Source organism: Micromonospora sp. DT68 (genome assembly GCF_049847245.1).
In the GTDB taxonomy this organism is placed as follows: domain Bacteria; phylum Actinomycetota; class Actinomycetes; order Mycobacteriales; family Micromonosporaceae; genus Micromonospora; species Micromonospora profundi.
This window is the reverse complement of sequence record NZ_JBNCNZ010000009.1, coordinates 224,296-271,785: the sequence shown is the minus strand read 5'-3', so window position 1 is coordinate 271,785 and position 47,490 is coordinate 224,296. Positions and strand designations below refer to the sequence as shown.

Annotated in this window: 45 protein-coding genes (1 of these 45 only partly in view); 17 read left to right on the top strand and 28 right to left on the bottom strand. The window is 71.5% G+C overall.

The genetic code is table 11. From position 1 onward, the window contains the following. Positions 1-87: 87 nt before the first annotated feature. The 9 genes from ACPXB1_RS19080 to ACPXB1_RS19040 all read right to left on the bottom strand — a co-directional run bounded on the left by ACPXB1_RS19080 (position 88) and on the right by ACPXB1_RS19040 (position 10,471). Positions 88-618, bottom strand: coding sequence for an FxsA family protein (locus ACPXB1_RS19080; RefSeq protein WP_355594573.1), 531 nt, complete (start codon positions 616-618; stop codon positions 88-90). Between the two features lie 66 nt (positions 619-684). Further along, positions 685-1,473, bottom strand: a complete 789-nt coding sequence (locus tag ACPXB1_RS19075) for a polyprenol monophosphomannose synthase (protein WP_355594798.1) — start codon at positions 1,471-1,473, stop codon at positions 685-687. 55 nt (positions 1,474-1,528) lie between these two features. Then, positions 1,529-3,256: an apolipoprotein N-acyltransferase gene (gene lnt / locus ACPXB1_RS19070; RefSeq protein WP_425735600.1), complete on the bottom strand. Its 1,728-nt coding sequence runs from the start codon at positions 3,254-3,256 to the stop codon at positions 1,529-1,531. A gap of 485 nt (positions 3,257-3,741) precedes the next feature. After that, entirely contained in the window at positions 3,742-5,079 is a 1,338-nt protein-coding gene (locus ACPXB1_RS19065) for a glutamate mutase L (RefSeq protein WP_355594575.1), read from the bottom strand. 41 nt (positions 5,080-5,120) lie between these two features. Further along, on the bottom strand, positions 5,121-5,528 hold the full coding sequence (locus ACPXB1_RS19060; RefSeq protein WP_355594577.1) for a hotdog domain-containing protein: 408 nt from the start codon (positions 5,526-5,528) through the stop codon (positions 5,121-5,123). After that, positions 5,525-6,274, bottom strand: a complete 750-nt coding sequence (locus ACPXB1_RS19055) for an OAM dimerization domain-containing protein (protein WP_425735592.1) — start codon at positions 6,272-6,274, stop codon at positions 5,525-5,527. Before ACPXB1_RS19055 ends, ACPXB1_RS19060 begins: the two co-directional genes overlap by 4 nt. Next, positions 6,267-7,829, bottom strand: coding sequence for a lysine 5,6-aminomutase subunit alpha (locus tag ACPXB1_RS19050; protein ID WP_355594579.1), 1,563 nt, complete (start codon positions 7,827-7,829; stop codon positions 6,267-6,269). The genes ACPXB1_RS19055 and ACPXB1_RS19050 overlap by 8 nt, the downstream gene beginning before the upstream one ends. Positions 7,830-7,851: 22 nt before the next feature. Continuing rightward, on the bottom strand, positions 7,852-9,417 hold the full coding sequence (locus ACPXB1_RS19045; protein ID WP_053661234.1) for an amidohydrolase: 1,566 nt from the start codon (positions 9,415-9,417) through the stop codon (positions 7,852-7,854). A gap of 4 nt (positions 9,418-9,421) precedes the next feature. Beyond that, a complete protein-coding gene (locus ACPXB1_RS19040) occupies positions 9,422-10,471 on the bottom strand; it encodes a zinc-binding alcohol dehydrogenase (protein ID WP_425735599.1) in 1,050 nt (349 codons plus the stop codon). Between the two features lie 153 nt (positions 10,472-10,624). Here ACPXB1_RS19040 and ACPXB1_RS19035 point away from each other — a divergent pair, with 153 nt between their 5' ends. Beyond that, positions 10,625-12,031, top strand: a complete 1,407-nt coding sequence (locus ACPXB1_RS19035; protein ID WP_053661237.1) for a KamA family radical SAM protein — start codon at positions 10,625-10,627, stop codon at positions 12,029-12,031. 278 nt (positions 12,032-12,309) lie between these two features. On the opposite strand, the gene ACPXB1_RS19030 is transcribed toward ACPXB1_RS19035, so the two are convergent. The 3 genes from ACPXB1_RS19030 to ACPXB1_RS19020 all read right to left on the bottom strand — a co-directional run bounded on the left by ACPXB1_RS19030 (position 12,310) and on the right by ACPXB1_RS19020 (position 13,914). Continuing rightward, positions 12,310-12,972 carry a polysaccharide deacetylase family protein gene (locus ACPXB1_RS19030; protein WP_425735591.1) on the bottom strand — a complete coding sequence of 221 codons (663 nt, stop codon included), beginning with the start codon at positions 12,970-12,972 and terminating at the stop codon, positions 12,310-12,312. Positions 12,973-13,306: 334 nt separating this feature from the next. Continuing rightward, positions 13,307-13,648 carry a YnfA family protein gene (locus ACPXB1_RS19025; RefSeq protein ID WP_167943827.1) on the bottom strand — a complete coding sequence of 114 codons (342 nt, stop codon included), beginning with the start codon at positions 13,646-13,648 and terminating at the stop codon, positions 13,307-13,309. A gap of 71 nt (positions 13,649-13,719) precedes the next feature. Then, complete coding sequence (locus tag ACPXB1_RS19020; protein ID WP_053661241.1) at positions 13,720-13,914, bottom strand: CsbD family protein; 195 nt, start codon at positions 13,912-13,914, stop codon at positions 13,720-13,722. 157 nt (positions 13,915-14,071) lie between these two features. Here ACPXB1_RS19020 and ACPXB1_RS19015 point away from each other — a divergent pair, with 157 nt between their 5' ends. Next, positions 14,072-14,683: a histidine phosphatase family protein gene (locus tag ACPXB1_RS19015; RefSeq protein ID WP_425735590.1), complete on the top strand. Its 612-nt coding sequence runs from the start codon at positions 14,072-14,074 to the stop codon at positions 14,681-14,683. Here the strand turns inward: ACPXB1_RS19015 and ACPXB1_RS19010 are convergent. From ACPXB1_RS19010 to ACPXB1_RS19000, 3 genes are all read right to left on the bottom strand, one after another. Beyond that, the gene (locus ACPXB1_RS19010) at positions 14,613-15,119 is read right to left on the bottom strand and encodes an Lrp/AsnC family transcriptional regulator (protein ID WP_167943825.1); all 507 of its coding nucleotides are present in this window, start codon (positions 15,117-15,119) and stop codon (positions 14,613-14,615) included. The two genes, ACPXB1_RS19015 and ACPXB1_RS19010, sit on opposite strands and share 71 nt — an antisense overlap. Before the next feature lie 73 nt (positions 15,120-15,192). Continuing rightward, complete coding sequence (locus ACPXB1_RS19005; protein WP_053661248.1) at positions 15,193-16,335, bottom strand: acyl-CoA dehydrogenase family protein; 1,143 nt, start codon at positions 16,333-16,335, stop codon at positions 15,193-15,195. Continuing rightward, on the bottom strand, positions 16,332-17,441 hold the full coding sequence (locus ACPXB1_RS19000; protein WP_425735589.1) for a M24 family metallopeptidase: 1,110 nt from the start codon (positions 17,439-17,441) through the stop codon (positions 16,332-16,334). Before ACPXB1_RS19000 ends, ACPXB1_RS19005 begins: the two co-directional genes overlap by 4 nt. A gap of 201 nt (positions 17,442-17,642) precedes the next feature. Between ACPXB1_RS19000 and ACPXB1_RS18995 the strand changes: the two genes are divergently transcribed. The 3 genes from ACPXB1_RS18995 to ACPXB1_RS18985 all read left to right on the top strand — a co-directional run bounded on the left by ACPXB1_RS18995 (position 17,643) and on the right by ACPXB1_RS18985 (position 20,396). Next, the gene (locus tag ACPXB1_RS18995; RefSeq protein ID WP_167943824.1) at positions 17,643-19,013 is read left to right on the top strand and encodes a glycosyl hydrolase family 18 protein; all 1,371 of its coding nucleotides are present in this window, start codon (positions 17,643-17,645) and stop codon (positions 19,011-19,013) included. Between the two features lie 176 nt (positions 19,014-19,189). Continuing rightward, on the top strand, positions 19,190-19,417 hold the full coding sequence (locus ACPXB1_RS18990; RefSeq protein WP_053661254.1) for a hypothetical protein: 228 nt from the start codon (positions 19,190-19,192) through the stop codon (positions 19,415-19,417). A 58-nt stretch (positions 19,418-19,475) separates the two neighbouring features. Further along, entirely contained in the window at positions 19,476-20,396 is a 921-nt protein-coding gene (locus tag ACPXB1_RS18985; RefSeq protein WP_425735588.1) for a 5'-3' exonuclease, read from the top strand. Positions 20,397-20,497: 101 nt separating this feature from the next. Here the strand turns inward: ACPXB1_RS18985 and ACPXB1_RS18980 are convergent, their stop codons facing one another. The 6 genes from ACPXB1_RS18980 to ACPXB1_RS18955 form a co-directional block, all read right to left on the bottom strand. Further along, the gene (locus ACPXB1_RS18980) at positions 20,498-21,214 is read right to left on the bottom strand and encodes an isocitrate lyase/PEP mutase family protein (RefSeq protein ID WP_355628900.1); all 717 of its coding nucleotides are present in this window, start codon (positions 21,212-21,214) and stop codon (positions 20,498-20,500) included. A 48-nt stretch (positions 21,215-21,262) separates the two neighbouring features. Next, positions 21,263-21,565, bottom strand: coding sequence for a GNAT family N-acetyltransferase (locus ACPXB1_RS18975; protein WP_355594600.1), 303 nt, complete (start codon positions 21,563-21,565; stop codon positions 21,263-21,265). 100 nt (positions 21,566-21,665) lie between these two features. Further along, positions 21,666-21,935, bottom strand: coding sequence for a GlsB/YeaQ/YmgE family stress response membrane protein (locus ACPXB1_RS18970; protein ID WP_355594602.1), 270 nt, complete (start codon positions 21,933-21,935; stop codon positions 21,666-21,668). 161 nt (positions 21,936-22,096) lie between these two features. After that, positions 22,097-22,663: a GerMN domain-containing protein gene (locus ACPXB1_RS18965; RefSeq protein ID WP_355594604.1), complete on the bottom strand. Its 567-nt coding sequence runs from the start codon at positions 22,661-22,663 to the stop codon at positions 22,097-22,099. Next, on the bottom strand, positions 22,660-24,018 hold the full coding sequence (locus ACPXB1_RS18960; protein WP_355594606.1) for a sensor histidine kinase: 1,359 nt from the start codon (positions 24,016-24,018) through the stop codon (positions 22,660-22,662). The genes ACPXB1_RS18965 and ACPXB1_RS18960 overlap by 4 nt, the downstream gene beginning before the upstream one ends. Next, positions 24,015-24,704, bottom strand: a complete 690-nt coding sequence (locus ACPXB1_RS18955) for a response regulator transcription factor (RefSeq protein WP_053661267.1) — start codon at positions 24,702-24,704, stop codon at positions 24,015-24,017. Before ACPXB1_RS18955 ends, ACPXB1_RS18960 begins: the two co-directional genes overlap by 4 nt. A 152-nt stretch (positions 24,705-24,856) precedes the next feature. On the opposite strand from ACPXB1_RS18955, the gene ACPXB1_RS18950 reads away from it, so the two are divergent. The 4 genes from ACPXB1_RS18950 (at position 24,857) to ACPXB1_RS18935 (ending at position 26,551) form a co-directional block, all read left to right on the top strand. Next, positions 24,857-25,246: an STAS domain-containing protein gene (locus ACPXB1_RS18950; RefSeq protein WP_355594608.1), complete on the top strand. Its 390-nt coding sequence runs from the start codon at positions 24,857-24,859 to the stop codon at positions 25,244-25,246. 25 nt (positions 25,247-25,271) lie between these two features. Beyond that, positions 25,272-25,553 carry a hypothetical protein gene (locus tag ACPXB1_RS18945; protein WP_053661269.1) on the top strand — a complete coding sequence of 94 codons (282 nt, stop codon included), beginning with the start codon at positions 25,272-25,274 and terminating at the stop codon, positions 25,551-25,553. A 79-nt stretch (positions 25,554-25,632) separates the two neighbouring features. Further along, positions 25,633-26,226 (top strand): STAS domain-containing protein, encoded by a 594-nt coding sequence (locus ACPXB1_RS18940; protein ID WP_355594610.1) that lies wholly within the window; start codon positions 25,633-25,635, stop codon positions 26,224-26,226. 31 nt (positions 26,227-26,257) lie between these two features. Next, complete coding sequence (locus ACPXB1_RS18935) at positions 26,258-26,551, top strand: BON domain-containing protein (RefSeq protein WP_425735587.1); 294 nt, start codon at positions 26,258-26,260, stop codon at positions 26,549-26,551. Between the two features lie 60 nt (positions 26,552-26,611). On the opposite strand, the gene ACPXB1_RS18930 is transcribed toward ACPXB1_RS18935, so the two are convergent. Further along, positions 26,612-28,024: a PLP-dependent aminotransferase family protein gene (locus tag ACPXB1_RS18930; protein ID WP_355594612.1), complete on the bottom strand. Its 1,413-nt coding sequence runs from the start codon at positions 28,022-28,024 to the stop codon at positions 26,612-26,614. Here ACPXB1_RS18930 and ACPXB1_RS18925 point away from each other — a divergent pair. The 5 genes from ACPXB1_RS18925 to ACPXB1_RS18905 all read left to right on the top strand — a co-directional run bounded on the left by ACPXB1_RS18925 (position 28,023) and on the right by ACPXB1_RS18905 (position 39,838). Then, positions 28,023-28,940 (top strand): DMT family transporter, encoded by a 918-nt coding sequence (locus ACPXB1_RS18925; RefSeq protein WP_355594614.1) that lies wholly within the window; start codon positions 28,023-28,025, stop codon positions 28,938-28,940. The two genes, ACPXB1_RS18930 and ACPXB1_RS18925, sit on opposite strands and share 2 nt — an antisense overlap. Before the next feature lie 62 nt (positions 28,941-29,002). Further along, positions 29,003-29,386 carry an MmcQ/YjbR family DNA-binding protein gene (locus ACPXB1_RS18920; RefSeq protein ID WP_355594616.1) on the top strand — a complete coding sequence of 128 codons (384 nt, stop codon included), beginning with the start codon at positions 29,003-29,005 and terminating at the stop codon, positions 29,384-29,386. 237 nt (positions 29,387-29,623) lie between these two features. Further along, positions 29,624-32,536: a glycosyl hydrolase gene (locus ACPXB1_RS18915; RefSeq protein WP_425735586.1), complete on the top strand. Its 2,913-nt coding sequence runs from the start codon at positions 29,624-29,626 to the stop codon at positions 32,534-32,536. A 312-nt stretch (positions 32,537-32,848) separates the two neighbouring features. After that, a complete protein-coding gene (locus tag ACPXB1_RS18910; RefSeq protein WP_355594620.1) occupies positions 32,849-38,308 on the top strand; it encodes a carboxyl transferase domain-containing protein in 5,460 nt (1,819 codons plus the stop codon). A gap of 336 nt (positions 38,309-38,644) precedes the next feature. Further along, positions 38,645-39,838, top strand: coding sequence for an endo-1,4-beta-xylanase (locus ACPXB1_RS18905; RefSeq protein ID WP_355594621.1), 1,194 nt, complete (start codon positions 38,645-38,647; stop codon positions 39,836-39,838). Positions 39,839-39,897: 59 nt separating this feature from the next. Here ACPXB1_RS18905 and ACPXB1_RS18900 read toward each other — a convergent pair whose 3' ends face one another. Next, the gene (locus tag ACPXB1_RS18900) at positions 39,898-40,209 is read right to left on the bottom strand and encodes an NIPSNAP family protein (protein ID WP_355594623.1); all 312 of its coding nucleotides are present in this window, start codon (positions 40,207-40,209) and stop codon (positions 39,898-39,900) included. Positions 40,210-40,297: 88 nt separating this feature from the next. On the opposite strand from ACPXB1_RS18900, the gene ACPXB1_RS18895 reads away from it, so the two are divergent. Further along, positions 40,298-41,236: an endonuclease/exonuclease/phosphatase family protein gene (locus tag ACPXB1_RS18895; RefSeq protein ID WP_425735585.1), complete on the top strand. Its 939-nt coding sequence runs from the start codon at positions 40,298-40,300 to the stop codon at positions 41,234-41,236. Between the two features lie 19 nt (positions 41,237-41,255). Here ACPXB1_RS18895 and ACPXB1_RS18890 read toward each other — a convergent pair whose 3' ends face one another. The 5 genes from ACPXB1_RS18890 to ACPXB1_RS18870 are packed head-to-tail and all read right to left on the bottom strand — an operon-like array spanning position 41,256 to position 45,720. Then, positions 41,256-41,855: a LutC/YkgG family protein gene (locus ACPXB1_RS18890; RefSeq protein ID WP_355594627.1), complete on the bottom strand. Its 600-nt coding sequence runs from the start codon at positions 41,853-41,855 to the stop codon at positions 41,256-41,258. Further along, entirely contained in the window at positions 41,852-43,297 is a 1,446-nt protein-coding gene (locus ACPXB1_RS18885) for a LutB/LldF family L-lactate oxidation iron-sulfur protein (protein WP_355594629.1), read from the bottom strand. The genes ACPXB1_RS18890 and ACPXB1_RS18885 overlap by 4 nt, the downstream gene beginning before the upstream one ends. Beyond that, a complete protein-coding gene (locus ACPXB1_RS18880) occupies positions 43,294-44,067 on the bottom strand; it encodes a (Fe-S)-binding protein (RefSeq protein WP_355594631.1) in 774 nt (257 codons plus the stop codon). Before ACPXB1_RS18880 ends, ACPXB1_RS18885 begins: the two co-directional genes overlap by 4 nt. Positions 44,068-44,122: 55 nt before the next feature. Then, the gene (locus ACPXB1_RS18875) at positions 44,123-44,872 is read right to left on the bottom strand and encodes an SDR family NAD(P)-dependent oxidoreductase (RefSeq protein ID WP_355594633.1); all 750 of its coding nucleotides are present in this window, start codon (positions 44,870-44,872) and stop codon (positions 44,123-44,125) included. Beyond that, the gene (locus ACPXB1_RS18870) at positions 44,869-45,720 is read right to left on the bottom strand and encodes a fumarylacetoacetate hydrolase family protein (RefSeq protein ID WP_355628921.1); all 852 of its coding nucleotides are present in this window, start codon (positions 45,718-45,720) and stop codon (positions 44,869-44,871) included. The genes ACPXB1_RS18875 and ACPXB1_RS18870 overlap by 4 nt, the downstream gene beginning before the upstream one ends. Before the next feature lie 160 nt (positions 45,721-45,880). Between ACPXB1_RS18870 and ACPXB1_RS18865 the strand changes: the two genes are divergently transcribed. Then, positions 45,881-47,113, top strand: a complete 1,233-nt coding sequence (locus tag ACPXB1_RS18865) for a trypsin-like serine peptidase (protein ID WP_355628924.1) — start codon at positions 45,881-45,883, stop codon at positions 47,111-47,113. Positions 47,114-47,287: 174 nt separating this feature from the next. Next, positions 47,288-47,490, top strand: partial view of a CPBP family intramembrane glutamic endopeptidase gene (locus ACPXB1_RS18860; protein ID WP_355628927.1) — the beginning only. 634 nt of this gene lie beyond the right edge of the window; the window shows 203 of its 837 coding nt (coding positions 1-203); its start codon is at positions 47,288-47,290; its stop codon lies off the right edge, out of view.

Here is a 47,490-nt window from a genome sequence, read left to right as displayed (position 1 = left end):
CCCCCGCCGCGGCCGCGCCTCACCACGCCCCACCCCCGGCGCCGGCCCCCCGGGGCACCCCCGGGGGGGCCCCGACGTATCTGTGCCTCAGTTACGTGGGCCGGGCTCGACGATCTCGCCCTCGATGGCCCGGCCGCCGTCCACGACGACCGGCGGCTGCTCCGGCTCCGGACGCGGCGTCGGTTGCGGCGCGCCTTGGCGCACCCGCACCGTACGCGGCCCGAACAGGTCACCGGCGACCATCGTCGACACCCGCCGCTCGGCGGTGCGTTGCACCCCTGCGCGGGCCAGACGACGCAGCGGCGGCACCATCAGCAACAACCCGATCAGGCCACTGACCAGCCCGGGAACCGCCAGCAGCAGCGCACCGGCCAACCCGACCAGGCCGTCGGTGACCTGCCGCCCCGGGGGCTGCCCGGCCTGCGCGGCCGTCCGGAACCCCCGCCACGCGCGCATCCCCTCACGGCGCAGCAGCACCAACCCCAGCAGAGACGCGGCGAACACCACAAGCACCGCCGCACCGAACCCCACCGCCCGCCCCAACAGGACGAACGCCGCCAACTCCACAAGCACCGCCAGCAGCAGGGCAACTGGTACGAACCTCAGTCCTCGCCGCATCTCACCTCATCGCTATTTGGGCGGCACACCCACACGCGCCGCACATCCAGCATGACACGGCCGTGCTCACGGCCACCGCACCTGACCGGTGGAGGTGCCGTTCAGGCCCCGCCGTACCGCCTGACGGCGGTCCTGGACACCCCACCTGGTGATCCGCCACAGCGCCTCGGCGACGATGCGCGGGCTCATCTTGCTGTCCCCGTGCTCCCGCTCGGCGAACGTGATCGGCACCTCGACGATCCGCACACCGGCCTGGTGGGCCAGACGGGACAACTCCACCTGGAACGAGTAGCCCTGGGAGCAGACCGACTCCAGGTCGATGGCGTCCAGGGCGCTGATCCGGTACACCCGGTACCCGCCTGTGGCATCGGACACGGGCATGCCCAGCGCGAGGCGCGCGTACAGGTTGCCGCCCCGCGACAGCAGCAGCCGCCGCAGCGGCCAGTTCACCACCCGCGCCCCGCTGGTCCAGCGGGACCCGATCACCACGTCGGCGTCGCGGGCAGCCTCCAGCAGCGCCGGCAGGTCCTCGGGGGCGTGCGAGCCGTCGGCGTCCATCTCCACCACCGCGTCGTAGCCGTGCTCGCGCGCCCACCCGAAACCGGCCAGATACGCCGCCCCGAGGCCCTGCTTGCCCTCACGGTGCAGAACCCGCACGTGCGGGTCGTTCTCGGCCAGGGCGTCGGCGATCGCGCCGGTGCCGTCGGGGCTGTTGTCGTCGGCGATGAGGATCCGCACGGCGGGCGCCGCACGGCGAACCCGGCCCACTATCGCCGCCACGTTGTCGGCCTCGTTGTAGGTGGGGATCACCACCAGCACTTGGCCCACGCCGGGCACCTCGTCGGGCCGCCGGATCGTATCGGTCGCCTGGATCACGGTTCCTCCGCTCCCGCCGGCGTACCGGCTGCTGCTACCCGGGCACGACCCGCTGCCGGCGGCGCAGCACCCCCGCGCCGACCAGGGCGGCCACGGCCAACCCGGCCAGGGCCAGCTCCGGCCACCAACCGAGACGGGTGGCGAGGGTCCGTCCGTCGTGCAGCCGCAGCTCCCGCACCACGACCTCCCGGGTGTTGAACCCGGTGGCGTCGCTTACCCGCCCGTCGGGGGCGACGAACCCGGACACACCGACAGTGGACGCCATCAACGCCGGTCGGCCGTGCTCCACGGCCCGCAACCGCACCATCGCCAACTGCTGGCGGGCCTCGGCCACGTCGAACGTGGCGTTGTTCGTCTGCACCACCAGCAGCTGCGCGCCGCCGGTGACGGTGTCGCGGACCACCTCGTCGTAGGCCACCTCGAAGCAGATGACGTCGCCCAGGACGATCGGGCCGGCGCGTACCACGCCCGGGGTGCTGCCGGGCACGAAGTCGTTGCGGACCAGGTCGACCTTGTCGCTGACCATCCGGGCCACGTCGCGCAGGGGCACGTACTCGGCGAACGGCACCGGGTGCCGCTTCGTGTAGAGCTGCGACATGTCCGCCCCGGTGTCGGGCCGCCACAGGATGCCCGCGTTGCGGACCTGACCGGGGCCGGGGCCGAGCAGCACCGCGCCGACCAGGATCGGGGCGCGGATCGTGTCGGCGGCCTGGGAGATGCGGGCACCGGCGGTGGGGTTGCGCAGCGGGTCGATGTCGCTGGAGTTCTCCGGCCACACCACCAGGTCCGGTTGGCGTTGCGTGCCGGCGGCGACCTGCGCGGCCAGTTCGATCGTGGCGTCGACGTGGTTGTTGAGCACCGCCTGGCGCTGGGCGTTGAAGTCCAGCCCGAGGCGGGGGACGTTGCCCTGCACGATGGCCACGGTGACGGGCGCGCCGCTGCCCGCGGCGGCGACCGGCACGAGCAGGCCCGCCGCGACCACCGCCACCGCCGCGACGGCCGGCGCGATCACCGGTGCCCACCGCCGCGCGGGCGCCGCTCCGATCAGGGTGCTGCCGCCCGGTGCGGGGTGGCGCAGGTCGGTGCCGGTCGGTGCGGTGTCGCGCACGTCGGTGTCGGTTGGCGCGGGGTCAGCTGGTGCCTGGCGGGCGGCCGAGCGCGTGGCCCAGGCGTGCCACGCGGCGGTGACAAGCAGCCCGCCGGTGAGGGCCACCGCGAAGGTGACAAGCGGAGCGCCGCCCAGCGCGGCCAGACGCAGCAGCGGCGAGTCGTCCTGGCTGAACGCCAGCCGCCCCCACGGGAACCCGCCGAACGGCGTACGGTCGCGCAGCGCCTCCTGCCCGACCCACAGCAGCCCGGTCAGCGCCGGCCACGCCCAGCGGCCACGGTCGGCCAGCGGCGACACCCAGGAGGCGGCCGCGCCCAGCAGGGCCAGGTAGCCGGCCTGCAACAGCGACAGCAGCACCCAGGGCAGGTAGCCGGTGTGCAGGTTCGTCCAGGACAGCAACGGCGCGAACAGTGCCACTCCGGTGAGGAAGCCCAATCCGGCGCCGGCGCGCAACCTGCGGCGGTGCGCGGCGGCGGCCAGCAACGCCACCCCGACGGGCGCGAGCGGCCACATCCCGTACGGCGGGAACGCCAGCAGCAGCGCCACACCGGCGACGACGGCCATCGGCGCGGCGACCTTCAGCGGCAACGGCCGCCCGGCGGCAACCGGACGCGGCGGCACCGCCGGGGAGTGGGTCTCGTCCCGGTCCAGCATCGTCACCGCAGCATCCCCTCGATCACGGGGCGAAGGCTACCTGGCCGGCGGGCCCACCGGCCGCATCGGGCCGCCGGGGACAGACCACCCGGCGGACATGAAATCGGGGCGCGGCTCGCGCCGCGCCCCGATGCTCCCAGGCCCTCCCCGGCCGGTGTGGCGAGGACGAGGAGCGCCGACCTTCGGACCGACCGGACGCGGACTGGCTGCCCCCGCCGGGCCGTTGTCTACTGGCCGTGCACCTCACCCTGCCCGTACACCGGTAACCGCGACCGGTTCGCGCCGCCCCGCCGACCCCCGCCCGCTGGACCTGGCCGCTGCGACGATCACGCTCAACTGTCGCTCGGCCAGCGGACGAAGGGACGAAGCGAACAACAGCCGCTTCCCGTGGTAGGACTCAAAGACGGTACGTGCTGCACCCCGCCTCCTGTCAACCCACCCCCGGCCTGTCGTGTGTTGTACCACGGCGTGTCGGCCGGTGTTTCTCACTGCGTGCCCAGATGGTGGCGCAGCAGCGCCCCCGCCGCCGCCCGGTGTTCCTCGGCGAGCAGCCCACCGGCGGCCAACACGTAGTCCACGTCCACCACGGCGCGGGCGGCACGCGGCAGCGCCCACCCGCCCGCGTGGTCGGCGAGGACCGCCGCCAGCACCTCAGCGGACACCGGCGCGGCAGCGTGCCGCAGCACCCCACCGGAGCCCACCAGCAGCTTCACGTCGCGCAGATCCCGGCCGGCGCGTTCCCCGGTCGCGGCCCCACGGGCGTGCCGCCGCAACGCGACGGTCGCGGCGAGCGTGGCGATACGCCGGTCCACGGCCCGCTCGGCGTCGTCGCCGGCCAGGAACGCAGGGTCGGCCGCCCGCCGTGCCGCCGCAGACTCCAGGCCCTCGGCGTCGGCGTCGGCCAGCAGCCGCTCCTCGACGGCGGCGCGCACCACCCCGGGGGCGCTCCACCGCATACCCAGGTCACCCTCGACGGTACGGGCCCGCCACAGGCTCCCGGCCACCTCACGACCCGGCCCGGTGGCCCGCTCGTCGGGGGTGAGCACCGAATACACGTCGGTGGTGGCCCCACCCACGTCGACGACCGCGAGGTCCCCGCCGATGGTGTCGGCGAGCACCTCCACACCGGTGAGCACCGCGTCGGGCGTGGCCGCCCGCACCAACCGAGCGAACCGGCTGCCCGTGGACAGCCGTTTGCCGCCGATGACGTGGCGCAGGAACACCGCGCGGATCGCCGCCCGCGCCGAGGCGGGCGCCAGCACCCCGATGCGGGGCAGCACGTTGTCAGCGCCCGTCACCGGCACCCCGGCGGCCTCCAACAGCCCTGTCAACTCGCCGCGCACGTCACCGTTGCCCGCCAGCACCACAGGTGTCCGGAAGCGGGCGCGGGCCAGCCGTGTCGCGTTGTGGGTGATCGTGTCGGCGTCGCCGCCGTCGGTGCCGCCCACGAGCAGCACCACATCCGGCCGGGCCGCGCGCAGCGCCGCCAGATCCGCGCGACCTAGGCGTCCGGCGGCGACGTGCACCACGTGCGCCCCGGCGGACAACCCGACCCGCCGGCCCGCCTGCGCGGTGACCAACGGTTCATAGCCGACCACGGCAAGCCGCAGCCCACCACCGGCCGACGAGCACACGTACCACGGCACGTCACCCACACCCAGCCCGGCGGTGGCCGCCGCAACCGCGGCGTCCAAGCCGTGCAACACGTCGCTGCCCACCGTCGTGGGCGCGGCCGCCGCACCCACCAGCACACCGGCGGCCAGATCCACCACAGCCGCCTTGGTGTACGTCGAGCCGACGTCCGCGCAGACCGCCAGGGTCACAGGCCTCCCCTGTTCGCGACTGCGGGGCTCGCAACCCCGGCTCACTCCTCGCGACTCACACCTGCGGCGGGAACGACCACGGTGCCGGTCGCGGTGACCGCAACGATCGGCGGGTCGAGAACCTCCGCGGCGGACTCGGAGCGGTCCGGGCGACCCCGACACACCACCGCGCAGCTCAACTCCAGCGTGCGGCTGCGCGAGCCCACCCTCGACACCCGCGCCGTCACCTCCACCACGTCACCGGCCCGCACCGGCGCGAGGAACCGCACATCGGCGTACCCGGCGAACAGTCCCTCGTCACCATCGGTACGGATGCACACCTCAGTGGCCACATCGCCGAACAACCCGAGGGCGTACGCCCCGTCGACGAGGTTGCCGGCGTAGTGGGCGTGCGCGTACGGCACATACCGCCGGTGCGTCACCGTCAACCCGAGCCTGGAGTCGGTCATGCCATCGCCTTCCGCTGCGTGATCAGGGCGTGCACGAGGTAACTGGCCACCTCGCCGGGCGTGGTGCCCCTACCGAAGATCCGGTCCACACCCAACTCGTCGGTCATCGACTCGTCGAACCGGGGACCACCGACGATCAGCAGCGGCCGCCGCCCCGCCGGCATCGCCTCCCGGAACGCCGCCGACATCTCCCGGGTGTTGTGCAGATGCGCGTCGCGCTGGGTGACGACCTGCGACACGAGCACCGCGTCGGCCTTCTCCACCCGCGCCGCCTCCACCAGCTCCGGCACACTGACCTGCGCACCCAGGTTGGTGACCTTCAACTCCCGGTAGTACTCCAGGCCCTTCTCCCCCGCGATGCCCTTGACGTTGAGGATCGCGTCGATGCCCACCGTGTGCGCATCGGTGCCGATGCAGGCCCCCACCACCGACAGCTTGCGCCGCAGCCGCTGCTTCACCACAGTGTTGACCTCCTTGGCCGACAGCAGCGCGAAGTCCCGCTCCACCACCTGCACCGCGTCCAGGTCCACCAGGTGGTTCACCCGCCCGTACACGACGAAGAACGTGAACCCGTCACCCATCGGTTTGGCGTGCACCACCATCGCCGGGTCGATGCCCATCCGGTTGGCCAACTGCACCGCCGCGCCCTCGGCCCGCTTGTCGTGCGACACCGGCAGCGTGAACGACACCTGCACCATTCCGTCACCGGTGGTGTCCCCGTACGGCCGCACGATCTGCCTACTCACGTCCAGCCTCCAGGATCTCGGTAGCCGGGTTGCAGTAGTCCGCCTCGTGCGCGGCCACCCCCGCGAGGCCCTTACCGCGGTCCGCCGGCCGTTTCATGATCCCGAACGTGCCCTCGGCGATCGCCGTGAGCAGCGTCTGCTCCCCGATACGCTCCAACAGGTCCAGCGCCTCACCGAGGACCTGATTGGCCCGGCGACGGATGAACCCGCCCGGCGCCGGCACGAAGTCCTCGTGCAGCCCACCGGCAGCGCCCAGCACGTACCGCACGTTCTGCAGGGCGATGTCCCGGTCCGACAACCACGGCGTCACCACCGCCTCGGTCATCATCCCCACCAGCAGGATGCCCTGCCCCGTCAGCGTGCCCGCCAGGTTGAAGAACCCGTCCAGCAGGTTGCCCCGGAAAACGTCGCCCGTCATGTGCTTCGTCGGCGGCATCCACTTCAGCGGCGCGTCCGGGAACAACTCCCGGGCCAGCAGCGCGTGCGCCAACTCCAACCGGAACGACTCCGGCACCTCAGGGTTGATCTCGAACGCGTGCCCCAGGCCCAACTGCCAGTCCGCCAACCCCGCCTCGTGGGCGAAGAACTCGTTGAGCAACTGCGACACCGTCACCGTGTGCGCCTCGTCGACCGCGTCGGCGGTCGTCAGGTAGTTGTCCTCACCGGTGTTGATGATGATCCCGGCGCGCGCGTGCACCTGCCGGGAGAACCGCTGGTCCACGAACGTACGGACCGGGTTGATGTCGCGGAACAGGATCCCGTACATCGAGTCGTTGAGCATCATGTCGAGCCGTTCCAACCCGGCAAGCGTCGCCATCTCCGGCATGCACAACCCCGACGCGTAGTTGGTCAACCGCACGTAGCGGCCCAACTCCTTCGACGACTCGTCCAACGCCGCCCGCATCAGCCGGAAGTTCTCCTGCGTGGCGTACGTGCCCGCGAAACCCTCCCGCGTCGCGCCCTCGGGCACGTAGTCCAGCAGCGACTGCCCCGTGGAGCGGATCACCGCGATCACGTCCGCGCCCGCCCGCGCCGCCGCCTGCGCCTGCGGGATGTCCTCGTAGATGTCGCCGGTCGCCACGATCAGGTAGATCCACGGCCGCTGCGCCGGGTCACCGTGCCGCTTGATCAGACGGTCCCGCTCCGCGCGCCGCCGGTCGATGCGCCGTACACCCGCTCCGACGGCCTTGCGCGCCGCGGACCGGGCGCTCGTCGCGGCGCGGCCGGTCGGCACGGCGAAACGCACCGACCCGGCCGCCGCCTTCTGCGCCAGCAACGTCACGTCGGTGATGCCCTCACGGGCGAGGGCGTCGAACACCGGCACCGCCACACCGTGGCCCAACCCGATGTCCGCGACGACCGCGTCGACAAGCCGGTTCACCCACGGAATGCCGTCCGGGTCGGCGCCGGTCACCCCAGCCAGCCGCAGCACGGCCCGCTCCACCGACACCGTGGTGTGACTACGGGCCAGGTCCACCACCGGCTGCCCAGCCCGACGCGCCAACTCCCGCGCCCGAGCCACAAGCACCGGATCAAGATCAAGCTTTCCGGTCACACCACACCGCTCAACTGCTCGCTCACGACGACCCTTCCTCGTAGATGACCTCACCGCGCAGCACCAGACGCCGGCACACCGGAAGCGGCGTCGGATCGTCCGGACCCCGCAACTCCGGATCCTCGGCCAGCAACACCGGCAGACCCCGATCCACACCGGCCGGCGTCGACCACACCGCGAACGTCGCCGGAGCCCCCAACGCCAGGACCCCCTCGACGTCCAGGTGCACCGCCCGCCACCCACCACGCGTGTGCGCCGCGAACGCCGACCGCACACCCATCCGCTGCGCCGGATTGTGGTGCGCCGCCGCCGCCCGCACCGACCCCCACGGGTCCAGCGGCGTCACCGGCGAATCCGAACCGAACGCCAACGCCACACCCACCGAATGCATCGCACCCATCGGGTTGGACTCCAACGACCGGTCCAACCCCAACCGCGACTCGTACATCCGGCCCGCGCCACCCCACAACCTGTCGAACGCCGGCTGCATGCTCGCCACGACCCCGTACTCCACGAACCCGGCGATCAACCGCTTACTCATGATCTCCGCATGCTCGATACGGTGCCGAGCAGCCCGCAGCCGCTCCACACCCACCGCCCGCGCCGCCGCCGCGAAACCGTCGAGAACCGTGCCGATCGCCGCGTCACCGATCGCGTGAAACCCTCCCTGCATGCCATGCGCCGCACAGTCCAGCAGATGATCACGCACCTGCTCCGCCGACAGGTACCCGTGCCCACACCCGTCACCATCGCCGTACGGCTGCGACACGTGCGCCGTCCGCGACCCCAACGCCCCATCGGCGAACAGGTCACCACCAGCGCCCACCGCACCCAACTCCCGGGCCCGCGCCGCGCCACCCAGCTCACCCCAGTACCCGTACACCTCCGGCAACCCATCACCGGAGATGCCCAGCAGACCGGTGAAGTCCTCCTCGTCGGAGATCTCCGGCCCACCGCACTCGTGCACCGCCGCGATACCCAGCGACGCCGCGTGCGCGAGCGCCACCCGCTGCGCGGCCACCCGCTGCGCACGACTCACCGACCCCTGCGCCGCCGCCCGCACCACATGATGCGCGTCGCGCCGCAACCAACCCGACGCGTCGAAGCCGGCCGCGTCGGCCGCCTGCGGGCACGCCGCCAGCAGCGCCGACGACACCAACGCCGAATGGATCGACGCCTGCGACAGATACACCCGCCGACCGTCGGCCGCCCGGTCCAGCGCCGCCGCATCCGGCAACGTCGCGTCCGACCAGCCCGACTCGTCCCAGCCGTGCCCCAACACCACAGCGTCCACCGGCAGCCCCGCCGCGTACGTTGCCACCGCGTCGAGCAACTGCCCCGCCGACCGCACCCCGGACAACTCCAGCCCGGACAGCGTCAACCCGGTGTCGGTGGCATGCACGTGGGCGTCGACGAACGCCGGCGTCACCAGCGCACCATCGAGATCCACCACCCGGTCGGCAGGCGGCGCGTCACCGTCAATGCCCAACCAGGCGATCCGCCCACCGGAGACCAACAGCGCGGTAGCGCTCGGATCAGCGGGACAGTGCAGCACACCGCCGCGGTACAACGTCGAGGGGTTCGTCATGACCTCAGTCTGCCGCCACCCGCGCCGCGAAGAGCCGACGCACCCCCGGCTCGGCACGCAGCAACCCCAACGCCAACTCCGCGTGCCCCGGCACGTAGCCGTTGCCCACAAGCATCGTCACGTCCGCCGCCAACCCCTCGGCGCCCAACGCCGCCGCGGAGAAGCTCGTCGCCATCGAGAAGAAGACCACAGTGCCACCGTCAGCCGTGGACAGCACCGCCCCGTGCTCACAGCCCGGCACGTCCACGCACACCACAGTCACGTCCGCCGGGGCACCCAGCGCCGTCGTCACCGCCGTCGACAACCCCACCGGATCCCGCGCGTCGGCCAACGCCACCACCGACGCAAGATCGGCCGCCACCAGCGCGTCACGCTCCGCCGCGACCGGCACCACCCCGACGGTACGCGCCGCACCCGCACGTCGCGCCGCCGCCAACGACAGCGACCCGCTCTTGCCCGCCCCGCCGATCACCGCCACCCGCACCGGCGTCGGATCACCCGCACGGCTCCGATCCTCGACGTAGCGCGCCACCACCCGCGCGGTCAACGCCGGCGCCCCGCACACGTCCAGCACCGCCAGGGACAACTGCGGGTCCTCGTCCTCGGGCAGCACCGCCGCGATGGAACGGGCGAACAGGATCGCCCACCCGTCGCACGGCACCTGCTCGCTGCGCCCGTCCCAGCGGGCCAGCCCATCGGTCACCACAAGCGGCGTCAACGTGAGCGACACAAGCGTGGCGACCCGCTCCCCCGCCTTGAGCCCCAGCGGGGAACGCCGACCGGCTTCCTCGACAGTGCCGATCAACATCCCGCCGGACCCGGTCACCGGGTTCTGCATCTTGCCCCGCGTCGAAATGATCTCCAGTACCTCGGCGCGGACGGCGTCCCCGTCGCCACCGTGCTTCTCCGACAACTGCCGGAAGCTCGCCGCGTCCAGGTTCAGCCGCTGCACCCGGATCCGCATCTCGTTCGGCGCGATCGCGGCGGACGTGTCAAGCCGCCAGGCCGCCTGCGGCAGCACCCCCGCTGGCTCCACGACGCGGTGCAGTCCCACCGGTGACGTCACGCCGACCTCCCCTGCCCAGCCGTCCGAAGCCCCGGTCAAGGCTCGCGTAACGGGAAAACTTACGGCAGACTAATTTCTTTGCCGGATATTTTCCAGTAGCCTTCGAGCCTCATGATCAGCCACGAGCACCGAGGAGGGGCCGTGACCCAGACCCAACCGGTCGAGACCATCGCTCAACCACGTCACGCCCCGGTCGCCGTGCCGAGCGCCGGGCAGCCGTACGAATACCGCCGCCAGCCGCTTGTCGAACCCGACTGGACCCGCTTCCCCGGCTGGCGCCACGTCACCCGCGACCAGTGGGAATCCGCCCAGTGGCAGCGCGTCAACTGCGTCAAGAACGTCAAGCAACTACGCGCCGTCCTCGGCGACCTCGTCGATGAGAGCTTCTACGCCGACGTCCAGGCCGACCAGCAGGCACTGGCCACCATGTCGATGCTCGTACCACCCCAAATGATCAACACGATGGTGCCGTTCGCGCCGCCCACCACCGAGGCGCTGCTCGCCGACCCCATCCGCCGCTACATGATCCCGGTCGCCTCCGACCGCCGCACCGACTGGCCGTCACACCCCTACGCCAGCCGTGACTCCCTGCACGAGCACGACATGTGGGTCGCCGAAGGCCTCACCCACCGCTACCCCACAAAGGTCCTCGCCGAACTGCTCTCCACCTGCCCGCAGTACTGCGGGCACTGCACCCGCATGGACCTCGTCGGCAACTCCACCCCCGCCGTCGACAAACTCAAGCTCACCCTCAAGCCCGTCGACCGCTACGACGCCCACATCAGCTACCTCAAGGCCCACCCCGGCGTCCGCGACGTCGTCGTCTCCGGCGGCGACGTCGCAAACGTCCCCTGGCGCAACCTCGAGTCGTACCTGATGCGCCTCCTGGAACTGGAGACGGTCCGCGACATCCGGCTCGCCACCAAGGCCCTCATGGGCCTCCCCCAGCACTGGCTGCAGCCCGACGTCGTCGAAGGGCTGGAGCGGGTGGCCCGTACCGCCGCCCGCCGCGGCGTCAACCTCGCCATCCACACCCACGTCAACCACGCCCAGTCGCTCACCCCTCTGGTCGCCAAGGCCGCACAGACCGCCCTCGACGTCGGCGTACGCGACGTCCGCAACCAGGGCGTCCTCATGCGCGGCGTCAACGCCACCACACCCGAGCTGCTCGACCTCTGCTTCGCGCTCCAGGGCGAGGCCGGGATCCTGCCGTACTACTTCTACATGTGCGACATGATCCCCAACGCCGAACACTGGCGGGTCCCCGTCTGGCACGCCCAGCAACTCCAGCACGACATCATGGGCTACCTGCCCGGCTACGCCACCCCCCGCATCGTCTGCGACGTGCCCTTCGTCGGGAAGCGGTGGGTGCACATGCTCACCGACTACGACCGCGACCGCGGCATCTCCTACTGGACCAAGAACTACCGGACCTCCATCGAGTCGGCAGACCTCGAGGCCCTCAACAAGCGCTACGCCTACTACGACCCGATCGACACCCTGCCCGACAGCGGGCAGCAGTGGTGGACCGACCACCGCGACGACTGATCCACCACCCGGAGCGCCTGTTTCGCCGCGAGGGCGCCCGGTGCCGCGGGCCGTCGGCTGTCAGCCGTCGTAGGCATCGGCCGTCATAGGCGACGGCGACGTAGGTCTGCGGCGAGCGTGATACCTCTGCGTCATCAATATGACTCTGCGGTATCACGCTCGCCCATCAAGCCCGCTGGCCGTGCTTGCCGCCATGGCTGGCATGAACGCATACGGCCTCGGCGGCAAGGTCGACCCGCCGCGGCATCCTCCCTGCTCGGCCAGCAGCCGCCGGACTCTCAGCCGCCGGTCAGGACCTCCGACAGCGTCGCTGGCACCAGGCCCCGCTCGCGCAACCCGGCCAGGATGTGCGGCAACGCCTCGTCGGTCATCGAGGCGTTCGCCTCGGTCACGTGCATGATCACGATCGACCCGGGGCGCGCCTTGTCCAGCACCGCGCGCACCAGTGGCTGCCACGCCTCGGCGAACGGATCACCGCTGACCACGTCCCCGTCGACAACCGTCAGCCCGAGCGGAGCGAGCGCGTCCAGCGCAGCCTTGTCGTGGCACAGGCCCGGAAAGCGGAAGTACCGGGTCTGCCGACCCCCGAACGGCTCGATCACCCGGAACGTCTTCGCCACGTCCTCGGTCATGCCCCTCGCCGGCAACCGGGGAAGGCCGTAGCAGTCCCCCGTGAACGCCAGGTGCCCGTACGTGTGGTTGGCCAGCTCGAACCGCGGATTGCCGGCGATCCGCCGAGTCACCTCCGGATAGCGCTGCACCCACTTGCCGGTCAGGAAGAACGTCGCCGGCACCTGCTCCCGCTCCAGCAGGTCAAGGATGCGCAGGTTGGCGTACGACCGCACCCGGCCGCTGCGCAGACTGTGCAGCATCCCGTCGGTCATGTCCGCGTCGAACGTCAACGCCACCCGGTTGCCGACACGCGGCCCGTGATCGACCACCGGTGGCCTGATCCCCGTCGGCGTCGCACCCGGAACACCAGTCGGCTGCGGGCTCACCGGCGCCGCGACAGCGCCCGACGGCGAAGCCGAAACCGCCGGGATCGAAGCCGCCGGAGCAGGGACCGCCGGCGGCGAAGCGCCCGACGGGGCGACCGAAGCACCGGACGGGCTCACGAAGACCGGCGAGGACGCCCGGGAGGGCGGGGTGCCGCAAGCCGTGACGCCGAGCACGGCACCTGCCGCCAGAACACCTGCCAGAAGCCGGAGCCGAAAGTGGATCACGCAGCGGATCATGACAGACGCGAAAGGGACTCGGTGTCCCCCGCTCAGCCGCCTACACGGAACCGCCTCGCGGCGCGTACATGATGACGGCGACACCGAGCAGACACAGCACCGCACCCGTGACGTCCCACCGGTCCGGGCGGAAACCGTCGACCACCATCGCCCAGCCCAACGAGCCCGCCACGAACACCCCGCCGTACGCGGCCAGGATCCGGCCGAAGTTCGCATCCGGCTGGAACGTCGCCACGAAGCCGTAGCAGCCCAACGCCACCACACCGGCGGCGATCCACCACAGGCCGCGCTGCTCCCGCCAGCCCTGCCAGACCAGCCAGGCGCCACCGATCTCGGCCAGCGCCGCGAGCGCGAACAACACAAGCGAACGAAGCACCGTCACCCGGCGACAGTAGCCGCAGCACCACGGGTCCCCGGGCCGTCGTACGCCCGGGGACCCGTGGACAGCTCAGGTCACTTGGTGAAGGAGTCCTTCGCGTTGCGACCCGCGTCCTTCATGTTCTGACCGGCCTGCTTGGCGCGCGCCTCGCTCTTCTCGCTGGCGCCCTCGCCCCGCATCCGCTCGTTGTCGGTCATGTCGCCAACGCGCTCCTTCGCGGCGCCGGCCATCTGCTCAACCTTGTTACGTGCCTTCTCGGTGAAGCTCATCGCGCCTCCTCGGTCTGGCGACTGTCCCCACCCGCTTGCCCGGTCTCTGGGTGCCGAAACCGGCGGTGCCGGTCGGCACAACCCGTAAGGCATCCTAGGAAGATAGGTGGGATGGTGGAGCCGCATGCCTCCGTCCGCACGGTGGTTAACTGGCCGGATGGGAGAGCTCCTGCTGATCCGGCACGGCGAGACCACCTGGAGTGCCGCCCGCCGGCACACCTCGTACACCAATCTGGAGCTGACCCCCGACGGTGAGCGCCAGGCCCGCACCCTCGCGGCGTTTCTGGCCGGCAGGCGGTTCGCCACGGTGCTGAGCAGCCCTCGCACGCGGGCCCTGCACACCGCGCAGCTGGCAGGGCTCACCGTCGACGGCGTCGACGAGGATCTCGTCGAGTGGAACTACGGCGAGTACGAGGGGCGCACCACCGTCGACATCCACTCCGACCAGCCGCAGTGGAACATCTGGACCGACGGCTGCCCCGGCGGTGAATCACCCGCCCAGGTGGGCGCCCGGCTCGACCGGGTGCTGGCCCGGGCCACGCCGCTGCTGGACCAGGGCACCGTAGCCCTTGTCGGTCACGCGCACAGCCTGCGGGTCCTCGGCGCCCGCTGGGTCGGCCTGCCCCCGTCCGCAGGCGGCCTCCTGCGGCTGGACACCGCCACCGTCAGCGCGCTCGGTCACGAGCACGGACGGCGGGTCATCCTTCGGTGGAACCAGCCGGCTCCGCCGGCACCCGGGACCGCGACCGACTCGGTCCCCCCGCGCTGATCTTCGGCGGCCGGCTCTCGTACGGGGTGGACAACACCACCGTCGTCCGGGTCGTCACGCTCGCCGAGGTGCGGATCTCCTGTAACACCCGCTCCAGGTCAGCCGGGCTGGCCACCCGCACCAGCAGCATGTAGAAGTCCTCCCCCGCCACCGAATAGCACGAGTCGATCTCGGGCAGGTGGGCCAGCCGCTCCGGCGCGTCGTCCGGCTGCGACGGGTCGAACGGCCGGATCGCCACGAACGCCGTCAACGGCAGGTCCAGCGCCTCGAAGGAGACCTTGGCGGCGTACCCCTTGATCACCCCGCGCTGCTCCAGCCGGCGCACCCGCTGGTGCACGGCGGACACCGACAACCCCACCTTCTCGGCCAGGTCGGTGTACGACAGGCGGCCGTCAGCGGTGAGCGCGGCGAGGACAGCGCGGTCGATCTCTTCCACGGCGAGCAACCTACCGGGAAAACGGCCCGACGGCGACGGGCACGGCGAAGCCGCCGCACCCGTCGCAGCCCGCTCAGCCCTTCGCCAGCGACCGGGAAATCACCAACCGCTGGATCTGGTTGGTGCCCTCCACGATCTGCAACACCTTCGCCTCACGCATGTAGCGCTCCACCGGGTGGTCAGCCACGTAGCCGGCACCACCGAGCACCTGCACCGCGTCGGTGGTCACCCGCATCGCCATGTCGGTGGCGAACAGCTTGGCCTTGGCCGCCTCGATCGAGTACGGCCGCCCGGCGTCGCGCAGCCGCGCCGCCGCAAGGGTCAGCGCGCGGGCCGCCGAAATCTGCGTCGCCGCGTCGGCGAGACCGAACCCGAGACCCTGGAAGTCGATGATGGCGCGGCCGAACTGCTGGCGCTCCCGGGCGTAGGAGACCGCGTAGTCGAGCGCGGCCTGGGCCAGCCCGACCGCGCAGGCAGCGATGCCGAGCCTCCCCGAGTCCAACGCGGACATCGCGATCGTGAAGCCCGCGCCCTCGCCCCCGACGAGCCGGTCGGCCGGCACCCGGGCCTGGTCGAAGACGATCTGCGCCACCGGCGAGGACCGCAATCCCATGGTCCGCTCGGCCGCCTGCGGCGCGATGCCCGGCGTCGCGGCGTCGGCGACCACGCAGGAGATCCCTTTTGGACCCGGGCCTCCGGTGCGGCAGAACACGTTGTAGAAGTCGGCGTTCCGGGCGTGGGTGATCCACGCCTTGGTGCCGGAGAGGACGTACGCGTCGCCGTCGCGGACCGCCCGGGTGGTCAGCGCCGCAGCGTCGGAGCCGCCCTGCGGCTCGGAGAGGCAGTACGCCCCGAGCAGTTCACCGCCGAGCATGTCCGGCAGCAGCTTGCGCTGCTCGTCGGTGCCGAACGCGGCCACCGGATAGCAGGACAGGGTGTGCACGCTCACCGCCTCGGCGACCGCGAGCCACCGGCTGGCCAGGATCTCCAGCACCTGGAGGTACACCTCGTAGGGCTGGGCTGCCCCGCCGTACTCCTCGGGGTAGGGCAGGCCGAGCAGGCCGGCCCTACCGATGGTGCGCAGCACGTCGCGGGGGAACTCGGCGCGTTCCTCGAAGCCGGCGGCCTTGGGTGCGAGCTCCCGGTCGGCGAGCTCGGTGGCGAGGTCCAGCAGGTCGTGGGCCTCGTCGGTGGGGAGGATCCGGTCGACAGTCATAAGGCGATGAGCTCCGTGGGGGTGGTATTGAGCCGTTGCACGCCGTCCGTTGTGCAGACGACGATGTCCTCGATGCGGGCGCCGTGTCGGCCCGCGAGGTAGATGCCCGGTTCGATGGAGAATGCCATCCCGGGTTCCAGGGGCCTGTCGTTGCCAGCGACCAGGTAGGGCTCCTCGTGACCGTCCAGCCCGATGCCGTGGCCGGTGCGGTGCAGGAACGCGGGGCCGTAGCCGGCGGCGGCGATCGGTTCCCGGGCCGCGGCGTCGGCCCCCGCGCCGGTGACCCCGGGTCGCACGGCCGCCACCGCCGCGCGTTGGGCGTCGCGCAGCACCGCGTAGTAGTCCAGGAAATCGGCCGGCGCGGGTCCGCCCGCGACATAGGTACGGGTGCAGTCGGAGCGGTAGCCCGACGGCATCGTGCCGCCGATGTCGACAACCACCGGTTCGCCGGCGCCGATCGGCCGGTTCGAGGTGCCGTGGTGCGGGCTCGCCCCGTTGGGACCGGCGGCCACGATGACGAAGTCGACGCTGACGTGCCCGGCGGCCCGGATCGCGGCGGCGATGTCGGCGGCCACCTCGGCCTCGGTACGGCCGGGGCGCAGCCATTCGCCCATCCGCAGGTGCACCTCGTCGATGGCCGCGCCGGCCTCGGCGAGCGCCGCGACCTCCGCCGGGGACTTACGGATGCGCAGCTCGCGCAGCACCTCGGAGGCGAGCCGCTGCGCGGCGCCGGGCAGCACCGCGCGCAGTGCGAGAACCTGCTCGGCCCACATCCGGTCTGCCAACCCCACCGATGCCGGCGGGCCGTCGAGGGCTGTCACCACAAGGGGGTACGGGTCGACGCCGTCGGCGTGGTCGACGATGCGCAGGCCGGTGGCCGGTGACGCCTCGGCGGCCGGACGTTCCAGGGTCGGCACGATGAGCGTGGGCTCACCCTCGGCGGGCAGCACCAGGCAGGTGAGCCGCTCCCCCGCGTGTGCGTCGTAGCCGGTCAGATAGCGCAGGTCGGAACCGGGGGTGAGCACCAGCGCGTCCAGACCGGCGGCCGCTGTGGCGCGCTGCGCGGCGATCAACCGGTCGGACGGGTGCAGCTCGTCGATTCCCACCCCGTCAGCTTAACGGTCGTTTGGGCATCCCCAGAAGCCGCGCGGGGTCCGCCGTGGGAAATCCACCGGGGTTGATTGACGCCGACAGTTAACACTCTTTAAGATTTGGCTGCATCGAGGCCATACCCGCGTTTTCGCACCTCCCGCCCGTGACAACCCTGCGCGGGCGGGCGTCGTCCCCCGCCCGGGAAGGCCCCACCGATGCCCTCAACACTGCGCCGCGCGCTCACCGCCGGCCTGCTCGCGCTGGCCACCGCCGGCGCCACCCTCACCCTCGTCCCCACCGCCGCGCAGGCCGCCGTACTGCCCAACAACTTCAAGAGCGTCGGCTACCTGCCCTCGTGGGCCGGCAACGTCAACACCATCCAGTACAACAAACTCACCCACATCAACTACGCCTTCGTGCTGCCCAACAACGACGGCAGCCTGCGCCCTGTGGAGAACCCCAGCAAGCTCTCCTCGCTGGTCTCGCTCGGGCACGCCAACAACGTCAAGGTGTCGATCGCTGTCGGCGGCTGGAACGACGGCAACGACTCGGCCTTCGAAGCCCTCGCCGCCAACGCAGGTACCCGGACCGCCTTCGTCAACAACCTCGTCAACTTCGTCAACCAGTACAACCTCGACGGTGTCGACATGGACTGGGAATACCCGGACCCGGGGACCTCGGCCAACAACTACACCCAGCTCATGACCCAGCTCGGCAGCGCACTGCACAGCAGGGGCAAGCTTCTCACCGCCGCCGTGGTCTCCGAGGGCACCTACGTGCAGGGCGTACCCACCGCCGTCTTCGCCCAGGTCGACTGGCTCAACATCATGGCGTACGACGGCGGCAGCCCACACGCCAACTACGACTGGTCGATCGCCAGCATCAACCTGTGGAAGTCGCGCGGCCTGCCCGCCAGCAAGGCAGTGCTCGGCATCCCGTTCTACAGCCGCCCCGGCTACTACACGTACTCGGCGCTTGTCGGCATGGACCCGGCCAACGCCAACCGGGACTGCGCCACCGTCAGCGGCGTGCAGCAGTGCTACAACGGCATCCCGACGGTCAAGCGCAAGACCCAGTGGGCGCTCGCCAACGCCGGCGGCGTCATGAACTGGGAACTGTCGCAGGACACCACGGGCTCGACCTCGCTTGTCAGCGCCATGTACGACACCATCATGGGCGGCACCACCCCGCCGCCGAGCGGGCGTACCGGCCGGATCACCGGGATCGGCGGCAAGTGCGTCGACGTGGCCTCCGCGAGCACCGCCAACGGAACCGCAGTGCAGCTGTGGGCCTGCAACGGCACCAACGCGCAGACCTGGACGGTGGCCGGTGACAGCACCCTGCGGGCGCTCGGCAAGTGCGCCGACATCACCAGCGGCTCCACCGCCAACGGCGCGAAGATCCAGCTCTGGGACTGCAACGGCACCGGAGCCCAGGTCTGGCAGGCGCAGTCCGACGGCACGCTGCGCAACCCGCAGTCCAACAAGTGCCTGGACGCCAGCGACAACAGCTCCGCCGACGGCACCCGGTTGCAGATCTGGGACTGCTTCGCCGGCGCCAACCAGCGCTGGGCGCTTCCCGCCTGACGGCACGGTCCGTGAGATCCCCGGCCGACGCGCCCCGCGCCGGCCGGGGATCCTCGCGCTCACGCTCATCGCCGGCACGCTGGCCGACGGACGCTCTGGTTTTCCCGGTCGGACGGCCCCGGCGGTCATAGCCTGGGGTCAGGAACCCGCACGGGCTCCCGACCGGGAGGAGCGACGTGGCAGCGAACCAGGCGAACCGGGCGGCCACACGCCGTCGCCGTCAGCTGTGGGCCGGCGTCCTCGCGCTCGTCGGTCTGGTGTTGCTGGTCATCGGGCTCACCGTGGCCGACGGTGTCGCGGCCTGGATCGAGGTGCTTGTCGCCGTCGTGCTGCTGGTGACCAGCTACGTCGTGCAGCACCTGGCCCGGCGGGCGACCGTCTACGGGCACGACGAGCAACGCTGACGCCGCCGTCGGCAGGGCGTACCCGAGATCGTCGGAGGGCTGTGCCAGGCTGTCCGGCGTGGCACATCGACCCCCGATCCTGCTGATCGACGCAGCCAGCCTCTACTTCCGGGCCTACTTCGGCATTCCGGAGTCCGCAGCCCGCACCGAGGACGGCACTCCCGTCAACGCGGTACGTGGCTTCCTCGACATGCTCGCCACCCTCATCCGTGGACGCGGCGCCGACCGGATGGTCTGCGCCCTCGACTACGACTGGCGGCCGGCGTGGCGGGTCGAACTGCTGCCGTCGTACAAGGCGCACCGGGTTGCCCCGCAGGGCGGCGAGGTCGTTCCGGACACGCTCTCCCCGCAGGTGCCGATGATCCTGGAGGTGCTGGCCGCGATCGGCATCACCGCCGTCGGGGCGACCGGCTACGAGGCCGACGACGTGCTCGGCACGCTGTCGGTGACCCAGCCGGGCCCGGTCGAGGTCGTCTCCGGCGACCGGGACCTCTTCCAGCTCATCGACGACAGCCGACCGGTCCGGCTGCTCTACGTCGGGCGCGGCGTGGCCAAGCTCGACGACTGTGACGACGCAGCGGTGCGCGCCCGCTACGGCGTGCCGGCCGACAGGTACGCCGACTTCGCGGCGCTGCGCGGCGACCCCAGCGACGGCCTGCCCGGCGTGCCCGGTGTCGGCGAGAAGACCGCCGCCCGGCTCATCGAGCGCTACGGCAGCATCGCCGGCATCCTCGCCGCGCTTGACGAATCCGACTCGTCGTTCGCTCCGGGCCTGCGCACCAAGCTCGCCGCTGCCCGCGACTACCTTGCCGTCGCGCCCACGGTGGTCCGGGTCGCCCTGGACGTGCCGCTGCCGGAGCTGCCGACCGAGCTGCCGACCGCCCCCGCCGACCCGGACCGGCTTCTCGAACTGGCCGCGCAGTGGAACCTGGCCGGCTCGACCCGCCGCCTCGTGGACGCCCTGGCCGCCCGCGCCTGACAGCGACCATCCCGCCCGGGTGGGCCGTCGCCACGCGCGGGCCCACCCGACGTCGGTGTCACGCGGCGTCGGCGTCGACCGCCGGCTGCGCTCGGGCGACCTCAGCCGCGCAGTGCGGCCGCGAGGTCGGCGACCCTGCCCATGGTGTACCGCTGCATGCCGGGGCCGAAGGTGATGCGCGTGGCGCCCAGCCGGGCGACCTCCGCCACCGACTCCGGGGCCGGGCCGGCCGCCATGTTGATGGGCCCGGTGATGCCCTCTCGCAGGACCGGGAACACCTCGGGCGGCGCCAGCAGCGGATAGACGCAGTCGGCGCCGGCGGCCACGTACAGCTGCGCGCGGGCCACGGCGTCCGTTGGGTCGCCGGTGCCGAACAGGAACGTGTCGACGCGCGCGTTGATGACGAGCGCGTCACCCGCCGCCGCCCGCACCTCGGCCAGCCAGTCCGCGTGCTGCTGCGGGTCCTTGAGCGTGCCGTGCCCGTCGGAGTCCTCCAGGTTGCAGCCGACGACGCCGGCCTCCAGCAGACGCTCGACCAGTTCGGCGGGGGCGAGCCCGTAACCGCCCTCGACGTCGGCGGAGACCGGCACGGAAACGGCCCGGACGATCCGCGCCACCGCGGCGAACATCTCGTCCGGCGGTGTCGCGCCGTCCTCGTAACCGAGGGAGGCGGCCACTCCGGCGCTCGGGGTCGCGAGTGCCGGGAACCCGGCGTCGGCGAACACCTTCGCGCTTCCGGCGTCCCACGGCCCCGGCAGGACAAGCGCGTCACCGGCGGCGCGGTCGTGGTGCAGGGCACGAAAGGCGGCGGCTGTCATCGGTCACGTCTCCCGACGGGTGCGCAGGGGTGCTGGGACGGGCGGAAGCTATTTGACCTTGCGGGTCGACCGGACCACGATGCCCTCGTACTCCGGGTGCTTGAGCAGCCACTCGGCGAGGAACGGGCAGATCGGCACGACCATGCGCCTCTTGGCCTGGGCGTCGTCCATCACCGCACGGGCAAGCGTCGACCCGACACCCCTGCCCTCGTACGCCGGATCGGTCTCGGTGTGGGTGTAGGCGATGATGCTGCCGGTCACCTGGTAGGTGACGAATCCAGCGACCGCGCCTGCCTCGTCGCGCGCCTCGAACCGCTCCCGCGTCGGCGCCTCTGTCACTGTGAACTGCACCGGGCCATCCAATCACAGCCGGCTCCGCTCGATCGTTCTCCGGCACGACGCACGGGCGGGCCCGCCCCTGGTTGAGGGTGGGCCCGCCCGTGCGTGGTCCTCAGTGCCGTCGGCGGCCGTACGTGCCTGCGACGATTGCCACACCGATCGCCGCGAACACGATCTGGATGAACAGTTCGATCCAGTCGACGCCTGCGGTGTCGTCGACGCCGAACACACCGGCAACGAGGGTGCCGAGGATCGCGGCCAGTACGCCGATGGCAAGGGTGAGCCAGATCGGGATGTTCTGCTTGCCCGGCACCACCAGCCGGCCGAGGGCCCCGATGATCAGACCGATGATGATGGCGGTGAAGAAGCCCGTAACCTCCACGGGAACCGTCCTTCCTCAGTGTCGTGAAGCTGAAATTTTTCGTCGGCGACGCTTTCGTGCCCCCGATGGTGCGCCACCGAAACCGGAGATCGGCTCGTCAGCCGATTTGTCACGCGACTGTCATGAAACGTATGACTGCGCCCCACGGCCGGCGGTCGCGGTCACCGCGGCACGATGAGCGGGGCGAAGTCGGTGCGGGTGAGCGGTCGTTCGGTAAGCGAGCCGTCGGCGCGCGGCACGCCGAGGGGCTTGCCGTCGCGCAGGAACGTGACGGTGGCGACGTCGTCGCGGCTGGTCAGGGTGCAGACGATCTGGCCGAAGGCGAGGACCTCGTCGCTGCGGCCCACATCGTGGCCGGGTTCGTCGACAACGACGCGGGCCTCGGCGTCGGTGACCGTCGCCCCGGCGGCGTTCACCGCACCCGCGAGCGCGCTCGTCAACCCGTCGTCCCGCTCGGCCGCGGTGGGCCCGGCGAGCAGATGCCGCAGATGCTCCTCGACAGTCGGCGGACGTTCCACGCGCCGGAGCACGGGGACGATGCGGTTGTCGCGCAGCAGACAGAGGATCTCCGCGGCGCTGCCGGCCGGGACCGTGGCATCCGTGGAAGCCACTGTCGGAAACGGCCCGCGTGGGGGCGTCACCGGACGGGCCGTGTCGTCGGTGGGGATGCCACAGCCGGCGAGCAGCGCGGCGAGCGTCAACGCGACGACCAGACGACGGCCGGTCATGGCAGGCTCTCCGCGAGGGTGACCCGGAAACGGGCGCCGCCGCCGGGCCGGTCGCCGAGGGTGACGCCGCCGGCGTGCGCGGCGGCGTGCTGGGCGACGAGCGCGAGACCGAGACCGGTGCCGTCGCCGGTGCCACGGGTGTTCGCGGCGCGGCCCCGCACGAACCGGTCGAAGATCGCCTCACGGTCCTCGATCGGCACGCCCGGGCCCTCGTCGTCGACCTCGATGACACCGACGCTGCCGTCGCGGCTCAACCGGACGGCCACCGGGCCACCGCCGTAGGTCGCCGCGTTGCCGAGCAGGTTCGCGAGGATCTGGGCCACCCGCCGCCGCTCCACCTGCCAGGTCTCCGGCACGCCCGGACCGAGGTGGACAATGCTTGCGGGCAGGTCCAGGGCGTGACAGGCGTCCCGGGCCAGCGCCACCACGTCCACCGGGGCCCGACGGGCGGGGTGGTCGCTGCGGGCCAGGTCGATCAGGTCGTTGACGAGCCGCTGGAAGCGGTCGATCTCGTCGGCGACGAGACCCGCGGCGGTCGCCGTCCGTTCGTCCTGGTGTTCGCGGCGGCGGGCCAGGACACTTGCCGCCGCGGCGAGGGTCTGCAACGGGGACCGCAGTTCGTGGCTGACGTCGGCGGCGAAGCGGCGGTCCCGTTCGATGCGCTGCTCGAGCCGGTCGACCATCTGGTTGAACGACGACGACAGGCGGGTCAGGTCGGGGTCGGTGGTCGGGTCGAGGCGGGCGGTGAAGTCACCGGCGGCGATCTTCTCGGCGGCGTCGGCGACCGCCGTCAGTGGACGCAGCCCGTGCCGGGTGGCGTACCAGCCGAGCGCGGCGCCGGAGCCCGCCACCATGATCGCGACGGTGGTCAGCGCCAACGCCAGGACCTGGAACGTCTGCTCCAGCTCGCGCAGGGAGTTGACCTCGAAATACATCGACGTATCAGACAGCGGCACCCCGACCACGAGGGCGGGCTGGCCGTCGAGGCGTACCCGCTGCAACGCCGGCTCCCCGGCGGCCACGAGCCGTCGCAGGTCGGGCGGGATGGACGTGGTGGTGCCCGAGTCGACGGTACGGGCGTACCACTCGCCGTCCAGGTGCAGCACTGGCCGGCGGCTTCCGCCGGTGTCCAGCGAGCGCAGCACCTCAACGACGTCCGGGGTGTCCGTGTCGAGGCCGGCACGCACGATGGCGGCGTCGAAGTAGGCGGCGCGCAGGGCCGTGCGCTCGCGTTCCTCAAGCAGGGAACGGCTGACCAGCTCGTACGAGACGAGGGCCATCGACGCGGCAAGCAGGAGCGCACCGACGGCGAACGCGGCGGTGACCCGGGTACGGAGTCCGAGGCGAAGTCTCATCGTTGCAGCTTGTAGCCCATACCCCGCAGGGTGACCAGGTGACGGGGCGTGGCCGGGTCCCGTTCGATCTTCTGCCGCAGCCGGCCCACGTGCACGTCGACAAGGCGCTCGTCGCCCAGGTCGTACCCCCAGACCCGTTGCAGCAGCTGCTGCCGGGACAGCACGCGACCGGCGTGCTCGGCCAGCTCGCAGAGCAGCCGGAACTCGGTGCGGGTGACCGGCACGGGCTGGCCGGCCCGGCGGACCTCCCCCGCGTCGGGGCTGATCTCCAGGTCGCCGAAGGCGAACACGGGCACCGGCGCCGGCCCCGGACCGGCGACGCCCGCGCGGGCGCGGCGACGCAGGGCGCGCAACCGGGCGGTCAACTCCTTGATCGCCACGGGCTTGACCACGTAGTCGTCGGCGCCGGCTTCGAGCGCGGCCACGATGTCGTGGGTCTCGTCGCGGGCGCTGACCACCACGATCGGGACGTCGTCGTCGCGGCGCAACTGCCGGATGCACTCGAAACCGTCAAGGCCCGGCAGCATCAGGTCGACGAGCACGTAGTCGGCCGGGTCACGGCGCTGGGCGCGCAGGCCCTCCTCGGCGGTGGCCGCGCCCACGGCGTCGTACCCCTCGTCCTCCAATGCGAGCAGCAGCGCCAGCCGGATGCGGTCGTCGTCCTCGATCACCAGTACGGCCGTCATACAGGGAATCATCCCCAGGCCGCACGTCGCGCGGCCAACCGCGTCCGCCGGTTGGTGTATTTGTCACGCAACTGTCATGGATCCGCGCGGTGACCGCCAAGCCGGCCCGGCACGGTCGTTGGCGTACAGGTCCGCGAGCGAAGGGGTACGCCATGACGGAGTCACCGGCACCGACGTCGTGGACGCTGCCGATGGTCGAGGTGTGCATCGACACGTTCGATCTGGCCGGCCTGCCGGAGACCGGGGCCGTGTTCGACAGGCTGCTGGCGCTGTGTCCCGGCCGCGTCGTGGTGGACCTGTCACGCTGCCGGCACATCGACGCCGCCGCCATCGGGCTGCTGCTCGACGTCCACCGGCGGCTGGTACGGGCCGACGGGATCCTCACCATCCGTAACCCGAACCCCCGCATCCGGCGCATCCTGCACACCGCCCGACTGGACCAGGTTCTGCCGATCGTCATCGACGCCGAGGACGGCCAGCCCGAAGCCGCTCCGCCGTCGCCGATCGCGCAGGGCCGGGCGCCCGTGACCACCCGGCACTGACGCCGGCAGCGACAGGAGAGGCAGCATGAGTGTCAGCGGGTTGGTAAGCGCCGTCGTCGTCGGTGTCGTCGCGGGGGCTCTCGGCAGGCGTGTCGTTCCCGGCCCGCACAGCGTTCCGCTGTGGGTCGCCCTGACCGTCGGCGTCGTCGCCGCGCTGATCGGGTCCACCGCCGCGCGCCTGGCCGGTGTCACCGCCCAGGGGTTCGGTTTCCTGGAGTTCCTCCTGCAGATCGGCGTCGCCGGTGTCGGCGTCGTTCTCGTCGTGGTGACAACGGGACGGGCCACCTCAGAGACGCCAGAACCGTGACGCACGGGATCCGCACCACCGATTTGAGCCCGCACCGAGGTCGTCCGCGGCCGGGCACGGACGTAGGAAGGACAGCGCCATGACCGTCGTCCCCGACGACGACCTGATGACCCTGATCTGCGACATCTGCGGTGACTCCCTCCGGGCCACCGCGTGCGTGCTGCCCGACGCGGAGGTCGTCTGGACGCTGGTGTCCGAACACGGCTGGAGTGGATCGCCGTTCGCCACCGGCCCTCATCGCTGCCCGCACTGCAGCCTGCTGCCGTCCTCGCAGGGCGCAACGGTCTCGTGCAGCGACCACGGACCCGGCGGCATCCTCGGCATCGACCACCTCGACGACGTGACTGTCGTCGCGGCCACCGGCGACATCGACCTCGAAGCCGGTGACACACTGCGCTCCGCCCTGCGGCACGCCGCCGAGATGGGTGGGCACGTCGTGGTCGACCTGAGTCGCGTGCACCTCATCGACTCCACCGGACTGGGCCTGCTCGTGCGCGCCCACCAGGACGCCCGCAGCCGTGGCGCCACGCTCAGCCTCGCCGCGCCGTCGCGGTTCATCCGCACCGTCCTGCACACCATGCGCCTGGACGGGACGTTCCCGATCTTCGAGAGCCGCGCCGACGCGCTCGCCCACCTGTCGCAGGACGCGTCCGTGTCGGGCACCCGCGTCTGATCACAGCGAACCACCAGCAAGGAGCTCTTTCGTGCACATGCCATGGCCGCTGCCTGACGAGAACTGGTTCGCCGCCAGTCAGCCCGAGCCGGACAGCCCGGACCGGCGGCTCGAGGCGCTTGTCGCGCAGCGACTGAGCATCGACTCGACCACCAGGCGGCAGCGGATCGGCGTCACAGTGCAGAACCGGGTGGTCATCCTGTCCGGGTTGGTGAGCGACACGGACGCACGCCAGGTCGCCGCGGAACTCGCCTGGGACGTGCCGGGAGTCTTCGATGTCTGCAACACGCTGCGGCTCGGCGACCAGCGCCGCAGCCGCCGTTGACGCACCACCTGCGGCGTCGGACGCGCTGACGCGCGTGCCCTGTCAGACGCGCGTGCCCTGTCAGACGTGCTGACGCGCGAGGGCCTCGCCCAGCAGGCGTGCGCCGGTGGCGAATGCCGCCGGGTTGGCGCCGGCGTAGCTGAGTCGTACGAACGGCCCGGTCGGTTCGGCGGGAAACCACTCGGCCCCGGGCGCGATGACCAGCCCCGCCTTCTCGGCGTCGTACGCGAGCTGCGCGACGTCCGTGCCGTCGGGGAGGCGGACCCACAGGCTCAGGCCTCCGGCGGGCACCCGGCCGATGTCGGCCTGCGGGACGTGCTCGCGCAGCGCGGTGACGAGGAGATCGCGGCGGGTACCGAGTTGCTGGCGCAGGCCGCGCAGGTGCGTGGCCCAGGCGGGCTGGGTCACCACGTCGAGCGCCGCAGCCTGGAGGAGACCGCTGACGTACATCGACTCGGCGGCACGGTCGGCCAGGAGCCGTGCTCGGGCCGGCCCCCGGGCGATGACCGCCGCGACGCGGACGGCCGGCGACACGCTCTTGGTGAGCGAGCGCAGGTAGATGACGTGGCCACGGTCGTCGTGCGCGGCCAGGGGCGTCGCGGTGCCGGTGATGCCCAGGTCGTGTGCCCAGTCGTCCTCGACCACGAACGCGCCGTGCTCGCGTACCACCGCCAGAACCTGCTCGTGCAACGCCACCGGCCACCGCGCACCGGTGGGATTGGCGTGGTTCGGTTGGGCGTAGAACAACCGCGCGGACGTCTCGGCGAAGGCGCGGGCCAGCTCGCGGGGGTCCGGGCCGGCCGGGCCGCTGGGGACCGGGACGAGGCGTACGCCGGCCTGCCGTGCGGCCAGGAGGGCTCCCCAGTAGGTCGGTGATTCGATCAGCAGGGGTTGCCCGGGGCCGACCAGGGCGCGGAACACCGAGGTCAATCCACTCTGGCTGCCGGGCAGGATGGTGACGTCGCTGGCGGTGGGTGGTGTCACCCCGGCCGGGGTCACGGCAGCCAGCTCGCCGGCGAACCAGGTCTGCAGCTCCGGCAGGCCCGCCGCCGGTGGCCGGGTCAGGGCCGCGTCGGAGCGCGCCGCCCTGGTGAGCGCGGCGCGGACCAGCCGCTCCGGGAGCAGCTCCCGGTCCGGGTAGCCGGCGTGCAGCGCGACGACATCGTTGGGGACGCTACGCAACGCGGTCGGGACCGCGCCGGGGCGGACCCCGGGTGCGCGCAGCGCGGCGGTCTGCCAGCCGTAGTCGGCCGGTCGCGCGGTCCGTACGGCGCGGACGAACGTGCCGACTCCGGGCCGACTCTCGATGAGCCCCCGGGCGGTGAGGGCGCGTAACGCGTGCTGCACGGTCACCGGACTGGCCTGGTAGCGGGCGACCAGCTCCCGGCTGGACGGCAGGCGGGCACCCGGCGCGGCCGTCGCGATCCAGTCGCCGAGGTCGGCGGCGATCCGCGAGCTGCTACTGTCATCCATGACAGCACAGAGTAGCGCTACTACCATCACGCGGCCGGCGATATCCTCGGCGGGCCTCTCCTGGGGCCTGGTCGGAGTAGCGGCGTTCTCGCTCACCGTCCCCCTCACCCGGCTGGCGGTGGGCGGCCTGTCGCCGCTGTTCATCGGGTCGGCCCGAGCGGTTGTCGCGGCGCTCCTGGCCGCCGTCGCGTTGACGCTCACCCGCCAGCGCCTGCCGCGCGGCGCGCAGTGGCTCCGTCTCGCCGTGGTCGGCGGTGGCGTGGTCGTCGGGTTTCCGCTGCTGACGTCGTACGCAATGACAAGCGCGCCGGCCAGCCACGGCGCCGTCGTGATCGCCATGCTGCCGGCGACGACCGCGGTGCTGGCCGTCCTTCGCGGACACGAGCGCCCGCCGGTCGGGTTCTGGATCGCCGCCGCCGCCGGCGCGGTGGCCGCCACGGCCTTCGCCTCGGCGCAGTGGGGTGGCCTCGGTCGACTGCACGCGGCCGACCTGCTGCTCTTCGGCGCGGTTCTGGCCGCCGCCGCCGGGTACGCCGAGGGCGGCCTGTTGGCGCGTGAACTGGGCGCCTGGCAGACGGTTTCCTGGGCGCTCGTCCTGTGCTCCCCGCTCATGGTGGCCCTGACGGTCGTCGCCGTCAGCCGGGAGGTCCCGCAGGGCACGCCGACGCAGTGGGCGGCCTTCGGCTACCTCGGGGTGGTCAGCATGTTCCTCGGCTTCTTCGCCTGGTACCACGGTCTGGCGATCGGACCGATGGCGCAGGTCAGTCAGGTGCAACTCGCCCAGCCCGTCATGAGCATCGCCTGGGCGGCCCTGCTGCTGGGCGAGCACATCGGCGCCACGACCCTTCTCGGCGGCCTCGTGGTCATCCTGTGCGCCGCGACCGCGGTCCGCACGCGACTCGGCACCAACCGGTGATCGGACGCGCGCCGACGCGTAACCTCTTGGCATGTGGATCGCGCGCTCCGCGAGGGGGCTCGGTGGCTGACGCGGACGACGTACGCCGGCTGGCGCTGGCCCTGCCGCACGTGGTGGAGGTCGACAGCGCCGGCTTCGACTTCCGGGTGGCCGACAAGGGGTTCGTCTGGTCCTATCCGGAGCGCCAGCCGGGGAAGCCACGGCTGATCCGCACCGACGTCGCCGTGCTGTTCGTCGGTGACGAGGCCGAGAAGCAGGCGCTGCTGCTCGGCGAGCCCGCTCTGTTCTTCACCGCGCCCGGCTACGACGGGCTGCCCCTGGTGCTGCTGCGCCTGCCCGAGGTCGACGTGGAGCGCCTCAGCGAACTGGTGACCGACGCGTGGCGGATGCGGGCACCGGACGCGCTCGCCGCCGACCTCGACGCCCCCGCCACGCTCCCGGGCTAGCGGCCCGCCCGCCCCTGACGGGCCGGACGCCAACGGCGGAGCCGGACGCGAGCGGTCGGTCCGGCGGCGGCAAATAGCGACATCCGTACGCAACCTGGTTGACACATTGACGCGGATCTCGGCGTTCGATTACCGTGCGAGCGAGAGAGAGCGCTCTCTCAGTCGACCTTCTCCTCATTTCAGACGCAACGCGCCGGAGCGGGCACGGACCGTGACCCGGCGTGCGATGGAGGCACCATGAAACCTCCCGTCCCCCACCGTCGATGGGCCCTGGCCGCCACCACGGCCCTGGCCCTGGTCGTCGGCGGCCTCACGATTCCCCTCACCCGCGCCGCCGAGGCCGCCCCGGTCGGCGCCGGTAGCTACACCACCACCCCGGTCGGCCCGCTCCCCTCCGGCTGCGGCTCGATGTCCAGCAACCCCCGGCAGTTCGCCACCGCCAACGCGCCCGGCGGCGCCATCCCCACAAACGACTGGTGGTCCTCGCTGCTCTGGAAGCGCACCGACTGCTCCTTCAGCGAGCCCCTGCACGCCCACCCGATCTCGTACGACACGTTCACCGACGGTCTCGGGTTCTCCGCCAACTCCACGCCCGCCATCAGCGGCACCGCCACCGGTGTCGGGGAATTCCACTACCCGTACGTGCAGGACATCCGGGTCGGCGTCGCCGGGCTCGGCGCACCCCAGGTAAAGGTCGACGGCTGGAGCGACTGGACGGTCAGTCCGCACTGGAGCGACGGCAGCCGCACCCTGCGGGCCACCATCGGCCACGGCCTGCCGTTCGCGTACTTCCAGAGCACCGGCGGCGACGCGGTCATCAGCACGAGCGGCAACCCGGAGGTCTGGTCCAACAGCGGCGCCACTATCGGGTTCCGGGTCAACGGCCATGACTACGTGGGGTACGCACCCAGCGGCGCCAGCTGGAGCGTCGCCTCCGGCCGGATCTCCTCGGGGCTGGCCGGTCGCGGGTACTTCTCGGTGGCCCTGCTGCCGCCGACCTCCAGCGCGTCGGAGCGCGCCGACCTGGCCGCGACCTACGGCAGGTACGCGCACGCCCACGTCACCGGCACCACAGTCTCGTACACCTACGACCAGGCCACGAGCGGGCTGACCACCACGTACGCGTTCACCACCACCGCCCGGGAGGGCAGCGCCACGCAGACTGTGGTCAGCCTCTACCCGCACCAGTGGAAGTCGCTGTCCGGGTCCACAGCGATCACTCCGACATACCCGTCGGCGCGGGGACGGATGAAGGTGCTCACCGGCGTCAGCCAGTTCCGCACCGCAATGAAGTTCCAGGGCATCCTGCCGGAGTTGCCGGCCGTCGGTGACGGCAGTGGCGCCGACCTGGCGACGCTCAACGGTCACCTGGCCGCCGCACGTAGCAACCCGATGGACCAGCGCGGTGGCGACACCTACTGGACCGGCAAGGGGCTCGGCCGGGCCGCCCGGCTCGCCGAGGTCGCCGACCTGGTCAACGACACGGCCACCCGCGACAGCGCGCTGAACGCCATCCGCAGCACGCTCACCGACTGGTTCACCGCGTCGAGCGGAAAGACCAGCAGGGTCTTCTACTACGACAGCAACTGGGGCACCCTGATCGGCTACCCGGCGTCGTACGGCTCCGACCAGGAGCTCAACGACCACCACTTCCACTACGGCTACTACATCGCGGCCGCCGCGACGCTCGCCAAGTTCGACCCGTCGTGGGCCTCCACCAGCCGCTACGGCGGCATGGTGGATCTGCTGATCCGCGACGCCAACAACTACCGGCGCGACGACACGCAATTTCCCTACCTGCGGGACTTCGACATCTACGCCGGCCACGACTGGGCCTCCGGGCACGGCTCGTTCGGCTCCGGAAACAACCAGGAGTCCTCGTCGGAGGGAATGAACTTCGCCAGCGCCCTCATCCAGTGGGGGCAGGTCACCGGCAACACCGCCGTCCGTGACGCCGGCATCTTCCTCTACACGACGCAGGCCGCGGCCATCCAGGAGTACTGGTTCGACGTCAGCGACCAGAACTTCCCGGCCGCGTTCGGGCACTCGACTGTCGGCATGGTCTGGGGCGACGGCGGCGCGTACGCCACCTGGTTCAGCGCCGAGCCGGAGATGATCCAGGGCATCAACCTGCTGCCGATCACCGGCGGGCACCTCTACCTGGGCAACAACCCGGCGTACGTACGCACCAACTACGCCGAGCTGGTCCGCAACAACGGCGGGCCACCCAGTGTGTGGCAGGACATCCTGTGGCAGTTCCAGGCCCTCGGCGACGGTGACGCGGCGCTGGCGAACCTGCGGGCGAACCCCAACTACACGGTCGAGGAGGGTGAGAGCCGGGCGCACACGTTCCACTGGATCCGCAACCTCGCGGCGCTGGGCACCGTCGACACGACGGTCACCGCGAACCATCCGCTGAGCGCGGTCTTCTCCCGCAACGGTTCGCGCACCTACGTGGCGTCCAACCCGACCGCGAGCCCGATCACCGTCACGTTCTCCAACGGCACCCGGCTCACCGTGGCGGCCGGAAAGACTGCCACCACCGGGGCGTACACCTGGAGCGGTGGCAACGCCTCCGGCGGCGTCAACCCGACCACGCCGCCCACCACGGCCCCGCCGACGACGGCACCGCCCACCACGGCTCCCCCGACGACGGCACCCCCGACCACGCCGCCGCCCAGCTCGGGCTCTCCGACGCGGTACCTGCTGTCGAACGGCGGGCTGGGCGCCGCCGGAAGCGCGACCACGACGACTGTCGCGGCGGCGAACGGAAACCACGACGGTACGCCGACCAACGCGCGCGTCTTCACGGCGACCGGCCTCAACCTCGCCTACTCCGGCGGGCAGAGCGCGTTCGACCTGTTCCTGGACGCGGGCACTGCGGTCGGCAACGGCGTGCAGGTGCGGATCTCCTACGACCTGACCGGCAACGGCAGTTGGGAGCGGGTGGAGACCTTCCGCTACTTCGCCACCGACCCGGTTTCCGGCTACGAGCACTACACCCACAGCGCCGGCCTGGCCTCGGCCACCGGAACGTTGGGCGCGCTGTCCAACGGCACGGTACGGGTGGAGGTCTGGTCGGCGATCGGCAACAACCCCACGACCCTGGGCATCGGCAACCAGTCGGTGCTCCGGCTCCCCTACTCCTGAGCACGCTTTCCGGGTCGCCGTCGGTCGGGCAACGACCGGTGGCGACCCGGAACCGCGTCCTGGTGGACCTGCGGCGAGCAAACCGACAGACCGCCCAAATAACGCATCGCGGCATCGACGCCAAGGATCGGACACTGATTCGGCAACCTGGACGTGGCAGCCAAAAACTTTTGTCAGGTTCCTACAACTGAGCGGCGGTCTGTTCGGCGGTTGCGCCATGGCATTCCGCGCCCCGAGCCGGAAAAGTGATCACTGTCGGGAGCCCGTCAACTCGCGACGTGCACATGATGGTCTACCAAAGGGGTCAGTCGGGTGTTCAACCGTGTCGCCATCGTCAACCGTGGTGAAGCCGCCATGCGGCTCATCCACGCGGTCCGAGAGCTGGCCGCGGAGACGGGCATCCGGATCGAGACGATCGCCCTCTACACGGACGTCGACCGCACCGCCACGTTCGTCCGCGAGGCGGACATCGCCTACGACCTCGGTCCGGCGTCCGCGCGCCCGTACCTCAACCTGGCAACCCTGGAGCGCGCCCTTGTCGAGACCGGAGCGGACGCCGCCTGGGTCGGCTGGGGCTTCGTCGCCGAGGACCCGGCGTTCGCGGAGCTGTGCGAGAAGATCGGCGTCACGTTCGTCGGCCCGAGCGCGGACGCCATGCGCCAGCTCGGCGACAAGATCGGCTCGAAGCTGATCGCCGAGAAGGTGGGCGTACCGGTCGCGCCCTGGAGCCGCGGCGCCGTGGAGACACTTACCGCCGCCCGCGCCTCGGCAGCCGAGGTCGGCTACCCGCTGATGCTGAAGGCCACCGCGGGCGGTGGCGGTCGCGGCATCCGCGTGATCCGCGACGAGGCCGAGCTGATCGACGCGTACGAGCGCACCAGCCAGGAGGCGGCGCGGGCGTTCGGCAGCGGCATCGTGTTCCTGGAGCGCCTTGTCACCGGCGCCCGGCACGTCGAGGTCCAGGTGATCGCCGACGGGCAGGGCACGGCGTGGGCGCTCGGCGTACGCGACTGCTCGGTGCAGCGCCGCAACCAGAAGGTCATCGAGGAGTCGGCGTCGCCGGTGCTCAGCCCCGAGCAGGCGGCCGAGCTGAAGACGTCTGCGGAGCGGCTCGCCATCGCCGTCGGCTACCGGGGCGCGGCGACAGTCGAGTTCCTCTACCACCCCGGCGACCGGCTGTTCGCGTTCCTGGAGGTCAACACCCGCCTCCAGGTCGAGCACCCGATCACCGAGTTGACCACCGGATTCGACCTGGTCAAGGCCCAGCTGCACGTGGCGGCGGGCGGCCGCCTCGACGGTGAGCCCCCGGTCGAGCGCGGGCACGCCATCGAGGCCCGGCTCAACGCCGAGGACCCCGACCGGGACTTCGCGCCGTCGCCGGGCCGCATCGCACGGCTGGACCTGCCCAGCGGCCCCGGCATCCGGGTGGACACCGGCGTCAGTGAGGGCGACACCATCCCCGCCGACTTCGACTCGATGATCGCGAAGATCATCGCGTACGGGCGCAACCGCGACGAGGCGCTTGGCAAGCTGCGCCGGGCGATGGCGAACACCACGGTGATCATCGAGGGCGGCGCGACGAACAAGAGCTTCGTGCTCGACCTGCTCGACCAGCCCGAGGTGCTCGACGCCAGCGCGGACACCGGCTGGATCGACAGGGTCCGGGGCGAGGGCCGGCTCGTCACGCACCGGCACTCCGCCGTGGCGCTGGCCGCAGCAGCCATCGAGTCGTACGAGGAGGAGGAGCGGGCCGAGCGGCAGCGCCTGCTGTCGACGGCCTCCGGCGGGCGCCCTCAGGTGCAGCACGCCAGCGGCCGTCCGCTGGACCTCAAGCTGCGCGGGGCCACCTACCGCCTGCGGGTGGCACGCATCGGCGCGCACCGGTTCCGCGTCGGCATCGAGGCGGGCGGCACCGTACGCACCGCCGACGTCGTCCTGGACCGCTTCGACAGGCACACCGGCCAGATCGTCGTCAACGGCATCCGGTACCGCCTGCTCACCGGCACGCACGGCCCGACCCATCTCGTCGAGGTCGACGGCGTCACCCACCGGGTCAGCCGCGACGAGGGCGGCGTCGTCCGCTCCCCCATGCCGGCGCTGGTCGTCGCCACACCGCTGGAGGTCGGCGCCGAGGTCGAGGCCGGCGCGCCGGTGCTGGTGCTGGAGGCCATGAAGATGGAGACGGTGCTGCGCGCGCCGTTCCGGGCCCGGCTCAAGGAGTGCGCCGTCTCCGTCGGTAGCCAGGTGGAGGCAGGCGCGCCGCTGCTGCGGCTGGAGCCCCTCGGCGACGAGTCCGCGACGACCGTGGCCGGCCCGAGCGCCGCCGCCGTCGAACTGGACCTGCCCGCTGCCGACGACGACGCGTCGGCGTACCAGCGCAGCCGGCGCGGCCAGGAGGATCTGCGCGGCCTGCTGCTCGGCTTCGACGTCGACCCGCACGACGACCGTCGCGTGCTCGACGACTACCTTGCGGTGCGGCGGACGGCGGCAGAGGAAGGCCACCCGCCGCTCGCCGCCGAACTGGACCTGATCGAGGTCTTCGCCGACCTGACCGAGCTGAGCCGCAACCGGCCCACCGGCGAGGACGGCGGCGCCCACGTCCGTAGTGCGCGCGAGTACTTCCACACGTACCTGCAGAGCCTGGACGTGGAGCGGGCCGGGCTGCCGGATGCTTTCCAGGCCAAGCTCGCCAAGGCGCTCGGCCACTACGGTGTCGTCGACCTGGACCGCTGCGGCGACGTCGAAGCCGCCGTCTTCCGGATCTTCCTCGCCCAGCAGCGGGCGGCGGCCGACGCCACTGTCATCGCGGCGCTGCTGCGTGCGTGGCTGCGCGAGACCCCGCCGGAGGAGGCGATGCGCGAGCCGGCCGGTCTGGCACTGGAGCGGCTGATCGCCGCCACCCAGGTCCGCTTCCCCGTCGTCGCCGACCTGGCCCGGGGCGTGGTGTTCGCCTGGTTCGCGCAGCCGCTGCTGCGCCGCAACCGCGCGCGCGTCTACGCCCAGGTCCGTGGGCACCTGCGGCACCTGGACGCGCACCCGGACGCGCCCGACCGCGGCGAACGCATCGCGGAGATGGTCCGCAGCACCGAGCCGCTGGTCCGGCTGCTCGGTCAGCGCCTCGTGCGCGACCACCTCGACAACGCGGTGATGCTGGAGGTGCTGACCCGGCGGTACTACGGCAACCGGGCGCTCACCAGCGTGCGTACCCGAGACGTCGAGGGCTGCTCGTTCGTTGTCGCCGAGCGCGCGGATTCCAGCGTGGTCTCCGCAGCGGTGCGCTTCGACACGCTCGGTGTCGCACTGCGCGGGCTTGCCGAGCTGGCCAGCGGTGAGGACGCCGTCGACGCCGACATCTACCTCGGCTGGGAGAACCAGCCGGAGGACTTCGACGCGATGGCCGCAGCCCTGCTGGAGGTCGTCACCGCGCACCCGTTGCCGGCGCAGGTGCGCCGCCTCACCACCACCGTCGCCGGTCGCGGCGGCGCGGTGATGCACCACCACTTCACGTTCCGCCCGTCGGACGGCCAGATGGCCGAGGACCGGCTGATCCGGGGTCTGCACCCGTACATCGCGCAGCGCATGCAGCTGGAGCGGCTGCACAAGTTCGACCTGACCCGGCTGCCGTCGGCGGACGAGGAGGTCTACCTCTTCCAGTGCGTGGCCAGGGAAAACCCGTCCGACGAGCGTCTCGTCGCGTTCGCGCAGGTGCGCGACCTGACCGAGCTGCGCGAGCAGGACGGCCGGCTGGTGGCGCTGCCAACCGCCGAGGACGCCATCGCCGCCTGCCTCGACTCGATCCGCCGCGCCCAGACGCTGAGGCCGTCGAAGACGCGCTTCACCACAAACCGCATCGTGGTGTACGTCTGGCCGCCGAGCGAGCTGACCCGCCAGGAGATGGAGATGATCGCCGGGCGCGTACGTCCGACGACTGTGGGCGCCGGTCTTGAGGAGGTCCTCTTCATCGCCCGCCAGCGTGACCGCCGCACCGGCGAACTGACCAAGATCGCTGTCCGGATCACGTTCGACGCGGCGGGCGGGGCCGAGCTGACCGTCGGCGAGCCACCGGTCGAGCCTGTCGAGCCGCTGGACGAGTACCGGCTGAAGGTGCTGCGCGCCAGCAGCCGCAACACCGTTTACCCGTACGAGCTGACCGGCCGCCTCGGTGACTTCGTCGAGTACGACCTCGACGACGACCACGCGCTGGCGCCTGTAGACCGGCCGAAGGGGCGCAACCGCGCCGCGATCGTCGCCGGTGTCGTCACCACGCCGGCGCCGCTGCACCCGCAGGGCGTCACCCGGGTCGTGCTGCTCGGCGACCCGACGAAGTCTCTGGGCGCACTGTCCGAGCCGGAGTGCCGGCGTGTGATCGCCGCACTGGACCTCGCCGAGCAGATGCGGGTGCCGCTGGAGTGGTGGGCGCTGTCCGCCGGCGCCCGGATCTCGATGACATCGGGCACCGAGAACATGGACTGGGTGGCGGCGGCGCTCAAGCGCATCGTCGAGTTCACCCAGGCCGGCGGCGAGATCAACATCGTGGTGGCGGGTATCAACGTCGGTGCGCAGCCGTACTGGAACGCCGAGGCCACGATGCTCATGCACACAAAGGGCGTCCTGGTGATGACGCCGGACTCGGCGATGGTGCTCACCGGCAAGCAGTCGTTGGACTTCTCCGGTGGCGTGTCCGCTGAGGACAACTTCGGCATCGGCGGCTACGACCGGGTGATGGGCCCGAACGGGCAGGCGCAGTACTGGGCGCCGACCCTGACCGCCGCGCGGGACGTGCTGATGGCCCACTACGACCACACGTACGTCGTGCCCGGCGAGGCAGCACCTCGGCGGGCGGCGACCACGGACCCGGTGGACCGTGACGTCTCCGACTTCCCGCACGACGTGGCGAGCAGCCCGTTCCGTACTGTCGGTGAAATCTTCTCGGTCGAGTCCAACCCGGACCGCAAGAAGCCGTTCGACATCCGTACGGTGATGCGGGCGCTCTCCGACCAGGACCACCCGGTGCTGGAGCGGTGGGCTGGCATGGCCGACGCGGACACCGCGGTGGTGCAGGACGTCCACCTCGGCGGGATCCCGGTGTGCCTGCTCGGCATCGAGTCCCGGTCGGTGCCGCGGCGTGGCTTCCCGCCCACCGACGGCCCGGACACCTACACGGCGGGCACGCTGTTCCCGCGGTCGTCGAAGAAGGCCGCGCGGGCCATCAACGCGGCGAGCGGCAACCGGCCCCTCGTCGTGCTTGCCAACCTGTCCGGCTTCGACGGCTCACCGGAGTCGATGCGCAAGCTCCAGTTGGAGTACGGCGCCGAGATCGGCCGGGCGATCGTCAACTTCAACGGCCCGATCGTCTTCTGCGTGATCTCGCGCTATCACGGCGGCGCGTTCGTGGTGTTCTCGAAGGCGCTGAACCCGCGCATGACGGTGCTGGCGCTGGAGGGATCGTTCGCCTCGGTACTCGGCGGCGCTCCCGCCGCGGCGGTGGTGTTCTCCGCGGACGTCAACGCCCGTACCGCCGCCGACGATCGGGTCCGCGCCCTACAGGCTCGCGTCGCCGCCGCGTCCGGCACCGACCGCGCCGCGCTGACCGCCGAGTTGGACGAGCTGCGGTCCTCGGTGCGGGCGGAGAAGCTCGGCGAGGTGGCCACGGAGTTCGACAGGGTGCACAACATCCAACGCGCCGTCGAGGTGGGCTCGGTGGACGCCGTCATCCGCGCCGCCGAACTGCGCCCGCGCATCATCGAGGCCATCGAGGCCCACCTGCGGTAGCACGTGCACGTACCGACGGTGCCACTGTCGATCGTCGACGGTGGCACCGTCGCTGTTTCGGGGCCGCCCGGACGCCCGAAAGTTTCAACCATCCGATGTTCGTGGCCGTGCAGCTCACTCGGCCGATTTCCGGAAGTTTTCACAGTTGACGAGGTCCATCGACGGGCTTAACGTTTCGAGCAAGTTTCCGGTTCCTCCGTGGAACCATCGGCGCCACCCCTGACCTGTCCACACCCCGGCACCCGGCGCCGACTTCCGTTTCCGTCACACCGAATCCGGGGCCGCACCCTCCCTTCAAAGATCGACATCTATCGATCAATATCGAGAGGAAGGCAGATGAAGCCAAGACGGTGGATCAGCGTCGGCGCCGTCGCCGTCGCGACCGCTGCGGCGCTGAACGCGGTGCCCGCCACCGCGAGCCGACCGTACGACCCGACAGCGCAGACCCTCGGCGCTCTCGGCCAGCGCCACGGCCTGCACATCGGCACGGCTGTCAACGCGACTGCCCTGAACGACGCCAGCGACCCGCAGTACCGCCGGTTGGCGGCCACCGAGTTCTCCTCGGTCACCGCCGAGAACGCCATGAAGTGGGAGAGCCTGGAGCCCACCCGGGGCACCTACGACTGGGCCGCCGCCGACCAGCTCATCGAGTTCGCCAAGCGCAACAGGCAGAGCGTCCGGGGCCACGTGCTGGTCTGGCACAACCAGCTGCCCGCCTGGCTGACCAGCGGCGTCGCCGACGGCAGCATCAGCAAGCAGGAGCTGCGCGACCTGCTGCGCAAGCACATCACCACCGTCGTCAGCCGCTACAAGGGCAAGATCTGGCAGTGGGACGTCGTCAACGAGGCCGTCAGCGACCCGTGGGACACCCCGTCGACCCTGCACTACAAGGGCTTCTGGGCACAGAACCTCGGCCCCGACTACATCGCCGACGCGTTCCGCTGGGCACGCGCCGCCGACCCCAAGGCGCTGCTGTTCTACAACGACTACAACATCGAGGCGTTCGGCTCCGGCAACCCCGCCGACGACAAGACGCAGTTCGTCTACGACATGGCCAAGGGGCTGCGCGCCAAGGGCGTCCCCATCGACGGTGTCGGCGCACAGGGCCACCTGGGCACCCAGTACGGCAACTTCGACACGCTCCAGGTGACTGCCGCGCTGAAGCGGTTCGCCGGGCTCGGTCTGGCCACCGCCTTCACCGAGGTCGACGTACGCAGCGAGATGACCGAAGCCGTGCATGCCGGCAACTCCGCCGAGATCAACCCCCGGTTGCAGGCGTCGGCCGCCAACTTCAGCGTGCTGATGAAGGCGTGCCTCGCCGTCCGCACCTGCCTGTCGTACACGGTGTGGGGTTTCAGCGACAAGTACTCCTGGGTGCCGGAGTGGTTCAGTGACCCGCCGGAGGGCATGGCCACCATCTACGACGAGAACTACCAACCCAAGCGGGCGTACCACGAGATCAAGTCGGACCTGATCTTCGCCGGACCGCCGTACGTGCTGCCTCGCATCGCGCCGAAGCCGCGCCGCTGAGCTGGCGCGGGCCGGGTGTGGGGCTGACCTCCCGCACCCGGCCCGCGTCGCGCGACCGCTCAGTCGGTAGGCAGGAGAGGCCGCATGAACGTCCGCTCGTAGCGCACCACACAGCCTGACTCGTCGCGGATGCGGTCCGCCGCCACGAAGTCCGGGTCATTGCCGAACAGCGCGCGATAACGCTCGTACGCGGCCAGGCTCTCGAAGCTGAACAGCGCCTCGGCCCGATCGCTGGCACCCTCGGCGGGCAGGAAGTAGCCGTGGTGCACCCCGCCGTGCCGGGCCACCAGCAGCATCCAGGCGCGGGCGAAGCGTTCGAACGCATCGATCTGCGCGGGGTCGATCGTGTAGTGCACGACACACGTGATCACGGGTCCACCATAGAACCCGACGCACCCCCGACCGGCCGTCGGCCCGCAGTAGGATCAACGGCACGTCGCCTGCACACCCGGAGTCCGCATGCCCGAGCAGCCGGGCGCCTCCGGCACCCGATCCTGGTGGCACCCGCGCGGCCTCAGCCGGCTCCGCAGTCGCGGCAGCACCGATCGCCCGCACCGACGGCTCCGCCGGGCCCTCGCCGTCGGCTGCCTGATCGCCGCCGCCGCGGTGCCGGCCGGCTCGTCGGTGGCCCGGCCTCCGATCGCCGACCTCCCCGCGCCCACCATCCTGCACATGCTTCAGATGAACCTGTGCAACAGTGGTCGTGCCGGCTGCTACACCGGCCGATCGATGACCAGGGCCGCCGAGGTGATCACCGCGGAGCGGCCCGATCTGGTCACCCTCAACGAGATCTGCCGGGACGACGTGGCCGCCCTGCACCGCGTCCTCGCCGACGCGCACACCGGCGCTACAGTCGTGTCCGCCTTCCAGGCGGCCGGCGACCGTCCCAGCGGCGCCGACACCTGGTGCCGCAACGGCCAGTCGTACGGCATCGGGTTGCTGGCCCGCCTGCCGACGCCGGACACCCGCCACACTGTGCACAGAGGAATCCACCCGATACAGGACGTCGCCGACCCCGAGGAACGGGCCTGGCTCTGCGTCCACGTCGACGGCACGCTGCACGCCTGCACCACCCACCTGGCGGCCACCAGTCGCACCGTCGCGCTCGCCCAGTGCGGCCACCTGTTCGACGAGGTCCTGCCAGCTCTTCGGGGCGGCACCGGCCACACGCCCACAGTGCTGGCCGGTGACCTCAACCTCCGCGAGGGCGGCGACCCGGACGTGCGGGCCTGCACACCGCCGGGCTATCTGCGGGTCGACGACGGCGCGCTGCAACACGTCCTGGCCAGCGGCGACATCGTCCCGGCCCGTACCCGGTCAGTGGGCATGGACGGCGCTACCGACCACCCGGCGCTGCTGACCACCCTCACCGTCGACGGCAGGCGTACCGACCGCTGACCGGCGAGTCGCCCGCGAGTCAGGGCAGCAGGATTACGTGCAACCGGCGTGGGCCGTGCACCCCCTCCACCCGGATCAGCTCGATGTCGCTCGTGGCCGACGGGCCGCTGATCCAGGTCAGTGGGCGGTGCGGCGTCAGCCGGGCGAGCGCCTCGGGCACGCTGGAAACCACCTGGCCGGCGCGGACCACGCAGATGTGCCGGTCCGGCAGGAGGCTGAGCACCCGGCGCCCCTGGTCCGGCGAGCCGTCCAGAACGACGGTGCCGGTCTGGGCGATGGCGACCGCGGCGGCGGTGACGACCGCGTCCGCGGCCCCGATCCGCGCGTTGTCGAGGCCGTCGTCGGGCATGGCGGTCACCGTCGGCGGCAGCCACGTCGACGGCAGACCCGGAGGTACAACGACAGTCCCGCCCGGAGGCAGGATGCTGGCGATCGTGTCGGCCACGGCGGCTTCGGCGACCCGGTGCACGTGTGCCCGGTAGTCGGTCAGCCGCTGCACCAGTTGGTCAAGGTCGAGAGTGCCCGTGTGCCGGTAGTCGCGGGGCACCTCCACCAGCTCGGTGCCGCCGGCGGCGAGCGCGGCCCGCAGCCGGCCGAGGACGACGTCACGCGAGCTCATCGGTCGGCCCACCAGTCACGGAACGTCTGCGCCGGCGGTTCCGGCAGGTCCCGGCTGCCGGTCCAGCCGTTCAACGGCGGCGGCAGACCCCTCCCGCGCCGGCCGGCGAACCGGCTCAGGCGGGCGGCGCGCTGCCCGGCCGCGTACAGCCGGGGATGGTCCATGGCGTACGCGGCGGCGGCCATCGCGATCGACTCTGCTGTGGGCCGGCGATGCGACTCGACGGCCTCGGCCCGCAGATGCACAAGCAGCTCCGGAATGTTGATCTTCACGGGGCAGGCGTCGTAGCACGCGCCGCACAGCGTCGAGGCGTACGGCAGTGAGGCGTTGTCCTCGATGCCGGTGAGCTGAGGTGACAGCACCGCCCCGATCGGCCCCGGATACACCGAGCCGTACGCGTGCCCGCCGGCGCGCTCGTACACGGGGCACACGTTGAGGCAGGCCGAGCAGCGGATGCACCGCAGCGCCTGCCGTCCGACCTCGTCGGCGAGCACCGCGCTGCGCCCGTTGTCCAGCAGCACGAGGTGGAACGCCTGCGGCCCGTCGCCGGGGACCACCCCTGTCCACATCGACGTGTACGGGTTCATCCGCTCCCCCGTCGACGCCCTGGGCAGCAGTTGGAGGAACACCTCGAGGTCCCGCCAGGTCGGCACCACCTTCTCGACACCAAGCACGGTGATCAGCGTCTGCGGCAGGGTGAGGCACATCCGGCCGTTGCCCTCGGATTCGACGACGGCAAGCGTGCCGGTCTCGGCGACGGCGAAGTTTCCGCCGGACACCGCCACAGGCGTACTCAGGAACGTCTGTCGCAGGAAGCGGCGCGCGGCGGCGGCGAGGGCCGTGGGGTCGTCGGTAAGCGTCGGGTCGACGCCAGGCATCTCGCGGAGGAATATCTCGCGGATCTCCGCCCGGTTGCGGTGGATCGCGGGGACCAGGATGTGGCTGGGCCGGTCGCCACCGAGCTGCACGATCAGTTCGGCGAGGTCGGTCTCGACAGGCGTGATCCCGGCGGCTTCGAGAGCCTCGTTGAGGCCGATCTCCTGGGTCGCCATGGATTTGACCTTGATGACCCGGTCTGCGCCGGTCGCCCGGACGAGGTCGGTGACGATCCGGTTGGCCTCCACCGCGTCCGCCGCCCAGTGCACGACGCCGCCGGCCTCGGTGACCCGCGCTTCGAGCTGCTCCAGCAGTTCGGGCAGGCGGGCCAGGGTGTCGGCCTTGATCGCCGCGCCCGCCGACCGTAGCTGCTCCCAGTCGGGCAGCTCGGCGATGACGCCGCTGGACTTCGCGCGGATCGTCGTCGTCGCGTGCCGCAGGTTGCGGCGCAGCTGCGGGTCGGCCAGGCCGCGCCGCGCGGCGGCCGGGAACGACTCCGCGCCGCGCAGGTGGCCCACACCGGGCGGCGCGGTCGCCGGCATGCCGAGGAACGTCCGGCGCGTCATGGCCGCGCCGCCGGTCGGCTGGCGGCATGGCCTGTCGCGGCCTGCTCGGTCGAGGCCAGGATCTCGGCGAGGTGCACGACGCCGACCCCGGTCCGCAGCCGCGACAGGCCGCCGCCGATGTGCAGGAGGCAGGAGGCGTCGCTGGCGGCGCACACGTCGGCGCCGGTGGCGAGCACATGGCGCATCTTGTCCGCGAGCATCGCCGTGGAGGTCTCCGCGTTCTTCACCGCGAAGGTGCCGCCGAACCCGCAGCACTGGTCGGCGGCCGGCAACTCGACAAGGGTGAGCCCGCGCACCTCGCTCAACAGTCGTCGCGGCCGGTCCCCCACCCGCAGCATCCGGGACGAGTGGCAGGTCGGGTGGTAGGTGACGCGGTGCGGGTAGTACGCCCCCACGTCGGTGACACCGAGCACGTCGACAAGCAACTCCGACAGCTCGTACGTCCGCCCCGCCACCGACTCGGCCCGCCCGGCGAGCCGATCGTCGCCCGCCCGCCGGGCCACCATGGCGTGCTGGTGCCGCACCGACCCGACGCAGGAGCCCGACGGCGCGACGATCACGTCGTACCTGTCGAAGACCTCCACGTGCCGGCGTACCAGGGGCACCGCGTCGCGCTGGTAGCCGGTGTTGACGTGCATCTGACCGCAGCAGGTCTGGCCCTGCGGAAAGGCGATCTCGTGCCCGAGCCGCTCCAACAACCGCACGGTCGCGGTGGCCGCCTGCGGGAACATGGTGTCGGCCAGGCAGGTCACGAACAGCGCGATCCGCACGGGCCACCTCCACCTGTCGGCTCATTCTGCGGCAGCGGGGGGCGGGGCGCGACAGTCATGGCCGTACGCGCAGGTGGGTGACGCCGCCGTCGACGTCCAGGACGGTGCCGGTGGTGGAGCCCGAGCGCGGCGACGCCAGGTAGAGGATGGCGTTCGCGACCTCCTCGGGGGTCACCAGTCGTCCGATGGGTTGGCGTGCCTGCAACGCCACCCGCTCGGCGGCCGGATCGTCGGCCTGCGCCAGCAGGCGGCCGACCCACGGTGTGTCGGCGGTGCCGGGGCACACGCAGTTGACCCGGATGCCCTCGCGGACGTGGTCGGTGGCCATGGCGAGGGTCAGCGACAGCACGGCGCCCTTGCTTGCCGAGTAGAGCGCCCGGTTGGGCAGGCCGTTGAGCGCGGCGATGGACGAGGTGTTGACGACCGACGCGTGCTCCGAGCGGCGCAGCCACGGCAGGGCCGCGCTGACCACCCGGGCCATCCCGACCACGTTGACGTCGAGGACCCGGTGCCACTCGTCGTCGGTGTTGTCGGCAACCGTGCCGGTAGCGCCGACGCCCGCGTTGTTGACGACCACGTCGATGCCACCGAGGTCGGCGGCGGCCGCACCGACCGCCTCCTGCACCGACGCGCGGTCGGTCACGTCGGCGGTGTAGCCGGCGACGCCCTCGTCCAGGCCGCTCGGGTCGAGGTCGAGGACCGCCACCCGGGCGCCCCTGGCCCGCAGTTCCAGGGCGGTGGCGCGACCGATGCCGGACGCGCCGCCGGTGACGATCGCGGTCAGCCCGGCGAACTCCCCGGTCATGCCGCCACCATCGCCTGGCGGGCACGACCCAGGCCGTCGATCTCCATCTCCACCACGTCACCGGGGCGCAGGTACGGGTGGTCCGGGAGGCCGAGCGCCACCCCGGCCGGAGTGCCCGTGTTGATCACGTCGCCCGGGTACAGGACCATGAACTGGCTGAGGTACCAGACGACGTGCGCGACCGGGAAGATCATGTCGCGGGTCGACCCGTCCTGGCGCAGCACCCCGTTCACCCACAACCGCAGCGCGAGCGACTGCGGGTCGTCGACCTCGTCGGCCGGCACGAGGCTCGGCCCCAACGGGTTGAACGTCTCGCAGCTCTTGCCCTTGTCCCACTGGCCTCCCCGGTCGAGCTGGAACTCGCGCTCGGAGACGTCGTGCGACACCGCGTACCCGGCGACGTGCCGCATGGCCTGCTCCGGCGAGTCGGCGTACCGGATTGTCGTGCCGACGACGACGGCGAGTTCGACCTCCCAGTCGGTGCGGGTGGAGCCGCGCGGGACGAGGACGTCGTCGAACGGCCCGACAATTGTCATCGGGTCCTTCATGAACACCACGGGTTCGGCCGGCAGTGCCGCACCTGTCTCCGCCGCGTGGTCGCGGTAGTTGAGCCCGATGCAGACGATCTTGTTGGGCCGCGCGAGGGGCGCGCCCACGCGTAGCGCGGCGGCGTCGGGCAGCTCTGCCAGCTCTTTGCGACCGAGCGCGGCACGGGTACGCGCGATCCCCTCCGACGCCCAGAAGGCCCCGTCCAGATCGGCGGTGAGCGGCCGCAGGTCGTAGGTGCTGCCGTCGTGCCGGACCACCGGGATCTCCCGGCCGGGCGGGCCGAGCCGCTGGAAGTTCATCGTCATCTCCTCTGTGAACGTTCGCGGTCATTCAACACCTGTCGCCTGGGCGCCGCGTACCGATCATGAAAGCTATATATCGATACTCTTGCATGTATTGCATCTGCTCGTGTAGGAAGGCTGCAGCACCACCAGGTGCTGTTTTTGGGGAGGAGCAACGATGAAACACGCTCTACGCCGCCTGCGAGCGGTCGCCGTCACAGTCGGCGCCTGCGCGCTCGGGTTCACCCTGCTGCCGCTACCCGCCGCCGCAGAGACACCCGTCCGACCTCTCGCGCCACAATCCGAACGGGCACCCGAGTCGAGCCAGTTCTCGGCCGAGGGGGTCACCACAGTAGGCGAACTCCGCGTCGTCGACGGCACCCTCTCCGACAGGCGCGACCAGCGGACCCAGGTCATCCGGCACCCCGGCGCGACGTACATCAAGGTGCACTTCAGCGCGCTGCGCCTGGGCCCCAGCGACTACGTCACAGTGTCCAGCCCGGACGGCCGGGAGAGCTACCGGTACGACAGCCACCTCAGCGCGTCGAGCGGATCGCCCTACACCACCGACGAACAGCCGGGATTCTGGGCGATGTCGGTGGACGGCGACACGGCGGTGGTGACGCTGCACAGCAGCGGCCCCTCGCGCGGCACCGTGGCCACCATCGACAGGTTCTGGCGCGGCTACGACCCCACGGAGATCACCCAGCACAACTTCTCCACGCTGTCCGTGTGCAGCACCGACGCCCGACGCGACGCGGTCTGCTACCAGAGCAGCCACCCCACCGAGTTCGCCCGGGGCCGGGCCGTGGCACGCCTGCTGATCAGCGGCGGCGGGATGTGCACCACCTGGCGCGTCGGCAACACCAACCGGATGCTGACGAACAAGCACTGCTTCTCCACCCAGGCCGCCGTGAGCGGCAGCGAGATGCAGTTCAACTACCAGTGCGCCACCTGCGGCGGCGCGAACCCGGGCGCCGGCACGAAGGTCAGCGGCGCCACCCTCTACAAGGTGAGCAGCGGCGGCTCCAGCCAGTTGGACTACGCCCTGTTCTCGGTCAACAACTTCGCAAGCATCCAGACCTTCGGCACCCTGTACCTCGCCACGAGCGCCACCACCACAGGCACCCGGATCTACATCCCCGGCCACGGTGACGGCAGCCCGAAGCGACTGTCGATCTACGAGGACACCCAGGGCGGCACGACGTGCTCCGTCAAGAACGCCAACTACAACACGTACAACATCAGCTACAGCTGTGACACCTCCGGCGGCAACTCGGGCTCGCCGGTGCTCAACGCCAGCCACCGGGTGATCGCCCTGCACCACCTCGGCGGCTGCCCGTCCAACCAGGGCGCGAAGGCGCACCTCATCTACAACGAGATCGCCAGCCTGATCGACAACAACGGCTGACGACCGACGACAGCAAACGGGCCGTCGGGGTGCGTGTTCGCACCTCGACGGCCCGCTTGTCCCCCGTGCGAGCTACCGCAGGTGCGCTCCGAGCGGTGACGATTTCCGGCAGGCGAAAAAATAGCGTTCAACCCAAGCCGCTGCGCCCGTGCAACGGCCTTGGGAAGGACTGCAATGCGTTTCGTAAAGCAACTCGTGGCCGTCGCGGCGGTCGCCTTCGCCGGCGGCCAGGCAATCGTCGCCGTGCGGGGCAACGACTGGCTCACACTGCCACTCGGTGTGCTGACGTCGGTGCTCGCCATCCTCGTCTACATCTGGGTCGTACGGCGTACCGAACGTCGCGCGGTCACCGAACTGGCGCGGGCCGGAGCTGTCTC

What these genes read in the sequence shown, in the direction of transcription:
- ACPXB1_RS18875 (WP_355594633.1), bottom strand. Translation starts at nt 44,872, where the DNA reads ATGACCGGGGAGTTCGCCGGGCTGACCGCGATCGTCACCGGCGGCGCG.
- ACPXB1_RS19060 (WP_355594577.1), bottom strand. Translation starts at nt 5,528, where the DNA reads ATGACCGACTCCAGGCTCGGGTTGACGGTGACGCACCGGCGGTATGTG.
- ACPXB1_RS18905 (WP_355594621.1), top strand. Translation starts at nt 38,645, where the DNA reads ATGAAGCCAAGACGGTGGATCAGCGTCGGCGCCGTCGCCGTCGCGACC.
- ACPXB1_RS19045 (WP_053661234.1), bottom strand. Translation starts at nt 9,417, where the DNA reads ATGACGAACCCCTCGACGTTGTACCGCGGCGGTGTGCTGCACTGTCCC.
- ACPXB1_RS18945 (WP_053661269.1), top strand. Translation starts at nt 25,272, where the DNA reads ATGAGTGTCAGCGGGTTGGTAAGCGCCGTCGTCGTCGGTGTCGTCGCG.
- ACPXB1_RS18955 (WP_053661267.1), bottom strand. Translation starts at nt 24,704, where the DNA reads ATGACGGCCGTACTGGTGATCGAGGACGACGACCGCATCCGGCTGGCG.
- lnt (WP_425735600.1), bottom strand. Translation starts at nt 3,256, where the DNA reads ATGCTGGACCGGGACGAGACCCACTCCCCGGCGGTGCCGCCGCGTCCG.
- ACPXB1_RS19005 (WP_053661248.1), bottom strand. Translation starts at nt 16,335, where the DNA reads ATGACTGTCGACCGGATCCTCCCCACCGACGAGGCCCACGACCTGCTG.
- ACPXB1_RS18890 (WP_355594627.1), bottom strand. Translation starts at nt 41,855, where the DNA reads ATGAGCTCGCGTGACGTCGTCCTCGGCCGGCTGCGGGCCGCGCTCGCC.
- ACPXB1_RS18965 (WP_355594604.1), bottom strand. Translation starts at nt 22,663, where the DNA reads ATGACCGGCCGTCGTCTGGTCGTCGCGTTGACGCTCGCCGCGCTGCTC.
- ACPXB1_RS18950 (WP_355594608.1), top strand. Translation starts at nt 24,857, where the DNA reads ATGACGGAGTCACCGGCACCGACGTCGTGGACGCTGCCGATGGTCGAG.
- ACPXB1_RS18995 (WP_167943824.1), top strand. Translation starts at nt 17,643, where the DNA reads ATGCCCTCAACACTGCGCCGCGCGCTCACCGCCGGCCTGCTCGCGCTG.
- ACPXB1_RS18895 (WP_425735585.1), top strand. Translation starts at nt 40,298, where the DNA reads ATGCCCGAGCAGCCGGGCGCCTCCGGCACCCGATCCTGGTGGCACCCG.
- ACPXB1_RS18930 (WP_355594612.1), bottom strand. Translation starts at nt 28,024, where the DNA reads ATGGATGACAGTAGCAGCTCGCGGATCGCCGCCGACCTCGGCGACTGG.
- ACPXB1_RS18870 (WP_355628921.1), bottom strand. Translation starts at nt 45,720, where the DNA reads ATGAACTTCCAGCGGCTCGGCCCGCCCGGCCGGGAGATCCCGGTGGTC.
- ACPXB1_RS19015 (WP_425735590.1), top strand. Translation starts at nt 14,072, where the DNA reads ATGGGAGAGCTCCTGCTGATCCGGCACGGCGAGACCACCTGGAGTGCC.
- ACPXB1_RS18980 (WP_355628900.1), bottom strand. Translation starts at nt 21,214, where the DNA reads ATGACAGCCGCCGCCTTTCGTGCCCTGCACCACGACCGCGCCGCCGGT.
- ACPXB1_RS18925 (WP_355594614.1), top strand. Translation starts at nt 28,023, where the DNA reads ATGACAGCACAGAGTAGCGCTACTACCATCACGCGGCCGGCGATATCC.
- ACPXB1_RS18960 (WP_355594606.1), bottom strand. Translation starts at nt 24,018, where the DNA reads ATGAGACTTCGCCTCGGACTCCGTACCCGGGTCACCGCCGCGTTCGCC.
- ACPXB1_RS18915 (WP_425735586.1), top strand. Translation starts at nt 29,624, where the DNA reads ATGAAACCTCCCGTCCCCCACCGTCGATGGGCCCTGGCCGCCACCACG.
- ACPXB1_RS19020 (WP_053661241.1), bottom strand. Translation starts at nt 13,914, where the DNA reads ATGAGCTTCACCGAGAAGGCACGTAACAAGGTTGAGCAGATGGCCGGC.
- ACPXB1_RS18940 (WP_355594610.1), top strand. Translation starts at nt 25,633, where the DNA reads ATGACCGTCGTCCCCGACGACGACCTGATGACCCTGATCTGCGACATC.
- ACPXB1_RS18885 (WP_355594629.1), bottom strand. Translation starts at nt 43,297, where the DNA reads ATGACGCGCCGGACGTTCCTCGGCATGCCGGCGACCGCGCCGCCCGGT.
- ACPXB1_RS19080 (WP_355594573.1), bottom strand. Translation starts at nt 618, where the DNA reads ATGCGGCGAGGACTGAGGTTCGTACCAGTTGCCCTGCTGCTGGCGGTG.
- ACPXB1_RS18865 (WP_355628924.1), top strand. Translation starts at nt 45,881, where the DNA reads ATGAAACACGCTCTACGCCGCCTGCGAGCGGTCGCCGTCACAGTCGGC.